The 43927-nt window shown below is 45.4% G+C and carries 29 protein-coding genes and 1 tRNA gene (1 of these 30 only partly in view); 15 read left to right on the top strand and 15 right to left on the bottom strand.

Annotated elements, in window-relative coordinates; translation table 11 throughout:
• Nucleotides 1–357 (top strand): hypothetical protein (locus JUB15_RS14690; RefSeq protein WP_207513249.1); only part of this gene is annotated, 357 nt, incomplete at its 5' end.
• 64 nt (nucleotides 358–421) lie between these two features.
• Here JUB15_RS14690 and JUB15_RS14685 read toward each other — a convergent pair.
• Together JUB15_RS14685 and JUB15_RS14680 are read right to left on the bottom strand one after the other, a co-directional pair.
• A complete protein-coding gene (locus tag JUB15_RS14685) occupies nucleotides 422–1240 on the bottom strand; it encodes a thymidylate synthase (protein ID WP_207513248.1) in 819 nt (272 codons plus the stop codon).
• Nucleotides 1241–1515: 275 nt separating this feature from the next.
• Nucleotides 1516–3090 carry a coiled-coil domain-containing protein gene (locus JUB15_RS14680; RefSeq protein WP_207513247.1) on the bottom strand — a complete coding sequence of 525 codons (1575 nt, stop codon included), beginning with the start codon at nucleotides 3088–3090 and terminating at the stop codon, nucleotides 1516–1518.
• A gap of 429 nt (nucleotides 3091–3519) precedes the next feature.
• Here JUB15_RS14680 and JUB15_RS14675 point away from each other — a divergent pair, with 429 nt between their 5' ends.
• The 9 genes from JUB15_RS14675 (at nucleotide 3520) to JUB15_RS14635 (ending at nucleotide 13413) form a co-directional block, all read left to right on the top strand.
• Complete coding sequence (locus JUB15_RS14675; RefSeq protein ID WP_207513246.1) at nucleotides 3520–4143, top strand: RNA polymerase sigma-70 factor; 624 nt, start codon at nucleotides 3520–3522, stop codon at nucleotides 4141–4143.
• 141 nt (nucleotides 4144–4284) lie between these two features.
• Nucleotides 4285–5277 carry a FecR domain-containing protein gene (locus JUB15_RS14670; RefSeq protein ID WP_207513245.1) on the top strand — a complete coding sequence of 331 codons (993 nt, stop codon included), beginning with the start codon at nucleotides 4285–4287 and terminating at the stop codon, nucleotides 5275–5277.
• Between the two features lie 22 nt (nucleotides 5278–5299).
• A complete protein-coding gene (locus JUB15_RS14665) occupies nucleotides 5300–7249 on the top strand; it encodes a peptidase associated/transthyretin-like domain-containing protein (protein ID WP_207513244.1) in 1950 nt (649 codons plus the stop codon).
• A gap of 77 nt (nucleotides 7250–7326) precedes the next feature.
• Nucleotides 7327–8451 (top strand): hypothetical protein, encoded by a 1125-nt coding sequence (locus JUB15_RS14660; RefSeq protein ID WP_207513243.1) that lies wholly within the window; start codon nucleotides 7327–7329, stop codon nucleotides 8449–8451.
• A 98-nt stretch (nucleotides 8452–8549) separates the two neighbouring features.
• Nucleotides 8550–10883 (top strand): TonB-dependent receptor, encoded by a 2334-nt coding sequence (locus JUB15_RS14655; RefSeq protein WP_207513242.1) that lies wholly within the window; start codon nucleotides 8550–8552, stop codon nucleotides 10881–10883.
• Nucleotides 10884–10940: 57 nt separating this feature from the next.
• A complete protein-coding gene (locus JUB15_RS14650; RefSeq protein WP_207513241.1) occupies nucleotides 10941–11657 on the top strand; it encodes a head GIN domain-containing protein in 717 nt (238 codons plus the stop codon).
• Between the two features lie 197 nt (nucleotides 11658–11854).
• Nucleotides 11855–12349, top strand: coding sequence for a hypothetical protein (locus JUB15_RS14645; RefSeq protein WP_207513240.1), 495 nt, complete (start codon nucleotides 11855–11857; stop codon nucleotides 12347–12349).
• 295 nt (nucleotides 12350–12644) lie between these two features.
• Complete coding sequence (locus tag JUB15_RS14640) at nucleotides 12645–13001, top strand: hypothetical protein (protein ID WP_207513239.1); 357 nt, start codon at nucleotides 12645–12647, stop codon at nucleotides 12999–13001.
• A 4-nt stretch (nucleotides 13002–13005) separates the two neighbouring features.
• Nucleotides 13006–13413 carry a hypothetical protein gene (locus JUB15_RS14635; RefSeq protein ID WP_207513238.1) on the top strand — a complete coding sequence of 136 codons (408 nt, stop codon included), beginning with the start codon at nucleotides 13006–13008 and terminating at the stop codon, nucleotides 13411–13413.
• Nucleotides 13414–13489: 76 nt separating this feature from the next.
• Here JUB15_RS14635 and JUB15_RS14630 read toward each other — a convergent pair whose 3' ends face one another.
• Together JUB15_RS14630 and JUB15_RS14625 are read right to left on the bottom strand one after the other, a co-directional pair.
• Nucleotides 13490–15694 carry an InlB B-repeat-containing protein gene (locus JUB15_RS14630; protein WP_242696350.1) on the bottom strand — a complete coding sequence of 735 codons (2205 nt, stop codon included), beginning with the start codon at nucleotides 15692–15694 and terminating at the stop codon, nucleotides 13490–13492.
• 78 nt (nucleotides 15695–15772) lie between these two features.
• Nucleotides 15773–18220 carry a right-handed parallel beta-helix repeat-containing protein gene (locus JUB15_RS14625; RefSeq protein WP_207513237.1) on the bottom strand — a complete coding sequence of 816 codons (2448 nt, stop codon included), beginning with the start codon at nucleotides 18218–18220 and terminating at the stop codon, nucleotides 15773–15775.
• Nucleotides 18221–19217: 997 nt separating this feature from the next.
• On the opposite strand from JUB15_RS14625, the gene JUB15_RS14620 reads away from it, so the two are divergent.
• On the top strand, nucleotides 19218–19712 hold the full coding sequence (locus JUB15_RS14620; RefSeq protein WP_207513236.1) for a YMGG-like glycine zipper-containing protein: 495 nt from the start codon (nucleotides 19218–19220) through the stop codon (nucleotides 19710–19712).
• 132 nt (nucleotides 19713–19844) lie between these two features.
• On the opposite strand, the gene JUB15_RS14615 is transcribed toward JUB15_RS14620, so the two are convergent.
• The 4 genes from JUB15_RS14615 to JUB15_RS14600 form a co-directional block, all read right to left on the bottom strand.
• A complete protein-coding gene (locus JUB15_RS14615; protein ID WP_207513235.1) occupies nucleotides 19845–20237 on the bottom strand; it encodes a response regulator in 393 nt (130 codons plus the stop codon).
• A gap of 243 nt (nucleotides 20238–20480) precedes the next feature.
• Nucleotides 20481–21638 (bottom strand): DNA polymerase IV, encoded by a 1158-nt coding sequence (dinB, locus tag JUB15_RS14610; RefSeq protein ID WP_207513234.1) that lies wholly within the window; start codon nucleotides 21636–21638, stop codon nucleotides 20481–20483.
• Nucleotides 21639–21647: 9 nt separating this feature from the next.
• On the bottom strand, nucleotides 21648–24599 hold the full coding sequence (locus tag JUB15_RS14605; protein WP_207513233.1) for a DNA polymerase III subunit alpha: 2952 nt from the start codon (nucleotides 24597–24599) through the stop codon (nucleotides 21648–21650).
• A gap of 305 nt (nucleotides 24600–24904) precedes the next feature.
• A complete protein-coding gene (locus tag JUB15_RS14600) occupies nucleotides 24905–25330 on the bottom strand; it encodes an SRPBCC family protein (RefSeq protein ID WP_207513232.1) in 426 nt (141 codons plus the stop codon).
• A gap of 215 nt (nucleotides 25331–25545) precedes the next feature.
• Here JUB15_RS14600 and JUB15_RS14595 point away from each other — a divergent pair, with 215 nt between their 5' ends.
• Nucleotides 25546–27360: a bifunctional metallophosphatase/5'-nucleotidase gene (locus tag JUB15_RS14595; protein ID WP_207513231.1), complete on the top strand. Its 1815-nt coding sequence runs from the start codon at nucleotides 25546–25548 to the stop codon at nucleotides 27358–27360.
• A 63-nt stretch (nucleotides 27361–27423) separates the two neighbouring features.
• On the opposite strand, the gene JUB15_RS14590 is transcribed toward JUB15_RS14595, so the two are convergent.
• Complete coding sequence (locus JUB15_RS14590) at nucleotides 27424–28203, bottom strand: PI-PLC domain-containing protein (RefSeq protein WP_207513230.1); 780 nt, start codon at nucleotides 28201–28203, stop codon at nucleotides 27424–27426.
• Nucleotides 28204–28743: 540 nt separating this feature from the next.
• Here JUB15_RS14590 and JUB15_RS14585 point away from each other — a divergent pair.
• Nucleotides 28744–29424 (top strand): 3-keto-disaccharide hydrolase, encoded by a 681-nt coding sequence (locus tag JUB15_RS14585; RefSeq protein WP_207513229.1) that lies wholly within the window; start codon nucleotides 28744–28746, stop codon nucleotides 29422–29424.
• A gap of 11 nt (nucleotides 29425–29435) precedes the next feature.
• Here the strand turns inward: JUB15_RS14585 and JUB15_RS14580 are convergent, their stop codons facing one another.
• The 5 genes from JUB15_RS14580 to JUB15_RS14560 form a co-directional block, all read right to left on the bottom strand.
• Nucleotides 29436–30617, bottom strand: coding sequence for a putative periplasmic lipoprotein (locus JUB15_RS14580; RefSeq protein ID WP_207513228.1), 1182 nt, complete (start codon nucleotides 30615–30617; stop codon nucleotides 29436–29438).
• Nucleotides 30618–30805: 188 nt separating this feature from the next.
• Nucleotides 30806–32281, bottom strand: coding sequence for a TlpA family protein disulfide reductase (locus tag JUB15_RS14575; RefSeq protein WP_207513227.1), 1476 nt, complete (start codon nucleotides 32279–32281; stop codon nucleotides 30806–30808).
• A gap of 242 nt (nucleotides 32282–32523) precedes the next feature.
• Nucleotides 32524–32886, bottom strand: a complete 363-nt coding sequence (locus JUB15_RS14570; protein WP_207513226.1) for a DUF1801 domain-containing protein — start codon at nucleotides 32884–32886, stop codon at nucleotides 32524–32526.
• A gap of 173 nt (nucleotides 32887–33059) precedes the next feature.
• Nucleotides 33060–33134 (bottom strand) — tRNA-Val (locus JUB15_RS14565).
• Between the two features lie 133 nt (nucleotides 33135–33267).
• Complete coding sequence (locus tag JUB15_RS14560; protein ID WP_207513225.1) at nucleotides 33268–40017, bottom strand: T9SS type A sorting domain-containing protein; 6750 nt, start codon at nucleotides 40015–40017, stop codon at nucleotides 33268–33270.
• Between the two features lie 265 nt (nucleotides 40018–40282).
• Here JUB15_RS14560 and JUB15_RS14555 point away from each other — a divergent pair, with 265 nt between their 5' ends.
• Nucleotides 40283–41140, top strand: a complete 858-nt coding sequence (locus tag JUB15_RS14555) for a dienelactone hydrolase family protein (protein WP_207513224.1) — start codon at nucleotides 40283–40285, stop codon at nucleotides 41138–41140.
• Nucleotides 41141–41269: 129 nt separating this feature from the next.
• Here the strand turns inward: JUB15_RS14555 and JUB15_RS14550 are convergent, their stop codons facing one another.
• On the bottom strand, nucleotides 41270–42502 hold the full coding sequence (locus JUB15_RS14550) for a proline dehydrogenase family protein (RefSeq protein ID WP_207513223.1): 1233 nt from the start codon (nucleotides 42500–42502) through the stop codon (nucleotides 41270–41272).
• Between the two features lie 440 nt (nucleotides 42503–42942).
• Here JUB15_RS14550 and JUB15_RS14545 point away from each other — a divergent pair, with 440 nt between their 5' ends.
• A protein-coding gene (locus JUB15_RS14545) for a mandelate racemase/muconate lactonizing enzyme family protein (protein WP_207513222.1) crosses the window boundary here: on the top strand, nucleotides 42943–43927 show its 5' portion. Its footprint extends 116 nt past the window's final position; 985 of the gene's 1101 nt are visible here — the first part of the coding sequence; its start codon is at nucleotides 42943–42945; the stop codon falls past the right edge of the window.

Here is a 43927-nt window from a genome sequence, read left to right as displayed (position 1 = left end):
TCAAGAACCAAGATCCAGGAACCAGATAAATCTCAAAAACCAAACTCCTACACTAAAATCTCAAGAACCAAGATCCAGGAACCAAATAAATTTCAAGAACCAAGATCCAGGAACCAGATAAATCTCAAAAACCAAACTCCTACACTAAAATCTCAAGAACCAAGATCCAGGAACCAAATAAATTTCAAGAACCAAGATCCAACACTAAAATCTCAAAAACCAAATTCCAACATCAAAGTCTTAAGAACCAAGATCCAGGAACCAAATAAATCTCAAAAACCAAACTCCTACACTAAAATCTCAAGAACCAAGATCCAAGACCCAAATAAAACTCAAATTTCAAAAACCAACTCCTAAAACGTATTAAGTTTTGCGATTTGAGATTTGCGATTCCTTCTTGCAATTTGTGATTTGTGATCTTTTAAACAGCCACAGGCGCCTTAATAGCCGGATGAAACTGATAGTTCTGCAGGGTAAAATCTTCGTATCTAAAATCGAAGATGTTTTTTACAGCCGGGTTCAGTTGCATGGTCGGCAACGGATACGGTGTACGGCTTAACTGCAGGTTCACCTGCTCTATATGATTGCTGTAAATATGAACATCGCCAAACGTATGAATAAATTCCCCCGCATCGAGATCGCACACCTGGGCGATCATCATGGTCAGTAATGCATAAGAGGCAATATTGAATGGAACGCCCAGGAATACATCTGCAGACCGTTGATACAACTGGCACGACAAACGAGGCCTTCCCGCCCCGCCCGGCGGAGGTGCTACATAAAATTGAAACAACACGTGGCAGGGCATGAGCGCCATACTGGGGAGGTCGGCCACATTCCAGGCGCTTACGATCAGCCGGCGGCTGTCGGGATTGGTTTTTATCTGCCTGATCACATCACTGATCTGGTCAATGGTTTGCGCTCCCCCGCCTGCCGACCAGCTGCGCCATTGTTTGCCATACACCGGCCCTAACTCTCCCTGTTCATTGGCCCATTCGTCCCAGATGCTAACACCGTTCTCTTTCAGGTATTTAATATTGGTTTCCCCTTTCAGGAACCACAATAATTCATGAATAATGCTCTTCAGATGTAGTTTTTTCGTAGTTACCAGCGGAAAACCCTGCTGCAGATCAAAACGCATCTGGTAGCCAAAACAACTGGTGGTACCGGTTCCGGTACGGTCAGATTTATAAACGCCGTTTTCTTTAATGTGCTTTAAAAGTGCCAGGTACTGCTCCATGGGCGCAAGGTACGAAAAGGCTCAATGTGCTAATTTGCCAATATGCAAATGTGCTAATTCAGGCAAAATATGGGGACAAGTTGTGAAAACGGGCAGCGGGCGTTATTTCCCCCTGCGTAGCACCAGATTGCAATAAAGGAAAGGAATAATGTAAAGGCAGTTAGTTTTGGTACATGTTAAAGACAGAACGTTGTTCTGCCTGATGTATAACTCTTGACTTATAGCTGGTAACCGGTAACTGGTACCCGATAACTGGCAACCGGTGACTGATCCCTTTAATGCTGCCCCGCCAGGTTAAAGCCGTTGCCGTTCACTACATGGCCGTTGGAGCCATTGTTGCCATTGCCATTTAACTTGGTGCCGTTTTGCTGTTGCGAGGCCGGCGGACTGCTCAATGATTTTGACAGATCGCCATAGATCTTCGACAACAACTGGTTATTGGTGATGAGTTTACCTTCAAGGTCCCTGGTCTTTTGCTGTTCGCGGTTCAATGATTCCTGCAGGGAAGTGATCATATTTTGTTTGTCGTCGAGCACCAGCTGTAATACAGCCTGCTGCTGTTGCACTTCATGCAGGTTACGCTCGAGGTTCTCGATATGACCCGTTTTTGAACGCAGGCTTTCCTGGTGTTGCCTGATCTCTTCGCGGCTGCGCTCAACAGCCTGCTGCCAGGCGGCTACTTCTTCCCGCTGCTGCTGCAGCTCTTCGCGTAACGCATGCATCTCCCGTTCAAAATTCTCTTTCTGTGTTTGAGTCTGCTGTACCAGCAGGGCTTTATCAGCAGCATCTTTTTCTATCTCGCGGAAAGTCTTGATACGCTGTTCCAGCTGGTTCTGCAGGAATTCGATCTGCAATTTCTTTTCCTGCAAAACATCCTGCAGGTATTGCTGATCGGTGATCTTATTCTTTAAAGCGGCCTTCTCTTCTTCTGCAGTGGAAAGTAACAGTTGTAATTCCTTTATCTGTTGTTCGTAGGTACCATGTTTGGGTTCGCCGGCTGTTTGCAATTTTTCAAGCAGCGCAGCTTTCTCATCGGTCAATTGTTGAACTGTTTTTTGCAGCTGCTGTAACTGTATGGCCAGTTCATTCTTTTCATTTTTATATTGTGAGCCCAGTTCATCAATCTGTTTGGCATAGTAACGTTGCAATTCCTCCGATTCCGACTGAGCCGACTTTGCGGAATATTCCATGTTCTTCATCAGGTTTTCCAAACGGGTAACTTCTGCGGCATTCTTTTCTTTGAGCTCCTGTTGGGCGCGCAGTTTGTCCTGCAATTGCTGAACAGTTTCCTGCAGTTGTTGTACCTGTTGCTGCGCATGTGCCAGCGCTTCAGGCACCTGCTGCTCACCCTGCATCAGCTTTGCATTGGCCTGTGCCGTATCCAGGGCCTGCTGCAATTGTGTTACTTTTAATTTATACCCGTTCACCTCCAACTGCAACCGCGCAGCCGCATCATCATTTTGCTTTTCGGTGCTGTATGCTTTATTAAGAAGATCGGCATATTTACCCTCCAGCTCGCGGAAATCCTGTTCCAGCATAGCGTAATTCTCCCGGTAACGGCGAACTTCCTGCTCATATTTCTTGATCAATGGCTGGTTATCGGGATTGGTACCGCTCGCCAGCCAGTCAGGCACCTGGCTGTTGCCATTCGGCTCAGCAGCCATCACCGTATGAAAACCACCACCTTCCATATAGGCCGGTTCGCCTCCTTCGGCATTCTTCTTTTTACGCTTGTAATGAAAGAAGGTAGTTACCAGGAAGGCAATGACAGTACCAGGTATAGCTATCCACAGTACAATTTGCAGAAACTGTTTAAACTCGTACATGGAAACGAGCAGGAATCGCAACATAAAAGAATATTTATAGGTACACGTTTGGCTTACAGAAACGACAAGATGGTTTCAGAGGGACGGTTGGATTATATTATGTACTACGGTATGTGGGGGTTATGGCGGGCTGGTTACCTTTTGTATGACTACCTATAAAAAACTTACTTAATACATTCGTTATTGTGCATCGGGAAAAAATAAATCTGGCCCGTTTTTTACAAGCAGTTGCAATATTGTAAACAGCAACTGATTCAGGGTTCAATAATAATACCAAAAAAAGGTTAAAACAAGCATTAATGGGTTGTTTTTTCCACAAATAAGGGTGAAAATCTACGTTCCCGGTCTTACACATGCGGTCTTTGCCCAATATGTTCCATCGAAACGATAACAAAATTTTAAAGAATCGTAGGGGTATTATTATTTTCAGTTGTCTCTTTTGATAAAACTTTATTGGAAGCATTTATATTTGAAGCGGATTATCAACGCATTAAAGTGGCTATCCCAAATACAAGCACCGCCGTTAAACCGCTGTCGGCCGACAGTGAACAGGAATTTGAACAGCTTTTTAAAGAACACTTTAAAAGCCTGTACGCTTATGCTTTCACTATATTGAAGAATGAAGCTATAGCCGAAGAAACCGTCCAGAACGTCTTTTACAAAATTTGGGAGAAGAAAGTCCCAGACACCATACAAACATCACTCAAAGCCTATTTATACAAAGCCGTTTATCACGAAAGCCTGAATTACCTGAAACACCAGAAAATAAAAGCGCGGTATCAAGTGCATGTTATGCATCAGTCTAATAACCATAACGATCAGGGTGCTGCCAGGAAAATTCTGGTGCGGGAGCTGGAAGAAAAGCTGCGCGATGCCATGAATGCCCTGCCCCAGCAATGCCGGACAATCTTTCAATTGAGCCGGTTCGAAGGGCTGAAATACCAGGAGATTGCCGATCAGCTGGGTATCTCAGTGAAAACCGTGGAAAACCAGATGGGCAAAGCATTAAAACAATTACGAATAAAACTGATAGATTATTTACCGATTTTCATGTTAGCCTATTTCTATATATGGTAGGAAATCACAAATCACAAGAACCAAAAGAAACGCAAATCTCAAATCACAATTTTGATTCTTGAATTTGGAATTTATTTGGTTCTTGGAACTTGGCTCTTGGAATTAATAATTAGGAATTTGTAATTTTTAAAATTACTCTTATTGAAAAGTTCTACACAACATATGGACGATCTGCTGGTAAAACACCTTACCGGTGAAGCTACGGAGGCAGAAATGCTTCAGGTGGAACAGTGGCTGGCCGAGGATGAGGCAAACCAACACTACTTCGATCATTTTAAACTGATCTGGGAAGAAAGTGTTCAGCTCGCCAACGTTACCGAGGTTGATGAACAGGCTGCCTGGCAGCGATTCCAACACCGCGTACAGGAAGGATCGTTCCCCAGGGAAAAGGCCGCCCCTGTATGGTCATTGAACAGCTCCCTGATGCGGGCAGCTGTGATCACCGGCCTCATCATAGGCATTGCGGTGCTCACCTACGTCCTGTTCCATAATAATCCGGGCACCGTTGTGCGCATGGCTACCATCCAGGCTGCCGAAGCAGTTACCTCCGATTCATTGCCCGATGGCTCTATCGTTACTTTAAACAAACATTCACAGGTATCCTTTCCGGAAAAATTTCCTGACAACAAAAGAAGTTTGCAGTTGAACGGGGAAGCTTTCTTTACAGTAAAACCCGATAAGAAAAAACCATTTGAAGTTCACACCAACAATGTGACCATTACCGTTGTTGGCACCTCTTTCAATGTGCGAAGCAGAGGCGATACTACCGAGATCATCGTTGAAACAGGCATCGTTAAGGTGGCTACCGAAAAACAAACCGTTGTATTAACGGCCGGACAAAAAGCGCTTACCAGCCTCAACGAAACAGTTCTGCAAAAAACAGCCAATACCGATCAGCTGTACAACTACTACCGCAGCAAAAAATTTGTTTGTGATGAAACGCCCTTATGGAAGCTGGTAGACAAGCTGAACGAAGCGTACAATGTGCATATTGTTTTCGAAAACGATGCCATCCGCAACCTGCCGCTTACCACTACTTTTGATAATGAGCCGCTTGACAAAATTCTCAATATCATTAAGTCAACATTTAATATCTCTGTAACCAAAGAAAAAGGAAAGATCATACTACGCTAAATTGCATGTTGAATTAATAACCATGACAACACTCAGGTGCGCCCTTCCTATAATCATTGCATTAATTTGTATCACCACCACGCACGGATTAGCACAAAGCCTGCTCGACAGAAGGATCTCTGTCGAAGCAACCAATCAACGTTTGTCAGATGTACTAAAACTGATCAGCAGCAAAGGAAATTTTTACTTCTCCTATAACAGCAGCATCATTACCCGGGATAGCATCATTTCCATCTCCGCCTATAACCGGCCGGTTAAACAGGTGCTTGACCAGTTATGCGGCAATCGATACAAGTGGCAGCAAAGTAACAATTACATCATATTACGGAAAGCACCGATAACGTCCCCCGCTGTAGTTACCAGTAAAGTCCCCAGCCCTGAGAAATTATATACGGTCAGCGGCATTGTATTGAATAGTGAGACCGGTGAAAAAGTTGGCAATGTGACCATCTATGAAAAGCAACGGCTGGTATCAACCATGTCTGATGATAAAGGTTACTTTAAAATAAAACTTAAAAGCCGCTACAGTACGGCTTCCCTTACCATCAGCCGTGAAATGTTCGAAGACACTACGGTTGTTATTCAACCGAAATACGATCAGCAGGTGACCATCGTAATGACTCCGGTGGTAGTGAGTGAGCCGGTAGTAACAATTAGTCCGGTTGAAAATGAATTACCCGATACCATTGTCATTCAACCGCCCGTAGATACTTTCATGACCACCGCTGCTGTCGTTAAAGGAGAAGTTAACCAGGTGGAAAGAACCCGCTGGGGTAAAAGGCTGGTGTCGGCCAAACAGAAAATCCAAAGTATTAACCTGGAAAAATTCTTCGCCGACCGTCCTTCCCAGATCTCCTTAACACCCGGATTAAGTACACATGGAAGATTGAGTGCGCAGGTAATAAACAATTTCTCAATTAACGTAATAGGTGGTTATACAGCGGGCGTAGCCGGGGTTGAACTGGGCGGCGCCTTTAACATCAACAAGAAGGATGTTAAATACCTGCAGGCAGCCGGGCTGGGAAACATCACCGGCGGCTCGGTCACCGGCGTACAGCTCGCAGGTATTCATAACCACGTGTTACACGATGTTAGCGGGTTACAGGCAGCCGGCGTTTCTAACTATGTAAAAGGAAATGTCACCGGCGTACAATTGAGCAGTATTCATAACCATGTATCCGGTTCGTTAACCGGTCTTCAGGCTGGTAATATTTCGAACTTTTTAAAGGGAAAACTTATCGGAGTGCAGTTAAGCAATATTCACAACGTCTGCTATGACAGTGTGTTCGGTATGCAGGCTGCAAATATTGTGAACTTCGCCCATAAAAAAGTATCAGGCGTGCAATTGGCTGCTATCGCCAATTTCGCCAACCGCGAAATGAGCGGCGCCCAGTTTGGAATATTGAATTACGCTAAAAAATTACGCGGGTTTCAGGCCGGACTGATAAATATCTCGGACACCTCTGCCGGCTATAGCATTGGGCTCATCAATATTGTGTTGAAGGGCATGCACAAACTGGCTTTATCCACCAATGAAGTACTTGATTATAACGCGGCATTCAAAACCGGCAACAAAAACCTGTACAGTATTCTGTTAGTGGGTTACAAAAACAGCAAGCGGGCAGGAACCACGGATACTTCATCGATCATCTCTTTCGGCTATGGCCTCGGCCACGAATTTTCAATAGGCAAATGGTTTAGCATCAACCCGGAATTCACTTCGCAATACCTGCGTGTACAAAGCTGGGAGAATGCCAATGTAATGAACAAGCTCCATCTTCAGTTCAATATAAAACTCGGTAAATATATAACCCTGTTCGGCGGACCATCATTCACTGCCTATTATACTGAATGGAAAAAGAATCCGTCAGGACTTCAATTACCCGTTCCTGCATCCTATCACACATTCGACTTATGGGATGATACCATTAAAGGCTGGTTTGGCTGGAATGCCGGCATAAGCCTTTTTTAACGCGCGCTATTTATTTTTCCGATCCACCCATAGGGGAACAACGGCAACCGGTTGTCATACTGCAAATGAATATTTCTATGATAAATGGGAAAATAGCAGTATGCCTTGCAGCCTGTCTCTTATGGAAAACCGTTGCATTTGCGCAAGCGAAAGACAGTCTGAAAAAAAACATCTACGCACCTGTAAGGGTTGCCTTTGTACCGGGATTGAGCACACAGGGAAAAAATGACAAATTCACTTCCAGTAATTTTTCGTTGAATATATTAGGCGGTGTAACGGGCAGCGTAACAGGCGTTGAGCTGGGCGGTCTTTTCAATATTGATAAAATGAATATGCAGGGTGTTCAGGCGGCCGGCTATTTCAATGTGACAGGAGGCGATGTGAACGGCATACAACTGGCTGGCTGGTTCAACAGTGCAAAAGGCAACCTCACCGGTATTCAATATGGCGGTCTTGTCAATTATGTAACTAAAGACGCCCGTGGACTGCAAATGGCCGGCATCTATAATCAAACGTCCGGCCAGCTTACCGGTGGCCAGCTGGGCGGTATCGCCAACTATACCCGGCAATCGATAAAAGGTCTGCAACTTGCCGGCATCGCCAATATCAATAACAGCTCTATCAAAGGCGTACAGATCGCCGGTATTGTGAATTATACCAAAAACCTTAAAGGTTTCCAACTGGGGCTTATCAATATAGCAGACACCTCTTCCGGTTTTAGCATGGGCCTTATCAATATTGTAAAGAAGGGCTATCACAAGATCACCATCAGCACCAATGAAGTATTGAACTTTAACCTGGCTTTTAAATCGGGCAATGCAAAATTGTACAACATTCTACTGGCAGGCATCAATGCAGGCAATGATGAAAAAAGCTTTTCCTACGGCTTTGGTATCGGCCATGAAATTAAAGCCGGCAAATGGCTCACTGTTAACCCTGAGCTCACGACCCAATATTTATATCTTGGCAACTGGAATTATTTGAACCAGCTAAGTAAACTACAGGTACTGGCTACCGTTAAACTGGCAAAGGGGGTTGCCATCTTTGGCGGTCCTTCCTTTGCCGTCTATTATTCGGATCAACCGGAAGCTGTGAAAGGCTACAAGTTTATTGTGCCTGACGATGGCTACGACACCTTCGAACTCTGGCACAGCAACGTTACCGGCTGGATAGGCTGGACGGCGGGTATAAGCTTTCTTTAGTTAGCCAATGAGAAAATGTAAACAGGTGCAAACGTAAAGATAGTGATCGTATAGGGGTAAACTTCCTGTAAGTTGTCACACTAGCAAATGCACCACCTATGATCAACAAAATGATCGCTTTGTTTACAGCAGGGTTGCTGTACGGCATAACGACTATGGCGCAGGGCACGCAAACCATCAGGGGCACTGTAACAGACCAGCTGCTGCAAACGCCTGTTGCCGGCGCAACGGTTATGATTACCGGCACTGACAGAAAAGCGGTCGCCGATTCGCTCGGTAATTTCAGGTTTACCAATGTAGCAGCCGGCACTTATACTTTGTTGATCACCCACATCAATTATACGAATGCGCTTGCCAGTAATATTATCGTAAATACCGGTAAGGAAGTAGTGCTGACCATTGCCATGGAAACGAAGGTACAAACAGAAAAAGCGGTAGTGATAACAGCAGGCAGTAAAAAGAACAAACCGCTGAACGACATGAGTGTAGTGAGCGCACGCGCTTTCACGGTGGAGGAAACGCAAAAATATGCCGCAGCCGTAAATGATCCGTTGCGTATGGTTACCGGTTTTGCCGGTGTGGCCAGCGCCGATGATGGCGGTAATGATATCGTGATCAGGGGCAATGCGCCAACCGGTTTATTATGGCGCATGGAAGGCATTGACATTCCCAATCCAAATCATTTTAGTGAGGCAGGCAGCAGCGGTGGCGGCATCTCCATTTTAAGTTCCCAGTTGCTGGCGAACAGCGACTTCGTGACCGGCGCCTTTGCCGCCGAATACGGCAATGCATTAAGTGGCGTGTTTGATCTCAAACTCAGAAAGGGAAATAATGAAAGGAAGGAGTATGCGCTGCAGGCAGGATTATTGGGTCTGAATGCTGCAGCCGAGGGCCCACTGTCTGCTTCGCATAGGGGCTCCTGGCTGGTGAACTACCGGTACTCTACCCTGTCGCTGTTGAACAAAATGGGCCTCGAGTTAACAGAAGGCGCCACCAGTTTTCAGGACCTTTCGTACAACATATACATACCAACTAAAAACAAAGGCATTTTCACGGTGTTTGGTTTTGGCGGACTCAGTTCGCAAAACCAGCGCGTTGAAACCGATAGTTCTAAATGGGAAATGCAGGATGACCGGTACGCCGGTAAGTTTGTGGCAAATACTGGCGTTACCGGCATCACGCATACTATTCGCGTCGATGATCAAACGATGTTGAAATCGGCGCTTGCCTTTTCATACACCTCGCATTCTTTCAATGAACACTATGCCGAGACCAGTAAGGCCATTGTAGAAAATTATAAAGATAATTACATAACCAAAAAGCTGCTGGTCTCTTCTGCACTCAACCATAAGATCAATGCAAGCAATGCTTTCCGCGCAGGCGCCTATGTGAACTTTATATTCTTTAAATACTATAAGCTGTCGAAAGAAAATCCCAATGCACCCCTGCTCGAGACTATCAATACCAACGGCAACACCCAAACCGTGCAGGCTTTTTTCCAATGGCAATACAAACCATATAATAATCTAACGTTCAATGCAGGCATGCATTACCTGGCCCTGTTGTACAACAACACGGGTTCTGCAGAACCAAGGATCTCAGTGAAATGGGATCCCGACCATAAAAGCTCGCTGGCCCTGGGCTATGGAATGCATAGCCAGTTGCAGGCCCTCGGTGTATATTTTGCGAAGGACGTGCACCACACCAACCCCAACAAATATCTTGACCTTACCAAAGCCCATCACCTCGTACTATCCTACAGCCGCCTCGTAGGTCTGCGGTTACGGGCCAGGGCCGAAATATACTACCAGCATCTGTTCGATGTACCGGTAACTGTAAACAGTAACAAAACCTTTTCAACCCTGAACATTCAGAACGAATTTGTGACAGATGCGCTTACCAATACAGGCAAGGGCCGGAATTATGGGATTGAATTAACGTTGGAAAAATTCCTCGATCACCAACTTTATTACACGCTGAACGGTTCACTGTATCAATCGAAATATACCGCTGCCGATGGCGTGGAACGAAACACGCGTTTCAATGGCAATTATCTTTTCAACGGCGTAGCCGGCAAAGAGTTTCCATTGGCCGGACAGCGAAAAGTGCTCGGCATCAATGTCAAGATCATTTATGCCGGCGGTTACCGCACTACACCCATCGATCTGGCCGCATCACAACAGGAAGGTTATACCATCTATAAAGAGAAAGAAGCCTACAGTCTGCAGAACCGGGCTTATTTCAGACCCGATTGCCGGGTCAGCATCAAATGGAACCGCGATCGACTAACGAGCACGCTGTCACTCGACATCCAGAATGTAATTAACCGGAAGAACATTTATGACCAGGACTATGACCTGTTGAAGAACGCAACGGTCATCAATTACCAGAACGGTATTATTCCAGTACTGAATTATAAAATCGAATGGTAACCATTCGATCCTCCCGTTGTAACAGGCAACCCTTTTTCAATAACAAATAAATTAATCATGAAAAATTTCCACTTAGCGCTTTGTGTTGTTTTATTGTTCATCGTTTCTACGTCCTGCGAAAAAGTAGTAGGTAAAGGTCCGGTAGTAGTGGAAGACAGGCGTACTGCTACTTTCGATGGACTGGTGGTTGAAGTACCGGCAGACACCTATTTTACCCAGGACTCCGTTTATAAAGTAGAGCTGCACGCCCAGGAAAACATCCTGGACGAAATAGAAACTACCGTTATCAATAACGACCTGCGCATTCGGTTCCGGCATTCCAATACCCGCATCAGAAGTAATGAGGGCATCAGGATATACGTCAGCAGCCCCCATGTACGTTCCCTGGCCATAGATGGTTCCGGTTACCTGGAAGCAACGGCTCCTGTAACCCCTGCCAATTTAGGTATACAGGTGGAAGGTTCCGGCAGCATCCGGGTGAACAATGTAAATACAACAGAGATCAATGCCGGCATCGAAGGTTCAGGAAGTATATCCGTTAACAGCGGAACGGCCAATGTAGCCAAAGCCCGCATCAGTGGAAGTGGTTTAATGGATCTGTCGGGTGTTATGGTAAAGGAAGCAGACGCCAGCATCAGCGGTTCTGGTAATATAAAAGTATTTGCCACCGAAACTTTAAAGGCCACTATATCAGGCAGCGGTTCTGTCTTTTATAAAGGAACGCCGGCCGTTACAAGCAAAGTGTCCGGCTCAGGGACCGTGACGCCAATGTAACGGAGACACTTTATTTACGAAAAAATTTTGACAAAACCGGGACGTAACAATTCGATAACCTAAACTTAATACAGTTCATTTTTTCCACATTACCCGTATTAATAATCCACACCGCATTTTCCTAATAGTAACAGGTATATTTTTGGTGCAGAAAATGAGATTCCCTAACAATTTCTTAACCCACTAATTGCCGCATTATGAAATGGGTGTATGTTAACCAGCCGTCTGCTTACATCAGGAAGTATGAATTAACAGAAGGCAAGGATATTAAACTGGTCATCAAGTACAACCTCGAGCAACAATCCGTCCGAATAAGCAGCGATGAAAACCACCGGTTATTTTTTATTGATAAAACAGGTTTATGGCATAATAAGACCATTTTGAAAAATGAATATGGTGTAGAAATCGGCCGGCTGTCGATCGATAAATTACATGGTGCTGGTAGTATTGACATGGAAGGAAAAAGGTACAACTTCAGTTTTCAAAAGAATACTGAACTCGTGGTATTTGAGAACAGCGTTTCCCAACCGCTGGCGGTATGTGATATGACGGCAGCCCCCTCATTCTCTTCCCTGGCAGCGAACAAATACAGTAATGAAGAGTATGCCTGTTTTCTTTTGGGCATTTGCTGGCACCTGTTCCCGCTCACTGCAGCAGAACAGCTGGAGTTTGCAGCCAGTACAGTAGCATAATATCGACACTTTCGCCTTTACCATAAACGGGTGTATCAGTTGGCTGATGCGCCCGTTTTTTTTATTTTGATCTTACTATAAATTGCTTCTGCCATTCCATACCTTACAACAGTCTCCATTCCTTTGAGTCGTACACAGTATTACAGGCCAATACCCGCCAAAATTCCTGCGCTTGTGTTATTCTCTTAAAGCACTCACCATACTGAAATGAAAATAATTTCAGAAAATATTGAAACTATGAAACTCTTTATTATCTTTGTCATGCAAAGCGTAGTGAATCATTAAACCCTATGTCATGAACACGCTGTCGTACATTATTTACCTGCTCATCACCTGGTTTATAACAGTACATGTGGGACTGATCTTTTACCGGAATGGAAAAAGCTATATTCTCAACCTGCTGCATGGCGATGAAAAGCTTACCCTGTTTATAAACCGGATCTTACTGATAGGCTATTATCTGCTGAACCTGGGTTATGTTACCATGACTATCCGGTTATGGAAAACGGTCTATACCTGGACGGAAGTGCTCACCAGCATTGCCACCATGACCGGCAAAATAATGTGCACGCTGGCGCTTATCCATTTCGTTAACATGGCTGTGCTGTTATTGATCAGCCATTATCATCAACCAGCTAATAACAAAAATTAAGTATATGAAAACCTCCCTTAACTTTACCGCTTACCTCATTTACCTGCCCGTTGTAATTGTGCTGACCTGGTATGTAGCGCATATCCTTTTCAGGAACAGCAAAACTTTTATGCAGGATATTTTCCATGGCAAAACCGAGATCGCTCATTCAACCAATAAATTATTCGAGACGGGGTTCTATTTACTTAACCTGGGTTTTGCCCTGGTGATCATGGAAATTGCCGAGGAAATAATCGACAGTCGCACCATGCTCGAAATGTTAAGCACTAAAATCGGTGGGTTCAGCATCTACCTGGGCATTATGTTGTTCTTTAACCTGTACCTGTTCTTCCGGGGCCGGCGGATCTCTAAACAAAAAGCAAGGATGGCAGAAGCCTATAGTCCGATCTCAGCTGGAGGAAAACAGTATTAGGTTAATAAACATCAGGCCATAAAAAAAGCCCCGATCGATCTAAATTCGTCGGGGCTTTACAATTACCGGCTTATAGCTAACGTACAAACGTATTCTGAAGAACGGTTCTCTTGCCACCGTTATTGATCACAATGAAATAAAGACCTTTTTGCAAACCGGTATAATCTACAGGCAATGTATAATTACCCGGTGAATAGGTTTTATTGACGATCGTTTTTATCAAACGGCCATCTGCTGCATACAGGTTAACCAACACGCTTTCCGAAGCTGTGACCCCAAACCGCAGGGTTGAAATGCCATTTGATGGATTGGGTACCACGGTGGGCGCAAGTGCCGGCAGATTGATACCGGTAACCGGAACATCTGTTGCTATTCTTGACCCCGTAGCGGCACTGCAGGATGCTTCTGTTGGATTGTTGCCGCTGATCTCTATCCAGTCGATCATGGCAAACTCGGAACTTACCGTCGTTTCCAGCCTGATCTTGTTAGCCCCTGCTACCAATGTAACCGGCACCCAGGCAGTCGTCGTCCATGTGCTCCAGCTCGCTGTTTTCGGGAAAGCTATGCTGGCATGAGCCTGTGTGCCATTGACCAGTACCCTGGCCGTGGTAGCGCTTTGTGTACCTGCATTGGAATACCGCCAGCGGATATTATAAGTACCTGCAGAACCGGCGCTCACAGCCCAGGTAATGCCCTGTCCGCTCGAATTGCTCAGGTTCACATAATAACCCCCATCGGCACCGCTGTAAGAATTCTGCCTTGATCCGTTGGCGCTGCAATAACCGATACCTGTACCTGATTTGTCATCGATGCGCAGAACGGTTCCGCCACCGCTGGTAGTGAAGCTGGCAGTGACACTCGTATTGGCATTCATCGTAACAGTAGTCGTAGTGCTGGTGCCACTGGCGCCACCGCTCCAGCCACTGAAAGTATATCCTGAGGCAGGTGTTGCCGTCAATGTAACTACTGTTCCGGCTGCATAAGAGGCTGCATCGGGGCTGCGGGTAATGGTACCGCCGGCGGATGGACTAACTGTGGTGGTTAAGGTATAACTGGTGCCGGTACTGCTGGTGAAGTTCGCAGTTACAGTAGTATGGGCATTCATCGTAACAGTAGTGGTAGCACTGGTGCCACTGGCGCCGCCGCTCCAACCGGTGAAGGTATAACCGGAAGCCGGCGTGGCCGTTAAAGTAACCACGGTTCCTGCAGCGTAAGAACTTGCGTTCGGACTGCGGGCAATAGAACCACCAGCGGAAGGATTGGCTGTCGTGGTCAATGTATACTGAGATGGCGTACCACAACCGCATTGTGTGGGTGAAGGCAAGGTAGCTCCTGCTCCGCAGCTGGCATTACTTACCAGTGCCTTAACATTGGCAGCAGGCGCTATGCTCAATGAATAGGGTGGAGAAAATGAGGTACCGCTGCCGGCCGTGTTGCCGGTTGTATTGTTAAACACATTGTTGCGGGCTGTTACAGCGGTAAAATCATTCTCATACAGATCGATGGGTTCATTTACCCCATCGAAATAATTACCTTCTACAAGGATATCGGCTTCCACTCCGGCACGAACACAATAATCGGCCTGTGGACTATCAAACAGATTGTTTACTACATGCACCTGGCCAAAACGTACGCGGGGCATGCGCTCCACTGTACCGGTCGTCCACCAGTTGTACGCCATGGTCACTTTTAACCGGCCGCGGTCAGATGTTTTGCTGTCTGAATTGCCAATGAGGTTGCAAAACTGGTGATTACTGCTGGCAGATGTGTAATGGAATTTCGTCCAGGTAATGGAAACATAGCTGGCCCCGTTCGTGATATCGAGATTACCGTCCTGGCCATCATACACATCGCAGTGGTCGATCCATACATTGGTGGTAGACGAGCCGTCAATATTAATACAGTCAATGCCATTTACATCTTCTGCGCCGGGTCCCTGTACGATCATATTCCGGATGATGACATTGCTGCCCCGGATGTCGAACCCGCCATGTAATTTAGCGCCGGGCAAGCCAATGATGGTCGTATTGGAAGAAACCCGTACGCGGGTACCTTCACCCGCCCCCATCGTTCCGCTTACATAGATGACCCTTGATCCTGAACCATTGGCTGCAGTGGTCAGGCTGCTGAGGTTATTTACCGTTACCGGTGTGGCGTTACCACCTCCGGTGGTACCACCATTCTGGGTGCACCAGCCTATAGGTGCACATTGATCCTGTGCATATGACAACGAAAAAAACGTCATCAATACACATAGCAGTGTAAAGATCTTGCTTTTCATAAATCGTTCTTTGGTTATTTATATGTGGAGTTAATAAAAAGGGCTATCCCGCAACGCGGAACAGCCCTATATCATTCTTTATCGCGTAAGAATATTTTGCAGCAGTTGCTGCCTGCCATCATAGTTCACTGAAATGAAATAAACACCTTTCTGTAATCCTTTATAGTCAACGGGTACAGCATGGGTACCGGGGGCGAACAACCGGTTCGCCAGGGTAGACACCAGCCTGCCATCTGATCCATACAGGTTAACGATCACTTTCTGTTGACTGGTAATTGTAAAGCGTACGGTTGACAATCCGGTGGTTGGGTTTGGAATGACGATCGGCGCTCCTGCTACCATCAGATTGTCAGTGGTGTTTTCCGCCTGCGTCACGATTCTTGACCCCGTAGCGGCACTGCAGGATGCTTCTGTTGGATTGTTGCCGCTGATCTCTATCCAGTCGATCATGGCAAACTCGGAACTTACCGTCGTTTCCAGCCTGATCTTGTTAGCCCCTGCTACCAATGTAACCGGCACCCAGGCAGTCGTCGTCCATGTGCTCCAGCTCGCTGTTTTCGGGAAAGCTACACTGGCATGGGCCTGTGTGCCATTGACCAGTACCCTGGCCGTGGTAGCGCTTTGTGTACCTGCATTGGAATACCGCCAGCGGATATTATAAGTACCTGCAGAACCGGCGCTCACAGCCCAGGTAATGCCCTGTCCGCTCGAATTGCTCAGGTTCACATAATAACCCCCATCGGCACCGCTGTAAGAATTCTGCCTTGATCCGTTGGCGCTGCAATAACCGATACCTGTACCTGATTTGTCATCGATGCGCAGAACGGTTCCGCCACCGCTGGTAGTGAAGCTGGCAGTGACACTCGTATTGGCATTCATCGTAACAGTAGTCGTAGTGCTGGTGCCACTGGCGCCACCGCTCCAGCCACTGAAAGTATATCCTGAGGCAGGTGTTGCCGTCAATGTAACTACTGTTCCGGCTGCATAAGAGGCTGCATCGGGGCTGCGGGTAATGGTACCGCCGGCCGATGGACTAACTGTGGTGGTTAAGGTATAACTGGTGCCGGTACTGCTGGTGAAGTTCGCAGTTACAGTAGTATGGGCATTCATGGTAACAGTAGTGGTAGCACTGGTGCCACTGGCGCCGCCGCTCCAACCGGTGAAGGTGTAACCGGAAGCCGGCGTGGCCGTTAAAGTAACCACGGTTCCTGCAGCGTAAGAACTTGCGTTCGGACTGCGGCTAACACTGCCGCCGCCGGAAGGTGATACATTGGTGGTGAGTGAATAGCTTGTAGAAGTACTGCCCGATTCAATGGCGCCCAGGTCAGGTGCACTGCCATTGTACGATATGCCGGTTGAGGTTACACCGGCATTGATGAGGTCGCTGCCGGCGGCCAGGTTCAAAAAGCCATTGGAGGTAGGACTGGCATTGGGGCCGGGTGACAGGGAAACAAAGTCGGCTGCTGTTACCGTAAATGAACCGGAAGCGCCCTGAAAGGCATTGGGCGCAGATGCCGTACCAATAATTCGGTCATTGGAACCGCTCAGGTACGACAGGTTGTTTTTAAAAACACTGGTACCGCCGTCGAAATTGAAATTACGCTCGGCATTGTCGTATCCCGTGTTATTGGTCATTTCAATGGTACCCAGGTTCCTGTTGTAGGTAAAACCATGTTTGCCGTTATTGAAGGCAATACATCTTCTTACAATATGGTTCACAGAAATGTCTTCACCGCCCAGTTTAAATCCGTTCTTATCGCCATTGCCTGAAGTAGAGCCATCTGTTAGTATACCATTTGAGTGAGCAATACAATTTTCGAGGGTAACAGCACCAATGGGACCCGTATCTGATTTGGTGTAAAGGTCCCAGCCATCGTCAATATTATGGTGCGAAACACAATTGCGAAATACGTTACCGGTTCCGCTGGTGAGTTTGGCTGCAAAACCATCTGCATCTTCACTGTCAGGGTCTTTGTTATCGTACGCCTCACAATTCAATATCAGGTTATTACTCGGCCATTGACTGATTGAATTATAGGACGTATTATACCGGCTTAATTGCAAACCCGAATCGGCATTCCGCCGGAAGATGCAACTTTCAATCGTATTGTTGTCGCCGGAAAGCAGCAGGCCATTGTCACCGGCGCTTTCGATGATCAAACCTTTGAAATGCCAGTAACTTCCATCCAGCACAATGCCGCGGTTGGAAGTAGCTATCGCCATACCGGCAAAACTGATAACAGGCACTTCACTGCCATAGGCAAATAGCTTTTTGGTAGCAGCAGCGGTACCGCTGTTCGATTCAGCAATGACGACGGTGGAAGTTAAATTATAGGTACCACCGCGCATATAGATGGTACCACCGGCAGTAACAGTGGCCAGTGCATTGGCCAGGGTGGTTGGCGCTGAAATAGAAGTGCCCGGATTGGAGGCGCTTCCACTGGGTGAAACATACAAAACCTGCTGGGCATAAGCGCCCACATAAACCGAGAATAAGGCAAGCAATGAGAATAACATTTTTTTCATAAAACAAGCTTTAGTTAATGATAGAAGACAATACGCGGAACGCATAACGCTAAACGCGGAACGCGGAACGCATAACGCTAAACGCCGAATGCGGAACGCACAACCCTAAACGCCGAATGCATAACGCTAAACGCGGAACGAATAACGCTAAACGCGGAACGCATAACACTAAACGCCGGAACGCAAAACGAGACACGCTCCCCCGTTGGGTTAAACCGCCTAACGCCCAACGCGGAACGCTCGCCCGCCGAAGCTGTAAAGGCGGTGAAAACAAACAGGCAATAAAATTTCGTTCAGATCAAATAACCTGAATAATAATGCACAAGATGATACACTTGTGCGCTTTTCGCCTTAAGCCTTTAGCCTTCGGCCCTAAGCCTTAAGCATTAGGCATTATGCGTTAAGCGTTAGCAATAACGGGGTCAGGTAAACGGGTCGGATAATTTGACTGGGTAATTGTAGAATGCCGGGGGAATGGGTATGAAACTATAGGTAAGTTAAAAAAAGAAGTGAGTTATTGCAACTGTATTAAAAGAATTTTTTTCGCAAACGTTCCCGGAAGTGTGCGTCGAACAATTAACTACCGTAAAACCACAACCGTGGAACGTTATGGTCCATTATGTATAACGGAAATGCATACTTATACAATCAAAATATTGACACTTATAGACTAACGCTTGCCTGAAACCTGCTACCCTGTGGAGCTTGCCCGAACCACGATGTAACGCCTCGCTGCCTGGTTCCTTCGTTAAAAACCCTGGCCATTAACACCAGAAACTTGCGCCTTATGCATTGTATTTTCAATAATTTAACAGGATTTACGCGCCGGGCTTTATAACTTTTTTATGTTAATATGAAACCTTCTTATTTTATTGACTATGAACCGTTACAATTTTCTTCATTAAATGCTTTAACAATTGTTGAATTTACTGGCACAGTTTTCCGACTATAGTTTGCAGAAATGATTCATTAATTGAAAAACCTAAAACGCAGAATTATGAAAAGGATTTTATACACAACCACAGCAGTAGTGATGAGTGCCGCCTTACTAATGACCTCCTGTAAAGACAATAACAGGCTTGCATCGGAGAGTATACCGGTAACGCCGGTATCTGTATCAGCCAAAGAATATGCTGAGTTTGCCGCATGGAAACAGCAACAGCAGCAGCAACAGGAATCCGAGCATACCACTGCCGCGCGTACCACCACTTCAACATCCAAACGCCCTGTTGTAGTTCATAAACATTATACTGTTAATAAGGTAACCCCTGTCAGGCAAACGACGTCCGCTACACAGCCCGTTCAAACCAAAAAGAAAGGCTGGAGTAAAGCAGCTAAAGGAACCGCTATTGGCGCAGGTGCTGGCGCCGCCGCTGGTGCTATCCTGGTTAAAAAGAACCGCGCCCTGGGCGCCGTTATTGGTGGTGTAGTAGGTGGTGGTGTTGGTTACGGTGTAGGCAGGTCGATGGATAAAAAAGATGGCAGGTATTAATGCCGATCGTAGCTGTTAAGACAATTGATTGAACGCAACAAAATAAACAAGCCCCGGCGGATAACGCCAGGGCTGTTTTTTATTTGGTTTAATGGACGTGCGTGTTTTTGTAGTCTTGGGTATAATCAAGATTCAGGCCACCTGTACCTGGTTGATGAGCGACGACAGCATATTGTTCAGTTCTGCAAAAGGAGCATCTTTCGCCACAAAACCGTCTACACCCAGTTCTATCCCCTTATTGATATATATACTGCTGTCTTCCATGGAAAAGAAGATGATCTTCATGCCCGGCCAGTTCCGTTTTAAATGAACAGTGGTTTCAAGGCCATCCATAACAGGCATATTTATATCAAGCACACATATATGGGGCATTTCGCTGATCTGTAGCTTATCAAGGAACTCCTGGCCATGTTGCGCTTCCATAACTACATTGTATCCCAATGAGTTAAGTCTAAACTTTACACTTTCACGGATAAGCGGGTTATCGTCGACTACGGCGATGGTGATTGCATGGTCTTTTTTCATAGTTACTTCTTTCTTTTTCTTGATTTCACACTACACTGATCGTTATTTAAGGGTTTTTGTGGTGGATAGTCCGCCACGGGGTAAGCAAATAGCTTTATTACTAATACACCGGAGTGAACAGTTCGACAAAAGAATTTTTCAGAAAGGTCAAAAATGAATAGTTTTTTGTTTTTTTCTAAGTATTTGCACTTAGTTTTCAGGCAAATGGCCGCTTTTTCGGGCAAACCGACAGCCCCCATGCATTTACGCCCCTACCCCAACGGCCCTGATGATCGTTTTCTCCCCAAACCGCTTTTTTACACTGTCAATGGCCTGATACAGGTTGATCATTTCCTGGGTATCATCAAATAAGCTGATCTGGTAATTGCCCGGAATGAGATGAGTGAACCGGATGCCCAATAACCGCACGAGCAACCGGCGCTCATATAACTTATTAAATAAGGCAGTGGCGGTCTTTAACAGAATATGGTCGGCATTCGTGTATGGAATGGTCATCTGTTTGGTGAAGGTCTCAAAATTCGAATAGCGAAGTTTTACGGTCACACACCCGGTGAGCTTGTTCTGCTGCCGCAATTGAAAGGCTATTTCCTCCGTCATCCGTACCAGCTGGCTGTGCAGGAAATGGGTGTCGATGGTATCGGTCTGAAACGTGCTTTCCGTGGAAATGGATTTCTGTTCATGATACGGAATAACCGGGGTTTCATCAATTCCGTTTGCCTTACGCCATAGATCTATACCCGGTTTACCCATGAGGTTTTCCATCATTTCAACCGGTATTTCACTCAGCACTTTCACCGTCTCCACACCCATTTTCAGGAGTTTATAGCCGGTTTCCCTGCCAATGCCCGGGATCTTTATAATGCTGAGGGGCGCCAGAAAATTCTTTTCATTGCCAAAAGGGATCTCCAGCTGTCCGTTTGGCTTTACTTCATTGGTTGCCACCTTACTCACCAGCTTATTGGAAGCAAGTCCCCATGAAATAGGCAGGCCGCTTTCTTTATTGATCTTCTTCTTCAACTGATCAGTGAACTGCAGGCACCCAAAAAACCTGTCCATCCCGGTTAGATCAATATAAAATTCATCAATGCTCGCTTTTTCGAATACCGGCACGGAATCTTTTATAACATCGGTAACCAGCCGTGAATATTTACTATAGGCTTCAAAATCACTTTTGATAATAATGGCATCAGGGCAAAGCCTGCGGGCAGCTTTCATGGGCATGGCGCTGTGAATTCCAAACTTGCGCGCTTCATAACTACAGGCTGCCACCACACCGCGGTCGCTGCCCCCTCCTACCAGCAAAGGTTTACCGCGAAGTTTTGGATTACGCAACGTCTCCACCGAAACAAAAAACGCATCCAGGTCAAAATGGGCAATATGTCTGTCTTTTGATAATAACATGATGGAATACTATTTTGTAGTATCGTAACTGCGTTTTTTAAATCCCACCTTTACCATTTTGCGCGCCTCAATACTGTAAACCCCGAAATCTTCCACCACCCTGCCGGTGATCGTATAAAAACCGCCGCTGTGCATCGGATAGGTCCTTGCTGCATCGGGAAAATGTACCGTATCAATCCAGTCAAGGTCCTTATCGATAAAAGTGCCGAAGAACATGATGTCATTGTTCTTTGTTTGTACAGGTTTGCTGGCAATAAAATATACCAGCACCGTAATTACTTTATTTAGATGATTGCCTATTTCGCGCGCGGGAATATAATTATCAGGCTCTTCGTCTACCATTGCAAATGGGTTTACCAGCGTAAAACCCATGATCTCCTTCTGATCATACAGATCATCGATAGCATTGTCGGTAAAGACAGGCAGACTGAACTCTATCGGCTTTTCCCTGAACAGGGATCCACTTTCCAGGATAACCGCTTTATTTTTTTTCTGCAGAAAATTGGCTTCCCACAACAATTGCTTTTTGCTTTTGCCTGTAAACCGGAAAGCACCAATACTCACCAATAAATTAAGTTGTTCAAGCCCGATATCGGTGCGCTCAATAAAATCCTGTAAATGCAGGTAAACGCCTCCCGCCTTCCGCTCCTCTACTATCAGCTGCATCGATCTCTCCTGCAGTGACTTGATATGTATAAATCCGGTGTACACTTCGTCGCCTTTAATTGCAGTGTATATTTCGCTGTTGTTTACACAGGGCGCATGAATGATAGCACCGGCCTTCATCAATTCAATAAAATACAATTCGGTAGAATAAAAGCCGCCGAAATTATTGATCACCGCTACCATAAACTCCTTCGGGAAGAAAGTTTTCAAATACAGGCTCATATAACTTTCAACCGCGAAACTGGCCGAGTGGGCTTTATTGAAACTATAACCGGCAAAACTTTCCATCTGCCGCCAGACTTCCCGGGTCAGTTCATCTGAATAACCCAGGCTACGGCAATTGGAAAGGTATTTTTCTTTGATATGCCAGAATTTGTTGGTCGACCGGTATTTGCCGCTCATCGCCCTGCGCAGCACATCGGCCTCCCCCAGTGACAAGCCGGCGAAATAATGCGCGATCTTTATCACATCTTCCTGGAAAACCATCACTCCGAAGGTTTCGCTCAGATGTTCTTCAAACAGCGGGTGCAGGTATACAACCTTATCGCGGTTATGGAACCGCGTGATATATTCACGCATCATGCCCGATTGCGATACCCCGGGCCTGATGATGGAACTAGCTGCCACCAGTGTTATATAATCATCGCACCGGAGCTTTTTCAGCAGCTGCCGCATAGCCGGGGATTCTATATAAAAACAGCCGATGGTCTCCGCCTGCCGAATCTGCTTTTTAATAGCTTCATTATGCCTGAAATTGTGAAAATCATGAATATTCACATCGATGCCTTTATTGGCTTTGATCAGCCGCAGGCTCTCTTTAATATGGCCCAACCCCCGTTGACTGAGAATATCGAATTTGTTGATGCCAATATTCTCTGCGACGAACATATCCATTTGGGTAGTGGCGAAACCCTTGGGTGGCATAAACAGGGCGGCATATTCATAAACAGGTTTTTCCGTTACCAGCATGCCGCAAGGGTGTATAGAAATATGGTTGGGAAAATTCTTAATGAGCCGGCCATATTGCAGGATCGTCTCCTGTATTTTATCAGCTGGTTGTGCAGCCTGCTGTAAAGCCTTGATCTCTTCCACCGGCAATCCGAACACTTTACCCAGCTCCATAATAATGGCATCATGCTGAAAAGTTGTGTAGGAGCCTAACAAAGCCACATGTTTCCTGCCAAACCGCTTGAAAATATAATCCATGATGTCGTCGCGATCCGTCCAGCTGAAATCAATATCGAAATCAGGCGGAGACGTACGCTCGGGATTCAGGAAACGTTCGAAATACAGGTTCAGTTCAATGGGATCTACGTCGGTAATACGCAGGCAATAGGCAACAATGGAGTTGGCGCCACTTCCGCGCCCTACATAATAAAACCCGCGCGACTGGGCATACCTGATCACATCCCAGTTGATGAGAAAATAAGCGTTGAACCCCAGGTCATTGATGATCTTTAATTCTTTATGCAGGCGCTCCACGGCTACTTTATTTTTTTGGCCGTAACGGGCTATCAGTCCTTCAGTCGCCAGCTTCTCCAGTAAGATGCGGTCATCCTCGGCAGTAGCGCTAAAGCATTTTTTATTCTTATCTACCTTGAAATCCATTTCGATGCGGCAATTGTCCAGCAGCTTGTAGGTATTCGTTACTATCACTGGAAACTGCCTGAACTGCTCAAGCAATTTGGCCGGTGGAACAAATATTTCACCGGGAGAGGCCTGTGCTTCGGCAGGCAGCTTCGACAGTAACGTATTCTTATCAATGGCCCGCAATAACCTGTGCACGTTGAAATATTGCTTGTTTTGAAAAGTGACCGGTTGCCGCACAAGCAGTTTGTGCCCGAATTTCTTCCAGTCGGCACCAAGCAGTTTATTCAGTTCGGAAGCCAGTATGCCGATATACTCATCAGGCAACAGATCACCGGGAGCCTTTCTATCAAAGGGATAAATAACATACACATCATCGTTATTAAGAAAATAAGCGCTTGCATGTTCTGGAAAATCTTTTTTATGTTGAAAGTGAATTGACAAAAACTCATTGATGCAGGCAAAACCACGATTGTTCTTCGCTAATAAAATATACAGCAGGTTGTCCTCATTTCTTATTTCAACACCGAGAACCGGTTTAATATCTTTTTGCTGGCAGAAATTCACAAAGTCCCAGCTGTCGCAGGTGCAATTGATATTCGTTAAAGCCAATGCCTGAATACCTAACCCCGCTGCTGTATCTACCAGTTCTTCTGTAGAATAAGTTCCATATCGTACGCTGAAATATGTTCGGCAGTTCAAATACATCGCCCGTAGCTTTAGTCAAAGCTACCACGATTACTAATTAAATTAGCATAATAAAACTAATGTCATTAGCAATAAAAACGTTATCTGTTTTATACATTACCTGATTGCTGAAGCTAAAAACTCTTTATAAATGAGACAGCTATTGTGTTGCAGCAAAAAACAACACCGACGTCCCGGAGTACGGTTCGTAATTTATTTTGTTTCAGAACGGCATTAAAAAGTACAATCTGTACTTATCTCTTCGAACTGGCAAAATAAAAAAGCCCCGTATAAAAGGGGCTGCAATAAAGTTAGGCAAGGCTTTATTAATTGGCTTCTGTATATTTTTTAAAATTGTCCAGGATAGCCTGCCATCCGCCTTTTTGCATTTCAATAGAATGGGTGCTTTCTGCATCAAAGGTTTCAACAACTTTGGTTTCATTACCGTTGCTGGTGAAATTAACAACCACCTTGCGGCCATCGCCCATTGTATACTCTATCAGCTCATTTGTTTTTACCTGGTCATATACACCACCAAAATCAAACCCAAAGCTGCCATCCTTGGCTTCCATTCTGGTAGCGAATTTTCCGCCGGCCTTTAAATCGTTTTCAGCCTTAGGCGCATGCCAGTCGTCAGAAGCGGCGCACCAGTTCGTGATGTGTTCAGGCTGGTTCCAGTAATTCCAAACTTTATCAACAGGAGCTTTAACAACAGCTTCAACAGTGATTTTTGTAACACCAGTAGTTTCCATTTTTTTCTTTTTTATTAGTTAATAAGGATGTTATTGATTGACAAGGCAAACTTACCGCCAATTTCTATAACCTATGCTGTGCGATCGGGACCAATTAGGGGGTGATTCGTGACTTATTGTGTTCGCTCAACACGCATTATGATTTTTATCAATAAAGCCAGTAATTTAGCCTTGTCAGCGAACGAGCCAAAATTTAAACAAATATAACGATTGCTATGTCTTCGAATCACTTACACTCATGCAGCTGCGCTGTTTGCCATTCGCCGGAAATAAGCCAGGCAGAAAAAGAGTTGCATGTTGCATTATCTGACAACAGCCGGCGCGATTTTCTTAAAAAAGCCGGCCGCCTGGGGTTAAGCCTGGGTATCGGTGGCGGGTTGGTGACCACTCCGCTCGCAGCCGCAGCTTTAACCAGTGAAGATGCAGCTTATAAAGCAAACAGTATGCAGCAAAATAAAGCTGTTAAAAATGGCAAAGCAGCGCGGCTTACCATCCTTCATACCGCCGATATTCATGGACAACTCATGACGCATGATGAGTTCTTTGTTGAAAATGGACAACCTGTATTTAAAAAGCGGGGCGGACTGGCCAACCTGAAAACCATGATCAACTCCCTGAGAAGTCAGAATGCCGCCAATACACTGGTAATTGATGGCGGCGACTGTTTCCAGGGCAGTGGCATTGCCGCATTAAGCGAGGGAAAAGCCATTGTGCCCCTGATGAACAATATTGGTTATGATATCATGCTGCCCGGCAACTGGGAAGTGGTTTACGGCAAGGAAATGATGATGAAAGATATGTTTGGCTATAATGCATTGAAGGTTTGCGCCAACATGTATCATGATACTGTAGATGAAATGAAAGGTGATCTGATCTTCCCGCCCTATTTCGTTAAACATATTGCCGGCATAAAGGTCGGCTTTATCGGCTATAATGATCCACTGACGCCAAAACGGCAATCTCCCGCCTATTGCGATGGCATACGTTTTACACCGCCGGAACAGAATGTAGCCAAGTACATCAAGATCTTAAAAGAGTATGAAAAATGCCAGCTGGTATTCCTGTTGACCCACATGGGCCTTGCCCAACAGTTTGGCCTGTCGAATATGGAAGCCGTAAAAGGCGCTGATTATATTCTGGGCGCCGATACGCATGAACGGCTTAGAAAGCCTGTCCAGGGCGCTTATGCAAAAATTACGGAACCGGGTGCTTTCGGTTCTTTCATTGCCAAACTGGATATCGTCATTGAGAACGGCATCATCAAAGATCAAACCTATCAGTTATTGGATGTTGATCCTGACAAATACAAAGAGGATGCAGAGATGAAGCGCCTTATTATTCAGGCAGGCGAACCTTATAAAAAAGAACTGAGCAGGGTCATTGGTCAAACAAAGAATCCATTGGTGAGGTATTATGTGATTGAATCGCCGATGGACAATTTCATCACCGACGCCATTATGTGGAAATTCAAACCGGATATTGCCCTCAGCAATGGCTTTCGTTTTTGTCCGCCCCTGATCCCCGACAAGATCACGGGTGTGGCTGACATCACCGTGGACTATTTATGGTGCATGCTGCCGGTGGACAGTGAAGCCAAGAAGGGATCTATTTCAGGTAAACAACTCTGGACCTGGATGGAGACGGAACTGGAAAATGCATTTGCCAAAGACCCTGCCAGGCGATTAGGCGGTTGGGTTGTGCGGTTTAAAGGCATGGAAGTAAACTTTACACTGGAGAAAGAAGCCGGCAAAAGAGTGAATTACATCAAGGTGGCCGGAAAACCGCTTGACCTCAACAGGGAATACAGTTTTATTGCCTGTGAGCGGGAAGGCGATCCCGACACGACCATTTGCCGCATGCAGGGCGTAAAGGAGCCTCACTTGCTGGGACATACCATGCACAAGGTTATTGAAGAATACCTCGCGCAACACTCTCCTATCGCTCCTGTCATTGAGGGACGCTGTACAGCTACGGATGCTCCCTTCAATTTACTTACCCAGGTAACCGGACTGGGATATGAGTTCAGATAAAAAAAACAGCGTCCCGATCGCAACCGGGACGCTGTTTATAGATCATCTATGTAGAAACTTACATTAGCTGGTTTTTTGCTGCTGCTTCTTCAGGAATGAAGCCAGGGCCTTGATACTATCAGAATCAATATAGTCAACACCCAGTTCAATCACTTTCGACCATGCATCATCAAAGTCAGGCACGTTCCACAGGCGGACTTCTTTGCCCATTTCATGTGCGCGGTCGATTAACTTCTTCAATCTTTCAACCACTTTCGGCGGAATAGGGCCATTGCCTTTCCAGTTTGAATAAGAGATAAAGTTATCGCTCAACATGGCAATGCGGCTAAGTGCATCTTTGCTGTAGCGGTTGCTTAACAAACCATCGAATACCACAAAAGAGGGATATGAGATATACGTATTGGGATCGGGTTTGTTACCACTGATCAATACTTTGAATTTGGGCGTACGGATAAGCTCAGGATATTTTTGTAATACGTCAATGATCTTATTCAGGGTGGGAATTGCGTCAGATTTAATATCCAGCATCAATATCAGTGAACGAGATGTATCAGCATAAGGATAACCCTTGTTGGCCTGAATATAACTCTGGATCTTTTTAAAGTAAAGTTCTTCCAGTAATCTGCGTTGCGGAATATCCCGTTGGGTATGTGCAACCAGTAATTCGTCATTTGCTAACATTACATCCGCTTCAACACTGCCAAAGCCCAGGGTGTAAGCTGAAAACAAAGGCGACGATTGTTGATAATCATTGTGCGAATGACCGTTGTTTGTCGAATACGTTTTAGGTTGTGCAAAGGCCGCTGTGTAGGAAAATGCAATTAAAAATAAAAACTTTCGCATAATAATTGGATTGGACTTTTTTGCAGGTTTTACAATTAATGTCATCTGGCAATTGGATACTTCCTGCAATCGGAGTAAATGACTAGCGCGTGCAAATTACAAAATTAAATGTCATTTAAACGCCTATAAACAAAAACATTACCGTTTACAGAAAAATCACGATTTTTTGCCCAGCAATCTTTCTGTAAGAGACGTGTCCGGCACGCCCCGGAACAATGCAACCTTTTACCAGAAAACTAAACGGAAACAGTTAAAATATATTGCTGAAATGCCGCATAATTACGCGGGCACGCACCTTTAAATACCTGAAAAACAATGTGAAATTTTGAACAAAAAAGCGCAAGATTTACCTAATGAAAAAAGCGGATCTTCGCTCGGCGTTTACCGTGAAAGTTAATCTTTTTTTAACGTCTTGCAACGATGCAATCCTTTTGACAGATCACAATATAGCGGTCACAGGCAGGCGCCTTTCCTGGAAACATTGATGTTTTTACCAACAAATCAGTAAATTTATGCTGCATCATCATATTGCCTTACATTATGAAAAAAAATGTACTACTAACGATTATCGCTGCCATTCTATTTGTACACAATGTGCGTTCACAGGCTGGCACGTACTCCCTTTTTAACGGCCGCGACCTGAGCGGCTGGCATGTAGATGTTCCCGAGATGGACAATAATCCTGCTGCTAAAAATCCCTTTATCGTTCGAGAAGGCATGCTGGTAAGCCTTGGTAAACCCAATGGGCACCTGATCACAGATTCTGTATATCAGAATTACCGGCTAAAGGTGGAATATCGTTTTCCCGGCAAACCGGGCAACTGTGGTGTATTGGTACATGCTTCTACGCCCCGGGCGCTTTACAAGATGTTCCCCAAATCAATTGAAGCCCAGTTGATGCATGAAAATGCCGGCGACTTCTGGTGCATCCAGGAGGATATAACAGTGCCGGATATGGAAAAACGCCGCGGCCCTAAAAATGAATGGGGTGTTTCGGAAGGAAAACAACGTCGTATCCTCAACCTGACAGACAATTCAGAGAAACCCCTGGGCCAATGGAATACCGTGATCATCGAATGCAAGGGCAACACCATAAAGATCTGGGTCAATGACGCCCTGGTCAATGAAGGCTACAACTGTACTGCCTCCAAAGGACAGATCGCATTGCAGGCCGAGGGTTCTGAAGTGGAATTTAAAAAGATTGAACTTACGCGATTGTAACGAACCACCATTTAATCACATCCAATACCAAACAGATCCAGTTCACTCTGGCCAAAACTTCCTAAAATGTTCTTTCCCTCGATCAGCAGAATATGCCTGTCAGGAAACTTGCATTTTGACTGCCTGGGATTTCGTCCCCACGCAAAGTCGTCATGGTAGATGAAGTAGAAATTATCTGCATTGCCGAGGACCTTTGTTGTTATACTATCAGTGTAGTCAGTCGGGAAAGCCGCCAGATAACTGTCTATATTTTTCTCCAGTTTATTATAGTCTTTACCATAGTTCAATTCTATTGATCTGGCTGAACAGAAGACAGGATGTCCGATGGACTTAAGACTGCTATTATCAAAGGTAAACGCGAAAATGTTGGTTTTGCATTCACTTAAGCCGAAGGTCACATTCCTGACCTTTGCCCTCGTAGATCCTTTGGTGCCATACACATAAAATTCAACATTGAAATAATCGAAATAGCGTTTAACTTCCTTTTCGAACCGGTCGCTTTTCATTAACCAGTAGTGGCCTGTTGTATCGTAGAATTTCCATTCTTTAGCGACGCGCGATCTTTTATAAAAATCGATACCGTCTGTATTATATATGCTATCCGGTGGATAAAACCTGTTGAAAATGGTATCTAAATAGGTTCCTTTGCCTGGTTCCCTGAAAGGAACTACAAAAGCAGTTGTTTTGGAAGAGAGCTCATACACGGGATAGAAAAAGTGCTGAGATTCTCCAGCGGCCCACCACCTGGTTAATTTATTGGCAGCCGGTTCATACTCAAACAGCTTTTTTCTTAAAGTATCCACATAGATCCACTGGTCAACTATAAAACGGGTATCGGCCCCTTCGTTCCTTGATATTTCATGGCCGATACGGTAAATATCATAAACTGCAGAGTCTGTTTTAAGGGTATTGTCATAAACCAGTTCTACTGAAAAATTAGCTTTGTGTGCCTGCTTTATACAATCATTGTTGGCAAAAGCCATATACATTTTCAACAAAGAATCTGACCAGCTTAATTCAGCGCTCAGTAAATCGCTAACGGGTTTTTCTGTGGGAACTTCTTCGGTAATAATTTCTGCAAGGGAATCTACCGTTGCATTCTGTACATCCTCTATCTGGGTAGTGTTTTCATTGATTCCCTGGCAACCACAAAGCAGGGCAATAGGTACTAAAATTGAAAATAACCTTTTCATAGTGTATAGGATTTCATTCCCTTTCAGGGAATCTGGCGCCAAATATATACAAGAATCTGACTATAACGAATAAAATAACGGATTGGCCCAGCTGGTCAGTATGCCGAGCAGCTACAATTTAATAAACGGCATAGCGGTCATCCATTGGCGGCTGCGCTTTGGAGTTTACCAGGTGTTATTCAACTGTTTTACAGCACCGACTCCATTTGCTTAATCAATTCATTTTTATCCTGAGGCCTTTTTGCTTTGTCAACAACTATTTTACCGTCTTTACAAATAGCGTAGCGGGGAATACTGATAGACTGGCCATTACCAAATACTTTATAAATGTCTTTCACTAATGCTTCGGAAGCCCTGAGATGGAAGCCTTCGAGGTCATAGAATTTGATCATCTCTTTCCATTTTTGTTCGGCATTGGCCCTGTCAACAGAAACATATAATACATCTACGCCCTTCCCTTTGAAGAAGGGGTCAATATCTTTTTTGAATGCGAACTGCGCTTTGCAGGGACCGCACCAGGTTGCCCACAGGTCGATGTAGACCGTTTTTCCTTTAAACCTTGAGACCAGCTCTTCTACGGTTGAAATACTGTCATAGTTATCGACGAATTGCTGGTTGGCAGTAAAATTCTTTTTTGCAGCCGCATAATACTGCTTCACTTCTTCAACACCTGCCGATAAATCAGCTTTGAACTTACTATTCGGATATTCCTTTATGAATTTGGCATACAGGTCAGGAATAAATTCCTGGAAACGCGTTTCCAGGAGCAGCATTCTCAAACTCCAGGTCAGAACATATTCCCGCAGGGGTTCTTTGGTAAAATATTGCGCCAGGTTGTAATAATGCCTGTCCGGATGATCGATCCCTTTCACAAACTGTTTACCCCGCAGTTGATATTCATGGTAACTGAGATAAAATTCATTCAAATAATACAGGTAATCCTGGTATGTATCAGTACTCATGGAAACAGGATCAAGCGGATCGGCTAATTTCATCACCTCTTTCCAGTAATCGCTTACCTGGCGTATTGCAGCTGCATTATAGCCCGCACTGTCTTTATGATAAACAACTTTTGATGCAGGTATTAAAAAGGTATTGATCAAAACAGCCGCATAATAATTTTTGATACAGCTCCTGACATACGCATAAAAAGGTTTTGACATTTTATGCTGTGCATATAACTGTTCAAACAGCTGCAAACAACTGTCCATGGTATGTTTTACCTTTTGCTTATTATTGGCAAACACAGAATCGGCTTTGTATAAGCGCATTCCGGCTGTTTGAGGATGCTGCTCCCAAGACAGGTTTTCCAATGCCTGCTGCGCTTCCGCATATTTAGCTTCCACAATAGCCGGCTTTTCTTTATTCCTGCCATCTATAATGAGTTTATATTGCTGTCCTGGTTCTATAAACAACCGGTGCCTTTTGCGGTAAAAAATATTATAGGCGCCCGGTACCGTTTCTTTATTTGGCAACACGATCTCGCCATTGGCATCAAGGGTATCTTCGGTGTAATGATCCATGAAGAATTGTCCATCCACCGGAAGCAGGTAGCTGATCTTTTTATTTTCACCGCCGATCACTTTAATTACAATAGTGGGCTGTTGAGCGAAAACGGAACTGCAAAAGAAAAACGTTATAACGAAAATGAATATCTGTTTCATGAGAACCGGCTATTTGATCGCTTGAATTTTCCGCCTAAATATACGCTGATAAACCACAAATCCTAAGTGGCAACTTTTAAAATGTCTCAATGAGAAAAAAATAAAACAAGTAGATAAGTTAATGATAACCGGATTTCATTATATGTAAAAAATCCTATACCTGTGCTGCCTGCATAAAAAAATCCCGGGCATGCTGCCATGCCCGGGGAAGTTTTTTAAGAACCACAATGCGAAATAGCGTTTTATTGAGCGTTCATTACTTTTATCCACGTTTTAACTACTTTTTGCAGGTTGGCTTTATTCTTCTTTACCTCATCCATGGAGCGGAATTTGGCATAGGCTTTACCTTTAGGACCGGGCTCCAGCAAACCCGTTGTATCGTTTATCAATTCTCCTTTGTGAAAAATGACAGCCACATACTCAGTCAATCTCGGATTAAAAGTCGCCATAGGCTCCTTATAGTCAAAGCTGGGGCCACCCCATTTTACATCTTCTTCGAGATCAGCACTCGCTTCGCGGATGATCTTGATCACAGCTTCCATTTCTGCTTTGAGCGGATGTTTTAATTTGCTTACAAATTCGTCAACTTTTTTGGTGGTGCTCATAATTTATTTTCTTTAGGATTTGATAAATATCATTTACTAACGCAAACATACAACGGGTTACGAAATGAAGTAAGGGGTAAAAATGACAAAATGGGAGGTGTTATGTGACGTACGGCAACAAATAGCTATAAAATTGAAAAGCCTCGCGCTAACCAGCGGGAGGCCCTTTTGTGTGGACTGCACTGGACTCGAACCAGTGACCCCTACTCTGTCAAAGTAATGCTCTAAACCAACTGAGCTAGCAGTCCGGACTGTGAACGAAGGTAATAAGTCGCGGCCGTTCCCCAAAAAATTATGTAAGAACAGTTATATGATCAGGCCCCGAAAACAAAGTCCCGCCGCAGGCGGGACCTTGCAAACCATTAGGGCCGGGTTTAGGATTCATCGAACCAACAGGAGTTTATCGGTAAAATAGTCCTTGTCTGCCATCACCTGCAAATAATATAAACCAGTTCCCAAATGCCTGAGATCGATCTGCTTTGATACAGTGCCCGATACATTGAAAGGTACGCCCCGATATACCACTTTTCCATTCACATCAATTATGGTGATACGCACCTGCTTTAACCGGTTAAATGTCATCTTCATTTCGAACAAGCCACGGGAAGGATTAGGGCCTAGTGAATAACTTTCCATACCGTCGATATCCGGAACAGCCGTCGGTGAACAGGAAACGGTTACCGTTGCATTTACCGTTCGGGGATTTGCACAATAGTTGCCAGACGTAAGTTCACAGTAAACCTTTGTACTGTTGCTTATATTGTCTACTGTAATTTCCGGCCCTCCACCGTAATTAACATTATTGACCATCCATTGATAAAAGGGATTGGAACCGGCATTAACCGCTGTTGCTTGAAAATTGACCGTTCCTGAAAGGCATTCTGATGCGCTTATCTGAAGGGACGGCGTTACAGTAGAAGAAATGTTTACGCTAACTGTTGCAGAAGCAGAACATCCGTCACTGGTTCCGGTTACTGTGTACACAGCGGTTCCATTATCCCATGGCGTTACTTTCACAACAGAACCCGTAGTGGCGTTCAACCCTGCGCCGGTCCAGTTATAGGTTCCCGCCCCATTGGCCATCAGCGTCACGGCATCACCAGAGCAAATATGAGTAGCTGCGGCAGTTACCAGGACAGTGGGCGTTGGTTTTATGGTTACTACCTGGCTTGCACTAGCCGCTCCACAAACATTGGTAGCAGTAACGGTATAGGTACCAGAGCCCGGTACCGATAAGGTGTTACCGGTTGCCCCATTGCTCCAGCTATACGTACAGCCATTGCAGTCGGCGTTATTGGCGGAAAGTGTAACGATACCTGGTGCACACACAACTGGTGCCGGCGAGGCAGTGATCACCGGTTTTGCCGGAAGCGTAACACCAGCAGCGATCGTCACGGGAACGCTTACGACATTGTTCTTCTCATTCATTTCCTTTAACTGGCTGGCGCCATCTGCTACAAAGAGTAAATTGTAATTACCAGGAATAACCGAACACGGAATAACCAGCTTCTTATGCAACGGACCGGTAGCGGTATTGACAGCAACACCACCATTCACCTCCAGTTCACCAAGTAACAGATCACCATTTCGATCCGGCGTTACCATGTCATCAGGCGACAAATAGAAAAGTATTTTATGTATTCCGGCTGATGCCTGCCCCTGATTAAATTCGGTAAATGCTGCGGTGATCGTTGAACCGGTCGATGAAGCCGGTTGATCAACAGCCTGGTTAACGATCAGGACATCCGGTGAAAGAACCCCCGATCTCAGTGTAGCGGCCACATCAGTAGCCGTGAACTCTGAAAAGGAAGTTTGATCCGTAACACTGATCGATCGCTCTTCCAGATCTACAACCGTCGGCTGAATTACCTCCCAGCTTCCGGGTACGCCTGGTTGCCGTTTATTAATGACCATATTTGCCGGATCGGTTACTTTGCCGAGCATGGAAGAATCATAATAGAATGTAATGCTGTAAGTATAATTACTTCCGCCTGTTGCAGGTATATGCCAGTACCCGTTCAGATAACCGGCATGATAAACAGCACCATTGTTTGTTGTATCATTCGGCCAAACCCCGCTGTAAAAGGCGGCCTCGCCCAGATCTGGTAAAATTCCCGTTGTTCCCCAATGAATGGCAGCAACGGTTCTGCCATTTACAATAAGCTGCTCCCTGCCGCCCGGCACATGATCGCCTTTTACGAGCAGCGGCATCGGCATCGTATTGGTGTCAAATTCGTCGCTGCCTATATCGGTGGCTCCTCCGGCAGCAGTTGTTGACCGCACGCCGGCAGCCATCTCAAAATCACCACTCACCGAATCAACCGGCATGCCTTTACCATTTACATACCATGACCGTTGACTGGTTGTAAGTATGTTAAGATCATTATCCGCAACAGCGACAAACAGCGAATCAACCGGAACATCCGCCACCCGCACGGCATAGGAAGCGTTATCGCCTTGTGATAATGCACGCCATTGATCCAGATTGACAAAACCGGTTGTACGGTATTGGCAAACAAAAGCAGGGTCACTCGTAACATACAGGTTATAATTGATAGCGCCGGCCTGCCAGGCAGGATTCGCTACCGCATTCATATCAGCCAATGCCAGATGTTTTCCGGTGCCGCCAGTCCTTTCATTATACAAAATGTTATTTCTGACATGGTAAGCCGGGGTTCCGTTTGCTATCAGCAGGGCGTAAGAGTTGCCATTTGATAAGGTGGTCCCTGCCAGCCTTACGGTATTGTAATAGACTTTTCCTTTGGCTATGGCCAGGTTCTGGGTTTCCAACCCAATTCCTACTATATCAACCTGAGCAGGTATATGGCCACCTGTAAGATTGAGTTGGTTATTGTGCAGGCTGAAATTTCCATCCCCGATCCTGATGCCCCACAGCTTTTGTGGTGTACTTCCTGTGTAGCGGGTTTGTAAATCCGCTATCCTGTTGCGCTGTATCAACAACTGACTGTTTTGGATCATCGGACTTACGTCTAGTCCATATAAATTACTGCCATCCGTTTCAGAAACATGTATCAATTGTTTGATCGTATTATCTTCAATAACGCCATTATGAACGCCCAGCTTCATACCTGCATAACCAGCTGTTGCCAACCGCTGTGTTGTTTTAAAGTTGACAACCAGGTTCTTCCTGATCACACCGTGAGTGCCTTGTGCTTCAATACCTACTGCATATCCGGCAGTAATGCCTGCTATGATATTATTCTCGACGTGCAGCATCGATCCCTGTCCGCTTATGGCGATAACATTATCTTTATTATAAATACTGGAATCGTTTGTCAGACTGCCAATGAGATTTCCTTTTTCTGTACCAATTTTCGAGCTTCCTGCAGTTACTATTCCCCTGAATGAAAAACCCCAATCAATAAACCTGATGTTCTGAATGGTATTTCCCTGGATAGATGATCCGTTTCCGCCATCTACTACAATGCCCCTAAAGGAAGAGTAATCGGTGGTTGATGTCCATCCCGTAAACTGCCATGGAGCGCCTCCACAATAAGGCGCCGAACCTCCGATATAATTATTACGCACTTCGCAATTTATACTTGTATTGATACTGATGACAGTCCGGCCTTTAACCGCTTTTATGGCTGAATTATGATAAAAATGGTTTCCATCGATTATAACCCTGCCGCCTGCATGTAAGCCTGATTGAAAAACAAAAATGCCGCCGGTACCAAAATTCGTTATCTCATTTTGCCTGATCACCACCGAATCGGTGCTGCCAATCGATAAATAGATGGCAGAACCTGGTAACCCGGCTACTGCCGTATTGCTGCTTTCGATATTTGTAAATTTATTTCCTTCGATCAACAACCTGGTTGTATTGGGATCTATTCTCATGGCCTCGCCCCAGGTGCTGGTGCCATTTGTTTCGAAAACACAATTTTTGATACTTATGCCTGATCCTTCGGCAATAAGTATTACCGGCAGGGTATTTACAGGGACTGCCTTTCCGCTGATGAAATGCAGGTATCGCCCGCTTCCGTTCACACTACCGTCAATGGTTACGTTCCTTGCCTTACGTAAAGTGATGAGATATCGTGTATTCTCTGACTGGTTCCTGATGATCTTCTCCACAGCGGTATTTGTGATGATCCTGATAACAGCACCTGAATTGTTTAAATTAGTATACTCATGCACACCGTTCTCAACCAGGTCAGAGGTGATGACCACTGTTAAGCTCGCAGCCGTGGTATCGAACAGGTTTGTTTTTGAAGCTTGAAAAAATCCGCCGTCGTTGGAAAGGGATGGATATTGTTGTGCGGCCCCAACATACACGGTATCGGGAAAGATGCCATAGATCAACAGCTTTAAAGGAGTTACCGGTGCTGACGTTTGTGCCAGTACATTTGCATGTGCTGTTCCTGTGACATTTGAAAAGCCAACATTCGCCACAGGTCCTTTATCCTGTGCCACGAAATAATATTCCAAAGAATCTCCTACTTGCACAGGCACGCCTGCGCCTGCAAAATCAGGATGAAAGCCCCATACGCCTGCATGAAGCTGGCCCGATACCAGGTAGCCGGGAATACTTGCCCAGGCGCTTTCAGCCGGAAATTTCTTTCTGAACCACATGCGTGGCTTATTATTACCGCTGGTATCAACACCAGCCCCATTGTCGGTTATTTTAACCGTGTATACAAAGGAAGAATTGACCGGTTGCCCCAGGAACGAGCCGTGTGTTAAAACAGGTGCGTCTCCGTCCTGGTAGGTATAATTACCGGCGTCTGCCCCGATATCTGTTGCACTAAAGGCCGTACGCGATTCATTATCTATGTCCTCCGGAATATCATTATCCAGCACTCCCTGCCCTTCTGCCGGCGTTCCATTGGCAAGGTGAAGATCTACAGATGCGGCATTACCGGTAGCATTGACAAAATTAGGATTGTAGAATATGGAGTTGCTGTCGACATGTGTACGTTTACGCCACTCCATCAAAGTGGAAAAATAATTATACTCTTTCGTAAAATCGTATACAGGATAATAACCGAGTAATCCCTTTTTTCCTGAAACGTAATAAATGTTGTAATTGATCTCATTCTCATCGATGCCGGCACTGAGTGCATTGATGGCATAATGATAGTTATCCAGCGACCCGTTGGCAGACCGGGTATTCACAAAAATATTGTTCCGGATCCTGCTTCTCATTGTACTGGTGGGCAACAGCTCCAACGCCGCCGAGTGACGATCACCGGTACCACCCAGCCAAACCGAGTTATGGCTGATCAGCGTTTCCATAGGCTGCAATACAATTCCTTTTATAACATGGTCACCCGACAGTAACCTGCCATCGGCATCAACGCCCAGCCGCACCATATTATTAGTGATGTGCATTTTATAACCGGCATCCATCTGCAATCCGCAAATAGTGCTCGAAGAACCGCTGCATTGCAGGCTGTGGATGAAATTCTTTGTAATAACGGCATGCTCGCAACGATTGGCGCGAATACCGAACTGGCTGATGGTTCCGGAACCTACCGTCGACAATGAATGGATCGTGTTCCCCGACACAACTGAATTACCGGCCAGCGAGCGCACATCAATTCCTCCGGTAGTCACAGACATGGCATAGGCGCTCAAGGTGTCGTATATATGTCTGATGGTATTGTTCATTAACAGCGCCTTTAATTCATCTACATATATGCCGGTGGTATTGCCACTCAAATTAGCGATGAGGTTATTACTGATAATGTCAAAGGCTGAAGAAGGCAATACATCATAATTCTCACAACGTATGCCATAAATATGTTGTGTTGTTATTTTCGAATTGATAGAGATGCTATTGTATAAAGAAGGGCTCCCGACAGTATTATTCACCAGTTCTGCATATCCCTTCTTTTGATAACGCATATAGATGCCACTGATCACGAGTTCCGGCGGATAAACAGTAGTGTTACTCACACCACCATAAAAACCGCCTATCTTATTATTTCTTATATAACAGGTATCAATGCCACTGTCTTTATCATATCCAGTGCCTGTAACAATACCGAACGCTTCAATATGGCTGTCGCGCGCAGCTATGGTTATGTTACCCGTTGTAGATTGACTTCCTATTATATTACCGGCTATATCTCCGCATTTAAATTTGCCGTTCATGAGGTAGATGCCGGCAAAATAGTCGCCAAATGAAGCCGCACCAAAGCGGACGTTAGCAATTGTATTATTCTGTATACTTGTATAGCTGCTGGTGCCGGTACTCAACTGGATGCCTGAGTAGGAAGTATAATAATCCCTGGGAGCACCGCCGCAATTAGCAGCAGACCCGCCAATAAAATTATCGGTGATCACAAACGCCGAGGAAGTGGTATCATTTACGTATATGCCTACATTCCGGGAAATACTGCCGGTTGTATGGTAAAAACTGTTCCCTGAAATCTCCCATGCGTCACTATTCTCCTCCAACCGCACCCCATTAGATCCATAATTGAAAATTAAATTGTTCAACAGTTTGTTGCTGCTGTTCTTTTTAGCAATTGTTCCCAGTGAATAAATACCGGCAAACAGCGAGCCGTTACCGGAAATAGCACTATTCTGAATGATGTTATTATTATTGCCGGTGGTGATCGCCTGAACGGAAGTGGAAAAATGTACAATAGGTTTCGCTTCTCCTGATGTTCTGCTGCTTTGGATTTGCACGTAATGAAAACCATTGTCAGAAGCGCCGTTAATGAACCGGACAGCAGTGCCATAGGTATTGATAATTGATAACTGCCTTGCAGTACCCATTCCGCCAGGCCGGCCATCGAAATGGATATACCGTGCATTGTTAAGGTCTACGGTTGCAATATCATTACCACTGGTAATGACCAGATTGGCCGCGCCTGCTGCCGGCCGGATAGTAATGGTTCTGGAGGCATCAACATTTTGTATTCCGTGAAAAGTTAAAGGAAACAATTCTCCGGTGCTTTTATAACCAGCCTGTAATTCCAGAATGACAGCCCCGCTTACCGAAGCCGCCCTTAATGCATTTACGGCAGCAGTTATTGTAGGGTAGGTTCCGGCAGGACCTACCGGATAAACACCTGACATACTAAAAGGACGGGCAACGAGTTTACTGGAAGAAATGGTACAAATTAGTAATAAACAAAAGGTTAAGAACTTTTTCATACTAGGGTTTAGGTTGGCGGTCACTGATATGTCGCTTATACGAGCGATTCCATACAGTAAAACTATAAATATTATGATCTTTTTCGTTTTTTTTTAATAACCGTGCAGTTTTACCCGATAAGTGTGTCGTTTCGGGCTAAAAGCGTTAAACGCATTTCCAAAGATTCGAAACTGACCAGCCCATATATTAAAAATATCTTCATGGAACCTGCCCAGTTCCTAAATCATTATCTTTAGGAAAGCACTTCACATTCAAGCCAATTTTATGAACCAGGAAATAATCAATCTGTTTGACGAGTACACACACGTACCACTTTCCCGCGATGAGTTCCTTCGCCGGCTTACCAAGATAACCGGCAGCCTGGCAGCGGCGCTGGCTGTATTGCCTATGCTGGAAGTGAATTATGCCCATGCACAAACGGTGCCGGTGCAGGACGATCGGATCATTACAGAGCGCATTACATATCCCGGCGATGATTGTACTATGAAAGGTTATGTGGCCAAACCAAAAGGCAATGAAAAATTCGGCTGCGTGGTGGTCATTCATGAAAACCGCGGTTTAAACCCGCATATAGAAGATGTTACCCGCCGCGTAGCATTAGCTGGTTTCCTGGCCCTGGCGCCTGATGGTTTGTCGCCCCAGGGTGGCACGCCGGCCAATGAAGACGAAGCCCGTAATATGATCGGCAAACTGGATATGCCCAAAACGATAAACAATTTCGCCAAGGCGTTTGATTACCTGAAATCGCGGGAGGAAAGCAACTTCAAAGCCGGCTGTGTCGGCTTTTGCTGGGGTGGCGCTATGGCCAACCAGTTAGCGGTGCATGTGCCCGATCTGAAAGCAGCTGTGGCTTTCTATGGCCGTCAACCCGATGCAGCAGATGTTCCTAAAATAAAAGCGACGGTACAATTGCATTATGCCGGACTGGATGAACGGATCAATGCAGGTATTGCGGCCTATGAAGAAGCGCTTAAAAAAGCGGGCACTAAATACGAGCTGTATATGTACGAAGGGGTGAACCACGCGTTCAATAACGATACCGCCCCTACGCGTTACAATGCGGCAGCCGCCAAACTCGCGTGGGAAAGAATGGTTAAGTTGTTCAATGATACACTTAAATAGAATCGGATTTCTGATTTCGGGATTTCGAGATTTTGGGATTTCGGGATTTCGGGATTTCGAGATTTTGGGATTTCGGGATTTATTATTAGCCTAAGATTTAGACAAATCTCAAAATCAGAAATCAGGAAATCAGAAATCAGCAATCGCTTTCCTCCGTTCTATTTCTTTTTTAATCAGGCCCAGCTCCCGTCCGGTTTGTCCCGACACCGATGAATTCTCCTGCGCCCTGCGCATGAGATACGGGATCACATCTTTAATGGGACCGAAAGGCAGATATTTGCTTACCCGGAATGAACCTTTTGCCAGGTTAAAAGTAATGTTATCGCTCATGCCATACAGTTGGGAGAAATGTACATGCGGATGATTGTGCGGAATACCTTTTTTGTCGAGCAGCTCGGTCGTATATAAATTGCTGTACTCATTGTGGGAAGCCACGATCACGGCAATGTGATCGAGGTAATCGATACAGAACTCCAACGCCGCATTGTAATCGCGGTCAGTAGCCGGTTTATTCGGCTGAATAGGCGATGCATAATTCATGGCAGCAGCCCGCTTGCGTTCCTTTTCCATATAAGCGCCGCGCACGAGTTTTGCGCCCAGCGTAAAACCTTTCTGGCGGGCAACAGCAAAACTGTCTTTCAGGAATTGCAGGCGGTCGTGCCGGTATAACTGGATCGTATTATAGATCACCGGTTTTTGCCGGTTAAAGCGTTCCATCATTTGCATGGTGAGGGCATCTACAGGATCCTGGATCCAGCTTTCCTCGGCATCTATCAAAACGCCAATGCCCCGGGCAGCGGCTACTTCGCAAATGCGGGTGATGCGTTGTTCGGCCCGTTGCCATTCGGCCTGTTCGGCAGCGGTCAGAATTTCTGTATGTACTTTTCCTTCAAATCCGCTTTTATGGGTAGCTGCTGCGTCCAGTTTTTCCAACAGGCCAAACCGGGCAAGGCCAGTAATTTTTACACTCATGAACGGAATATTGGGCTGGGTGGCTGCATAGTTGATCACTTTAATGAACTCATCACAGCCATGATCGAAATTCTCTTCGCCCTCCATTCCTTCAACCCCGTAATCGAGGATCACCTGTACATTAAATTGCTTCAATTTTGCGGCAACAGGCGCCGTTTCCTCCAGCGTTTCTCCTCCAACAAATTGCTCAAAAATGGTATTGCGGATGATATTTTTGATGGGAAGCCCCACTTTTATGGCCCAGGGGGTTAGTCGGGTACCCAGTTTTACGAGGATCTGGTACCCCATGCTCGAGAATAGAAAGTGGGCTTTTTTTAACTCTTTATCTGATTTATAAGCAAATGCATTCTCCGTATTCTCAAAAGATACGGCTACGGCGGTTTTCGACATAGAACTAACAAATGTTAGGCGCGAAGATAAGCAGTTTAGTCACTAAGTTCTATGTTTTAGGTTGTAAGATTTTGCTATTGGATATTGCCCGTTTCGGGGGAATGGTGAATGCTTGCCCGTCCGAAGCGATAGCGAAGGCGGGGTCAATGGTCAATGGTCAATGGTCAATGGTGAATGGTCAATGGTGAATGGTGAATGGTGAATGGTGAATGGCTCGCGAAATTTCAGCTGTGCCTTTTGCCTTTAGCCTTTCGCCTTCAGCCTTTCGCCTTGAGCCTTTCGCCTTCAGCCTTTTGCCTTTAGCGTTCCGCGTTAAGCGTTTCAGCGTTTAGCGTTCAGCCTTTTGCCTTTTGCGTTAAGCGTTCAGCGTTTAGCGTTCAGCCTTTTTGCCTTTTTCTGCTGTCTTTCCGCTGCCCCAAACCTAGTATATTGTGATCGATATGACCATCCTACATACCGATATCTATAAGTTCAGCATTCCGATGCACCCGTTCACCATTGCCACCGGAACCATGCATTATGCCCAGAATATCTTTATCAGGGTACATACCGATGCCGGCCGCTATGGCGTCGGCGAATGCTCCGCATTTCCCATGATCGTTGGCGAAACGCAGGCTACCTGTTTTGAAATGGCTAAAGATTTTGCCGCCCTCTGGAAGAACAAAAGCGCCGAAGCCATTGAAGACCGGCTGCAGGAGCTGCATAACTTCACGGCGTTCAATACTACCATCAAAAGCGCCTTCGATATGGCCTTGTACGATCTGGCCGCTAAAGCTGCCGGGCTGCCGCTTTATCGCTATTTGGGCGGTACAAGTAAAAAGCCATTGGAAACCGATCTTACCATCGGTATAGATACCCCCGAAGCTATGGCCGCCAAAGCCAGTGATTTTGTCAAACGCGGCGTTCGCATTATCAAGATCAAGCTCGGTAAAAACGCAGCCGATGATATTGAACGGGTGCGTCAGATCCGGGAAGCGGTTGGTCCAGCCATTGGTTTACGCATCGATGCCAACCAGGGCTGGAGTTATGAAGAGGCCGTATTTGCACTGACCGGACTAGCTGCTTATGATATTGAATTCTGCGAGCAGCCTATGCGCTATTGGGATGATGACAGGTTACCCGAACTGGTTAAACAATCACCCATCAAGATCATGGCCGATGAAAGCGTTTTCGATCATCATGATGCCAAAAGGATCATTGCTGCCGGCGCCTGTGATTATGTGAACATTAAATTTTCCAAATCGGGCGGAATCTGGGAAGCGCGGAAGATCCATGAAGTATGTAAACAAAATAAAATTCCGAACATGATGGGTGGTATGCTGGAAAGCCGCATTGCCCTTACAGCCTTTGCGCATTTTGCGCTGGCGCACGATAACGTCGTTTTTTACGATATGGATACCTGTATGCTGGGCCATACAACCGATC

This window comes from Longitalea luteola (genome assembly GCF_017356035.1).
GTDB classification, from domain to species: Bacteria; Bacteroidota; Bacteroidia; order Chitinophagales; family Chitinophagaceae; genus Niastella; species Niastella luteola.
The sequence above is the reverse complement of the archived record's forward strand: the minus strand, read 5'-3'. Positions and strand labels throughout refer to the sequence as shown.

What these genes read in the sequence shown, in the direction of transcription:
- JUB15_RS14645 (WP_207513240.1), top strand. Translation starts at nt 11,855, where the DNA reads ATGAAATGGGTGTATGTTAACCAGCCGTCTGCTTACATCAGGAAGTAT.
- JUB15_RS14555 (WP_207513224.1), top strand. Translation starts at nt 40,283, where the DNA reads ATGAACCAGGAAATAATCAATCTGTTTGACGAGTACACACACGTACCA.
- JUB15_RS14590 (WP_207513230.1), bottom strand. Translation starts at nt 28,203, where the DNA reads ATGCGAAAGTTTTTATTTTTAATTGCATTTTCCTACACAGCGGCCTTT.
- JUB15_RS14570 (WP_207513226.1), bottom strand. Translation starts at nt 32,886, where the DNA reads ATGAGCACCACCAAAAAAGTTGACGAATTTGTAAGCAAATTAAAACAT.
- JUB15_RS14585 (WP_207513229.1), top strand. Translation starts at nt 28,744, where the DNA reads ATGAAAAAAAATGTACTACTAACGATTATCGCTGCCATTCTATTTGTA.
- JUB15_RS14575 (WP_207513227.1), bottom strand. Translation starts at nt 32,281, where the DNA reads ATGAAACAGATATTCATTTTCGTTATAACGTTTTTCTTTTGCAGTTCC.
- dinB (WP_207513234.1), bottom strand. Translation starts at nt 21,638, where the DNA reads ATGTTATTATCAAAAGACAGACATATTGCCCATTTTGACCTGGATGCG.
- JUB15_RS14660 (WP_207513243.1), top strand. Translation starts at nt 7,327, where the DNA reads ATGATAAATGGGAAAATAGCAGTATGCCTTGCAGCCTGTCTCTTATGG.
- JUB15_RS14550 (WP_207513223.1), bottom strand. Translation starts at nt 42,502, where the DNA reads ATGTCGAAAACCGCCGTAGCCGTATCTTTTGAGAATACGGAGAATGCA.
- JUB15_RS14655 (WP_207513242.1), top strand. Translation starts at nt 8,550, where the DNA reads ATGATCAACAAAATGATCGCTTTGTTTACAGCAGGGTTGCTGTACGGC.
- JUB15_RS14560 (WP_207513225.1), bottom strand. Translation starts at nt 40,017, where the DNA reads ATGAAAAAGTTCTTAACCTTTTGTTTATTACTAATTTGTACCATTTCT.
- JUB15_RS14595 (WP_207513231.1), top strand. Translation starts at nt 25,546, where the DNA reads ATGTCTTCGAATCACTTACACTCATGCAGCTGCGCTGTTTGCCATTCG.
- JUB15_RS14615 (WP_207513235.1), bottom strand. Translation starts at nt 20,237, where the DNA reads ATGAAAAAAGACCATGCAATCACCATCGCCGTAGTCGACGATAACCCG.
- JUB15_RS14640 (WP_207513239.1), top strand. Translation starts at nt 12,645, where the DNA reads ATGAACACGCTGTCGTACATTATTTACCTGCTCATCACCTGGTTTATA.
- JUB15_RS14685 (WP_207513248.1), bottom strand. Translation starts at nt 1,240, where the DNA reads ATGGAGCAGTACCTGGCACTTTTAAAGCACATTAAAGAAAACGGCGTT.
- JUB15_RS14635 (WP_207513238.1), top strand. Translation starts at nt 13,006, where the DNA reads ATGAAAACCTCCCTTAACTTTACCGCTTACCTCATTTACCTGCCCGTT.
- JUB15_RS14665 (WP_207513244.1), top strand. Translation starts at nt 5,300, where the DNA reads ATGACAACACTCAGGTGCGCCCTTCCTATAATCATTGCATTAATTTGT.
- JUB15_RS14680 (WP_207513247.1), bottom strand. Translation starts at nt 3,090, where the DNA reads ATGTTGCGATTCCTGCTCGTTTCCATGTACGAGTTTAAACAGTTTCTG.
- JUB15_RS14620 (WP_207513236.1), top strand. Translation starts at nt 19,218, where the DNA reads ATGAAAAGGATTTTATACACAACCACAGCAGTAGTGATGAGTGCCGCC.
- JUB15_RS14580 (WP_207513228.1), bottom strand. Translation starts at nt 30,617, where the DNA reads ATGAAAAGGTTATTTTCAATTTTAGTACCTATTGCCCTGCTTTGTGGT.
- JUB15_RS14650 (WP_207513241.1), top strand. Translation starts at nt 10,941, where the DNA reads ATGAAAAATTTCCACTTAGCGCTTTGTGTTGTTTTATTGTTCATCGTT.
- JUB15_RS14625 (WP_207513237.1), bottom strand. Translation starts at nt 18,220, where the DNA reads ATGAAAAAAATGTTATTCTCATTGCTTGCCTTATTCTCGGTTTATGTG.
- JUB15_RS14630 (WP_242696350.1), bottom strand. Translation starts at nt 15,694, where the DNA reads ATGAAAAGCAAGATCTTTACACTGCTATGTGTATTGATGACGTTTTTT.
- JUB15_RS14605 (WP_207513233.1), bottom strand. Translation starts at nt 24,599, where the DNA reads ATGTATTTGAACTGCCGAACATATTTCAGCGTACGATATGGAACTTAT.
- JUB15_RS14600 (WP_207513232.1), bottom strand. Translation starts at nt 25,330, where the DNA reads ATGGAAACTACTGGTGTTACAAAAATCACTGTTGAAGCTGTTGTTAAA.